Here is a 49,167-nt window from a genome sequence, read left to right as displayed (position 1 = left end):
CGATCCCCGAGGTGCGTGAACTTATCAAAAAGCACGGCAACGACCGGGAGACGCTGGAACGAGAAGCAAAAGCGCTGGGCAGTAGGTGACCAAGCTGTCAGACCTTGGACCACCCATCCCCGGCAAGCAGCACGGCGGCGAGCCAGCCGACGAGCGGGAGAATTTCTACACCTGCCCCATATGCGGGCAACAGGTCGACGTGCGCGACCTACGCCAGGTCATTTGGCATGAACGGCCAAGGCACAAGCCGCTCCTCCTATTGGTGAAAGGCTAGACGCGGCCAGCAGTGACCTAGCTACCAAAGTAGACGCATCTCTCCGAGAGCAACGGTGACTTGACTCAGATGCTCAACAAGAGTTGAGTGGTTAACAGTCTGGGTTCCAACTGCGTTGCGAGCGAATGGCTCTTTCTAAAGATCTAAATTCGGTCGAGATGACATTCATCTGCTCGGAATGTGGATTGGGCTTCGTAAAGCCGGGGCGCTGGTTCAAGTCTGCCGCCCAACATCGTTGCTACGGCTGCCACCACCTCACTTACCTCAGCTATCCGAAGAAGCTGGCGTTGTTCGACAGATACGCAAAGCTTCTGACGAATGGGGCGGTGACGGGGGACGAGTGGGGCGCGACCGCCGCAGCTTCAATAGGTATGCGTTCTCAAGCGACGACGATGTTCCAGCCCGTCACCAGATCACGGCAGAACCTCCCGCTCTACAAGCCAAGCCAGAAGCGCTAGGACTTTCAGGGCAGTATTTGTGCACGAGTAGTAGGCTTTTTGACGATCCTGCCTCCTAGTGACCAGCCCAAATTCTCGCATGATGCCGAGATGTTGGGAGAGTGCTGACTTGCTAAGTCCCACACGCGGCGCCAGATCAGAACGGACATTTCTCCTCAGCCAGAATCGTCAAAGCGAGGAGGCGCTTTTCATTGGCCATGGCCGCGAGCAACTGGGCGGCGGCTGGCGCACAACTGCTGGGCCTTTTGGGGTTCATCATGTTCCCGTCGCGGACCTTCGCTCGCGGTTGTTACCGATTACGACGCAGCGGCAGCAGCCGAACGCATCTCACCCTCACTCTCACCATAGAATTTGTCCAAGAAGGAAAACAGAGCCCACACCTTGCTTGAGTTGCAGGAGTAATAAATCCGTTGGCTGTCACGGCGGGTCTGAACCAAACGGAGTCCCCGCAACTTACGGAGATGCATTGAGAGCAAGGGCTGCGGAATTTGCAAAATGTCGACGAGCGCATTCACCGAGACCTCTCCACTGCGCAAGTGGAGCAGGATCAACAGTCGATGTGGGCTTCCTACCACCGTGAGAAAATCAGCTGCCTCGTCGGCACGCATCAGCAAGTTTATCGAGACCATCCCCTGCCCCTAACGATGATCAACTGGTTCGTGTAGGCGTTGCGGTACCTCTCAGATCGGGAGGCAAACAGTCAAGCCCAAGATAATGGCCCGCCCACTGAGAAAGCAGAGAGCGGGCCGGCCAAGTCTGTACGTCCACGGCCATGCATTCCAACTCGCGTTGGAATCCGCGTTCCGCTTACAAACAAAAAAGCCCGCCACCTCTCGGCAGCGGGCAGTGTAGGTCCCTAGGATCGCCCCGCGGCAACCAAGGTACACCCGGCTTCCCCAAAAGGGAAATGTTAGATGTTGCTAATAGATGATTCGCCGGCTTGCTCGACTAGCGGCTTTGGCTAGTGGCGTAGCGGTCCCCGTCCGTGTTTACCGGCCATCAGCTTGTTGTGGTCGGCGGCTGCATCTGCGGTGTCAAAGGGCGTTGCTGTGGTCACCCCATCCACGGCCAGTATCACAGCCAGGAATGGAAGGCCGATTAGGGGCGGTGCGTAGACGATGTACGCTGGCCGGGCATTTTTCATCGCCCATTTAGCACGATTTGTCGGCAGGTCGTAAAAAACCCGCTGCCCCATTCACGGCAGCAGCGGGGGTGTCCCCCAAAAGAGGACGTGCCGGGACGGGCGGTCCCTGCCAAGCCATAACCATTAGCATTGCCTGATGTTCCCTCAGAAGTGGGCCCGCACACGCTTGGGGACGATGCGGGCCCGGCCGAGGGTTGCTCGACCAGCAGCGCGCGGAGGCGCTGCCGCCATGGGAACCAGCCTTGAATTAGCAGGTTCCGCTGATCTTCAAAAAAAGCCCGCCACCCTTCGGCGGCTGTTTTTTGTGCGCAGATCGTTTAGACTAAGCTTCATTGTCTTGGTTGACATCGCGCATTCCATCAGCAGCGCTGAACTTGTTGACTCCGGCCTTCGGGAAAGCGTAAGTCGCGGCTCGCGCCCCCGCGTCCAGGGCGCGCTTTTTACCCACAGAGGTGCCAAAGTGGACGACAAATATACCAATGCTCGTGAACACTTCTTCACTGCGATCCGGGCGTTAGCAGCCTCCACGGACAGCATTCAGGCGAGGCTGATCGAGGCAAACGTAAACATTCTGAACGTCACGATCGATGAATTCGACGGCGACCGCGAACTCAAAATCAAATTTGCAAAATTGCTGGACCTTCTGGCGATTGATCAGGATGACTTGGAAACGGTCGCTGTTGAGAACGCGTCGCACATGACCGACTTCGAAGCTGTGAAAGTTGCGGATCTGATCTGCGATTTCTATTACGAGATCACCTGATTCGGCGTGTGGTCATCGTCGCGGTACACGCAACCAGCAACCGCCCGGCCCTCTCCAAGTAACAGTGACATGTAACCCCATGTAACATGCTCTGGACACTTGCCCCCGCTATGTTCGGGATAGGACGCGGTGTGGTTCGGACGGGAGATGGGGGCATCACTCGTACGGCCCAGGGCTCAGGCAAGCTACCGCGTCCGCATGTTTTCCATGCAGGCCGTTACTGCCCGTTGAGGCGCTTCCGCCGCAGCTGCTCGATCTCTTTCATGTCGCAGTAGCAGACCTAGCTTTCACAAGTGTCGACGCCCCGCTCATACAAACATCCAGGATGCCAGTAGCAGGGCGCATAAGGATGAGCTCAGGGCAGCGGCAGCAAGAAGCACCCCAGCGCTATTCTGCCATTGTAACGGTGGCTCGTGCACCAACCTGTTGGAGGGCGGCTGATTGTCATTCATCACGCTGGCGCCTGAGAATAAGGACCCGCTAGCCATCGTAGCGGCTTGCGGGTCCTTTCAGCGAAGGGACGTAGCTGTGCCGATTTCACGACTGAAACAACAATCGTTTCATACGGGTTGTTCCGGCTAAATCTGGCTGCAGGACCATTGCGTTTTGGGGACGGACTTTGGTCCGTTGCTATTGAGACCGAAGTCCCACAACGAAACGTTTGGTGCGGAGCTTTGTTTTCGTGGCCGGCACAGAACGTGCGCACGTCAATCGCCCACTCTCAACCGTACAAATAAGATGATCAACCTTGAAGTCGAGACGTCGCAAGCGCTCGTGGCGCGCCTGGCTAATCTCCAGGCGAGAGTGCGGGCAGCACGCATAACTGAGGCCGAAATTAAGACCTTCCAAAAGGTCGCAGCCGTCACGGACGACAGCTGCGGCCAGATTGCTGGCGACGACCTAATCGCTGCATCATTCCCCGTCGAACAAGGAAGCTGGCTTTGAGACATTGAAGGTTCAGGCTGGGTTTGTTCTTTTCATTCGCGAATTTGTAAATGCTGGCGAGGGCAAGGAGCGGAAAACGCCGATTACTGGCAAAGAAGCTCACAAGTTCCTTCTGGCGACGCGCTCATCACCCCGTAAGCTTGACTACTGCCTCTAGTAGACCAGACCGGCCGGCACAGATTAGGTTCAGGCGGCTTTGTCGACGCGGCCCCGATTGTGGCGAGGGTTTTCGGACCCGCAAAGCCGTAACATTGGAGTGTGACTGCGCCAGTGTGCGTAGTGTTTTTCGGCCATTATCAGTGTGCCGGGCGCCTGAATCACTATGATCGGCGGCGCCCCATTGCGGACTATCGTGCTGGCGTAGGTATGTCGCAGCTCGTGCAGTGTGATATCTTGCACATTTGCGACCTTCAGAACGGCTTTCCAGGACCGATTGTAGGTCGACGGTGGCCACGGCGCGCCGCTTTCCTGCCGAAGCAGGAATTCGCCGGCGCCGCGATCGGCCGCGAGACTGGCGTACAGATCGGCGCCGCCGTCTGGCAAAGGGAACGTGCCGCGGCTTCCCGCTTTTGCTTTCGACGATGAACACGGACTTGTTCACGAGGTCGTAGTCAGCAACGCGAAGTCGGGCCAGTTCACCGAACCGGCGCCCGTCACGAGAGCGGCCGATATCAGATCGCGGATCGTCCGGTAGCTCGCCGCCACCCATGCGCGCTGATCTTCCGGCGACACGTTCTGCTGTGGCCGACGGTGTTAACAGCAACTCATGCAGGAGTCGCGTCTGCCTGTAGGCCGCAATGCGGCGATATGAGTCTCTTAGGCCAGGGCTTCCGCGATCACGCTATAACGCACAAAAGCCGAATCGGCCCATATCTTCGAATGCGGCGGACCTGATTGTCCGCTTGGCCGGCGCCGCACAGCCCAACAGCTCCCACCCTGGCGTCGGCCATTTTACCCCGGGGAAATTCCCGACGCTGGTGACGTTGGCTGGTATGGCTCTTGTCACCGGGTTTGCATCTGAAGTGGTTATTTTGTTTGTCGTGCTGCTTTTCACCCATGCGGCCCGAGACCTTCAAAGCTCAGTTCTGTTTCATAGAATATGTCACCGACTGCGCCGTGGGCTCTAGGTCATCGTTTTGTAGCGCAATGATCCTGTGGCTGAGGGCGTTACCCCGCCGTCGGCGGTCGAACCGGCCCGGTTGTGTTCCACCGAATGAACTCCACTTCCTTCCCGGACGGTGTTCAACAGCACCTCATGCAAGACTCGCGTCTGCCTTTAGTGGTCGCAATGCGGATATGAACGGCTTGACGATGCTCAGGTGCAGCGCTTCCGCTGCCATCAGAAAGCGCTCGATTTCAGCCTGTGATAACTGCTTGGAAGGTTTCGATCTTGCCATTTGTGCGAACTCCGTTTGAGGGGGATCGCCGCAACGGAAGGATTATATTCCTCGTCTTGATCTCCCTGGCAAGGGCCATTCGGCCAAGCTGCCTTCCCGGTGGTGCATCACCTCGAAGATCACCTCAAAGACCCTGTCGACCTCCTCGTTGATCTCGTCGGCACCGATTCCCTCACCCTCCGCAGATTTCATCATTTCGTCAGCGAGGTCGCTAACCGCCACAGGATCATCAGTCATCGCGTAGGGCGGGTGCTCTGCCATCCACCGATCGAGAAAGTTGATGCCGCGTGTGCTCATCAGCCGATAAGTTCAAAGTGCATATTAGGTTCCGCTACTTGACCCGTGAGACGACTGCACCAGACTCCAGTGCATGGCTAGGGGTCTCAACATCGGCGATGAGGTGGCGATCGACGCCACCATTATCCGACGCGTCACTGACGACAGGATCAGCGTGTCAATACCGACCTACGGATTTCCCCATTCCGTTCGGGATAGCACCACGAAGGTGGTCAAAGGCCAGACCATGGAACTGATCGGCAGCGTCACACGGGTCGAGAAGGACGCCGTAACCGTCAGCCTGGGTGGCCCGGTGGTGACGGTCGCGCTTGATGTGGTGCGGCTGGTGACGCCCAGAGTGCGTTAGTCAGCCAAGGACCATCCCAGCGAATACCACAGTGAGGAGCAGTGATACCGGCACGGCTAGCAGACAGCACAGCTCAATGGTCTTGTTATCTTGCCGCTTGTCCATCTCACCGCCTCGCTTTGTTCCCTGTGATTTTGACGAAACGGGGTGGCCAATGGAAGCGGATCCGCGCGCGATGCGTTAGAGATTCTGTCGGGTGCTGTATATTAGCAACACCTTGAGCGACCCCTGCTCATTCCTCCCTGAAATCCTGCAGTGAAGCGTGCCGCAAGTTTCCTTGCCCCGCACACACGGCCGGCGATGCCGGCTTACCCCCCGAGAATGGCTGGAGCGCAATGGTGAGGGTACGGAAAAAAAGAGTGAAGTGGCGTCCGACAGAATGTCAGAATGACTTAGGCGGAACGTACAGGCAAATGGTGATGTCAGGGTTGCCAGATGGAAATTCATGATGCCGGCCTGCCGTTACTTTTTGGGCATGACACCAATGAAAACGCATGTCGTGCGACTGATGCACCCTGCCATCCGCGTAAGGAAGCAACTCGCCTGACGGTACCTTGAAGCCCCTGCTCGTTTCGCGGACGGCACCGTCGGCCACCGGCTCGCAATGCTGGTTATGGCAGCATTGTTTTTCGTACCAGTCATCGTGTGCCGATGCCAAAGGAGTTCCGAAAACGCAGGCCGCGACAATGGTTGCGCCCAATCCGAACGCGCCGCCGCACCGCCTCAATGGCCAGAACATGACGTTACATTAGACTTACCTGATATGACTGCGCAAGCGCAGCGCTTAGCTTAGGTGCAGCGCTTCCGCTGCCGCCATGGCTCGTCGATCTGGCCATGGTAACGAACTCCTATTTGTAGGCCTCGACCGCGCTTGCAGCGCTGCCTGTATATTAGCGGTGAATGATGTATGATAATTGTGACGACATGGGTCGCCGTCTCGGAGGGCCATTCGAGTGCATGCGGTCGGAGCACGACACACGGCGGGCTTGGCAGGAGTGGTCGCCACGGCTGCGGCTCTTTGCGACGTTTCCGTGTTTGCGCATAGCGCAGATAGCCAATGGACCTATCCGCCCGCTTGCTGTCACGGCGACCCGGTGATCGGAGAGTGCGAAAAAATTCCCAGCATAACCGTAACACCGGGACCCGATGGCTATGTGCAGATCGAAGCTGGCTTGGTGGACTGGATCACCAGTAAGTAGCAACAAGGAAACCTTTTTCGAGGTTCGGAATTAGGGCCATATGGCCCGCTTCTTCTTTGATCTAATCGACGATGGCGAAGTCTTTCCCGACCCTGAAGGCACCGAGCTTGAAAACCGGGAAGCCGCTGAAGATGAGGCAGCAATAGCGTTACTCGAAATAGCCAAAGACCAGATGCCGGACGGTACTTTCAGGGAAGTTGCCATCCGTGTCCGCGACCACACCAGCAGGCCGCTATTCACCGTAAGGGTCACGTTCGAGTTGGTGCGTGAGCCGCCCGATGGATGAGGACATCGCCTTAGAGCTATTCATTATGGCGGCGCACCGACGCCAGCGACATGCGGTCGCTGAGGCAGACAACATGCTTTCGGCCATCGCGGAGACGCGCCGCACAATTGCAGAGTCGCGCAAGTTGCTAGAACGACTAGCCGACAAGTCAGGCGCTATCCAGCCTTAGGGGTAGCACCGGCCCTGTAGTGTTCCACCGGATGAACTCGACTTCCTTCCGGTGACTTCCCGGACGGTGTTCAACAGCACCTCATGCAAGACTCGCGTCTGCCTGTAGTGGTCGCAATGGGGCGATATGAACGGCTTGACGTTGCTCAGGTGCAGCGCTTCCGCTGCCACCAGAAAGCACACGATTTCAGCCTGGGATAACTGCTTTGACGGTTTTGACCGAGCCATTGCGACAGCTTTTGAGAGTCGCCCCATTCAGGACAATAATCCTACCGCAACCGTGTAAAGGCTCAAACGTCGAAAAGATCGCGTGGCCCCACGCCGACACAACGCGACATCGAATTTTTGCACCAACCTGAGGAACATGCATCCGCAATCGAAGTTCGGAATCTGCTTGGTCAGGCTGACTCCCTCCTTGAAACGACCAAGTGCTGGTGCATGACCCGCCGCTGTAGTTGTGCCCTCAGCGGCGGGTCTACTTCGTCAGACGCTCCACGGCGCGCTCCTAGAGCCAACTGTCTTTTTCCCGTCTCTACCGCCCCAACGGCTGTTTCGACAGCGACACGAGTTCAGCCTCGTCGACTACACCGGCCATGTAGTTTGCAATAATGCGGGATGCGAGACCGTCTCGTGCTTCAGGCGACTGATCATCGAGCCTAAGCTTGTCAAAGGCCCGTCCGAATAGGGCAATCTCAGAGGCGTTGTAGGAGATACCCGCCCAGTCGCCTTTCGCCGAATTGGCATTCTCATCCTCCCGAAAGTCATGAAGGGAAGCATGCCGCGGATCTTCTTCGCCGCGCAAGTGCTTCACGCGTCTAATGATTCCCGGCTTGACCCATGCATCGCCGGCTGCTTCATGCCCTTGGGGCGCCGCCCCTGGGTGCTCCTGGACACGTTTCCATAGTCGCTCGCGCATTTCCCGGTTCAGGGTGACGAACGCGCTTCCGACATAGCGCCCGGTGCCACGCTCGGCCATCAGAGCGAATGCCGGCTTGCCTGCCTCGCGTTCAACGCCGAGCAGTTCATATTCATCGATCGAGTAGCATTTCGCCTTCAGCCAGTTAGTGGAGCGGCTCGCTGAACTGGATGCCACTGGCCGGCTCGATCATGCTGGCCAGGATCTCGCGCGCTCCTCCAGCGCCATGTCTCGCAGATCGTGACCATTGAGGTGTAGCAGATCGAACGCGACGAAATAAAGGTCATGCTGCCGGCGGGTGATCGCCTTGCGCAGTTCGCTGAAGTCGGACAGACCGGCCTCGTTCAGCACGATGATCTCGCCATCGACGTTGGCGCTGTTGGCGCCAAGACTCTCGGCACCAGGTCGCGATATTCCTCCGTCCAGTCGTGGCCGTTGCGTGTGAAGACTCTAGTGCCGTCATCTTCGATGACCAGCTGTGATCGGTACCCATCAAACTTGACCTCGTGAACCTCCCCTCTGGAGGCTACTCCACCAGGGTCGGCATCAATGGCGCGACGAACCTCAAACGCATGAACTGACCCACACCCGCGATTCAATCAGCTTTAGCTAAAATAGTTCCAAGAAGGATGAACGATGTGGCCCGGTGCGCGTTGCGGATCAACAACCTTTAGGAGCAACACCAATGGGAGACGACAAGAGCAAGCGTGATTTCCGAGACCGCGACCGGGTATCAGGCGACGAAGAATACGAGGTCGGTTATCTCGCCAGCAAGTTCCAGCTTACGATCCCCGAGGTGCGTGAACTTATCAAAAAGCACGGCAACGACCGGGAGACGCTGGAACGAGAAGCAAAAGCGCTGGGCAGTAGATGACCAAGCTATCTGATCTCGGCCCGCTGATCCCGGCGGGCAGCACGGCGGCGAGCCTGCAGACGAGCAGGAGAATTTCATGATTTGCCCGGTATGCGGCCAGCGGCTCGACATGCGTGACTTCCGCCGCTTGGCACGATCAGCCCGAACACAAGCCGCTGGAGTTGGAGCTTTATGTCACCAGCCGGAACGCGTAGCGGTTCCGAACGTGGTCATTGAAATAGCGCCCCTTGGCAAAGGCTGCTTTGAACGCGGTGAAGGTTTCAAGCGGTACGTCCAAGAACTCATAGTGCTTCCCACTGGCTACAAACCAGCTGAGAGAACCATGTTGTTCGGGTCATAGTCGAACTTGCTTATCGAGGTCGACGGCATGGCGCCCAACGGGTGGCAAAGGCGTTGGTTGCATTTCCGCGCCCTTGTCCGCGGCAAGCGCCATGGAAGCCTATTATAGGGCCGCCTTTCCCCTCCCGCCGGAGTGTTCGGTTCACCATTCATTTACGATATTAGCGCAGTCTGATATGCGGACATGCTAGGTAGCTCGTACATGCCATAAGCCCCGGTGCCGCGACCCAGCGCCGGGGCTTTTTGTTCCTTGGATGAGGCCCGCCGGGGCGCCGCTGCCGGGGACATGATCCGACTCGACTGCCGGCGGAAACAGTCGCATCTTGTCTGTGGGGACGCAGGGCGTGCAAGTATCGATACGACAACAGGTGTGATCAGTGGCGCAAGCGGCGTGGTGCGCAGCGGGCACGTGCGCGCTTGCTGGCAAGCGTTCCCAAAAGGCTTGACTTCGTGACGGTGGCCGCGGCAGCCGCCTTGGTCGCAGTTCGGAGTGAGCACAGCGAAGGCTCCCCTGACCTCCATGTTTCTAACTGGATCGCGCCGAGGCCGGAGGTGATCACCGGAGTCGCTTCCATCATTGATGGCGACACGATCGAGATCCATGGCCAGCGCATTCGCTTCAATGGCATCGATGCTCCCGAGTCGGCGAAGCAGTGCGATGACGCTGCTTGCTTGGCTGCGATGGCAGCGGCAACACAACATTCCCTAACAGGCGCGGACCCTGCACATCTGCGGTCAATTCGCTGTAGCCGGCCCGGATTGGCGCCTGTGTGGCGTTCAGGTCGATCATGAATTCGACGAGGCGCGCTTGCTTCGGGGTCAACTCGTTTGCGGGCATGGATGGTCACCCCGGTCTGAGCGGGTGCGGGAATTTGGTATGTTTCGAACATTGCTAGCGGCGGCCCGCTATGGTTGTTTTTTCCTGTTGCATCTGTGGAGGAGTGCGGGCGGTGGACGACCAACCAAAGAACAGTGTTTCGATTGAGCAATTAGACGGGCAGTGGGCGGTTCAGATCGTCGAGGACGGCGCGATCACGCAGCAGCTTTTCGAGACCGAGGAATTCGCGAGGAATTCGCAGCCGGTCAGTGGCAACGGTTAAACCCGAACCCTGTTCCCCCAATGCGCCGGCAACGGCGTTAGACAGCTAAGCTTCAAAACTGCTCGATTCTCGGATGCTGCACCAGGGGCGGAACTTTGATGCAATAGCGAAGTTCGAGAGGAGATATTTTCGCAGCAGAAACGCAGATGAACGGGATCGTAAACGACATCCTGGCCGAGGTGGCAGAGATACTTCCTTCGCTATCAACGGACGAAAAAGATTCGCTTCCGAAACTGCCAGTCGACGCACCCAACTTTCCCAACGATCTGGAACCGGTGATCCGAGCGGAGACGCCCCCCCGGAGCAGAAAGCAGAAACCGCAGACCGTCAGTGCGACGGGAAGCCGCCTCCAAGGTGAAGAGTGATGTCGGACGACGGGCGGAACCGAGTTCGGGAAGGCGCGTTGCTCACCAGCGCCACTTCACGGAAGGCCGGAGCAATGGTGGACAATCTATCTCGCAGGGAAGAACAACGCGGCACGCGCAGACTCATGGCGTGGGGCGTGGCGGTTATCGCTGTCATTTTTCTAGGCCTAATGGCATTCTTTGTACTCACGCCTTTATCGAACGGCTCTTGGCAGACGGCACCGTTCAAGCGTGCTCCTGAGCAAAACCAGGGCGGTAATGCGCCAGCGGACACATCACCCAGCCCAGGCGTGAAAAAAAACCCTCAGGAAAATACTGAAATGCCCGAGTAGCAGTAGTGGGGTTGGGAACAATCCGCACCAGCTGGAAACTTCCTCGGGGGCTGCGGGGCGACTTTAAGAAAGAACCCGCCTGACTTGGCGGGTCCCGGCGCATCTCCGAGCATGAATGTGCCGTGAGCATCACGTAGGGGAAGACCAGAATGGGAACAAGCCAAGAACCCGTTAGGTTTTGCGATCCAGTTGCCGAGCATCGATCGCTATATGATCGAACTCGCCGCCTTGTCCTGAGCCAAACCGATGAGGCAATCGATCTCGAACATCACCTCGATATGGCCTCGACGACTTACCGACCGGCGTAGGGTGTGGAGCGCGTCGAACCTACGGCAGGTCAGTCTCGAGGGCGGCAACCCGGTTCAAAGCCTCCGCTACTAACTGATTGCCAGCTGCGGGTAGAACCCGCTGCCCCATTCACGGCAGCACCCCACCCCGCAGGCGTTAAATATTTTTCTTAAGGCGGGAACCTGTTCGTGAAATCAAAGTTTGGTTTGCGCTTGGCTTCCGGGCCAGGTCTCAAAGCAAAGGCCCGTCGCTGGTTCAGTGTCCCTCAGCGGCGGGCCTACTTGGTCGGTCGCTCGACTGTCTCAATGGCCTTCGCCAGAGCTTCGCCCTCATGGATCGGATCAGGGCCTCGCAGCCGTTCAACCAATCCTCAGATGGCAGCTCGCCGGCAGGGCATACCGGCAAGCAGCACGGCAATTTCACAGGCGCATTGCGCAGCGATTATTGGGCAGCGGTCGGCACCATCAAGCGGCCGAAGCATCGAGTTGAGTGACCGTGTATAATACTAGACAATGGCATTTCTACCATTACACCTGATGGCTATGTCGCATCAAACGGAGGTCGCATGCCGCTGTGGACTAGCTGTCGACTGCAAATCTTATGGAACAGGAGACCAAGGGGCCATTAACCCTATTGAGCGGTCGATTCTCAAAGATGTAGCCGCTTAAACAAGTCCGCCGCCGTCCCCAGTAGCGGCGGACTTCTAATGGCGCTCCTTCAAAAATTGGGCTTCAAGAAGCAGCGAGTTCCAGTCCGTGCCGATAAGCTTGATCAGACCGCGCGCGTCCGTGTGGTCGAATCCGTCCCCTGATCGGTCGTAGTGCTCGGCATTGTCTTTGTTGTCGAGCTCGACGACCCGCCTGTGGTCGTGGTGGTCGATTGCGCAAAGGCGAGACCAGTTGCAGCCTTCTGTTTCGGCATTGAAATGGCCGCCTTGGGCATCTCCTTTGCCCAGAAGGAACCAGCGACCAGCGGCCCTCGCATTTTTGGTGGTTGCTGTCCTCGCCCGCCGTGACGAAGGGCACTGGCGCCGCGGAGGCGCAAGGTAATGCCTCGATCGTGATGGCTCGGGTTTGGTTTTTCGTCGTCACGGGAAAAGACGCCGCAGGCAGCGTTTAGCGAGCCACGACGGCTAAAAGGCCAGCCACTCGATCGGCGGGCGCGCAATCATCAGCCAGAAGATGGCGAGCACAGCCGCAAAGGCTGGAAAGCCGAAGGCGAACCAGAGCCTGAACAACTGATTGTAGCGCTCAGGCGGGGGTTGGCTGGACGTCGCGGCGTTGATGGCGAGATCGCGCATCTTGATTTGCATCCACACCACAGGCAGCCAGAACAGGCCGGTGGCAATGTAGAGCAGGATCGAAAGAACGATCCATCCTTCAGCAAGCGAATAGCCCGCGTACTGGGCGAGAGCGATTCCGGTCACAGGTTGCGCAATAACGGCCGTAGCCGTGAACAGAAAATCGGCGAGGACGACGATGCGGGCGACAGCCGCGATGGTCGCGGCATTTCCGGTTCGGTGTGCCAGAAGCATGAAGAAGGCGATGCCGGCGCCAGTTCCCAACAGCACAGCCGCACCGATGACATGCAGGTATTTGAGCACGAAATAGACCATCAGCGTTCCTCCAGCACCGCCAGCGCGACAAAATGCAGAACCAGGATCGGTAGGATCTTCATCAGCGGGCCGAGCGGCTCGTTCCAGAGCTCCGGCCGCAGAATGCTCCCAGCAATCGCATAGAAAAGCGACAGCGCGATTGCACCGAAGAGACCAAGCCGGCTGGTCGGCCGCCAGGCGATCAGCGCGCCGACGATCATGTCGGCCAGCGCCCCGGCGACGACGGCCGGTCCGGCCAGCGCGCCGACCGCTGTGTCGATGAGCAACTCAACGCCGCTGCGCCAGCCGGTGGTGAGGGAAATGATACCGGTCATGATCCAGAAGAAGGGTAGCACGACGAAGATGGCCGGCTTGACGAAGTAGAGACCGGCGAACCATCGTTCCTGCACCGTGGCAGGGTGAAGGCTGAGTGCGGTTGCAAGACTTGACGGTTGAATGCCGGTCGCCGCTCTCCACGGCTGGGGATCACCGACCGCGCCCCGCGCGATCTCCTTTGCGGCATTGCTGCGCATTGGCGGACGCCAGCCGAGCTGAGCCGCCGCATCCCCAACTCGGTATAGGATTGCTGCGGCCCAATTGGGCAGGATGAATTCCCGGGCGCTGTTCCATCCGAACCAATGGCGGTAGCAGGCAACGACCTTGTTCATGGCAAGGGCTTCAGGCCCGGCGAGCTCCAGAGCAAGGCGCGATGGGCTGTCAGGCCCGAGAAAGAAGAGAACGGTGGAGATCACGTCGTCTAGCTGTACGACCTGAAGACGACCCGTGTCGGGCATCACAGGCAACAGTGGCAAAGCAGCGAGACCACGAAAAAGCGCGCTTGCGCCGAACGCCGGCCTCCCCAGCACAACCGAGGGGCGCAGGATCACCCAGGCGAGATCGCGCGCCATCAATGCCTCATCGCCAGCAAGCTTGCTGGCGGAGAAAGCGGAAGGCTGCTGGCGATCCACGCCGATTGCCGAGAAGTGGATGACCTTTTTCACTCGTTCCTGTTCACACGCGGCAAAGAGTGCCGAGGCGCCGCCTGCATGGACGTGCTGGGTATTCTCACGAACGCTGTCCTGTAGAACGCCGGCGCAGTTCACAACGGCATCGACACCGGCAAGATGATGGATCCAGTCCTGCGCCCGCAGCGCATTTGCCATGTCTAGCAAGATGGGAGTGGGCCCTGTGAGCGGGGCAACACTTGGGCGATGGAGCACACGAACAACGTCATGTCCCTCGGCCGCTAGGCGCGCGCAAAGCGCGGCTCCGATCAGACCCGACGCGCCGGCGACGAGAATCCTCATTCCGCGTGCCTGGCATTCGGCGAAGCCCGCGACTCGAGCGGTCTCGTTGCGGGGCCGGAAAGAACTTCACCAGCTTCATCGAAGCGGGACCCATGGCATGAGCAGTCCCACGTCCGGTCGACCGGATTCCATCCAACAACGCAGCCGAGATGGGTGCAGACTGCGGAGCGGGCTGTAAGCGTACCGTCCTGCGCCTTCCTGATGGCCAGTTGCTCTCCGTCGTGCTCGATCACACCCCCTTCTCCTGGCGGGATCTTGCTGATTTCCACAGTTCTTGAACCCAGGAGCCGTTCGGCCACCAAATGAGTAGCCGTCTTGACGTTCTCGGATATGAACGTCGGGCCGCCGGCGAGCGGCTTGATACGGGTCGCGTCGAAGATCTCCGCCGCAGGATGGGATTTGCCGAGAAGCTGCGACGCGAGGATTTCTCCTGCAACGGCACCTTGTGTGATGCCCCAGGCGTCGAAACCGGTGGCGACAAGAAGGTCCGGTTTGGAAGAACTCGCCACGCCGACAAAGGCCATTCCGTCCATCGACCGAAAATCTTCGTTTATCCAAAGGTGCGACGGTTGGTTGATAGCGAATGTTGTCTTGAGGAAGGCCAGCATGTCGGCGACGGCGCGATCCGCAGCCCCGCGGTCTCCGGTATTGAATTCGCCGCCGGCGGCCACGAGAAAGCGCTTGCCTTCACGGTTCGCCGTGCGGAAGGAATGAGATGGGCTGCCGGCGCTGATAAACATGCCGTCCACTGTTGCATGTTCAGGCATTGGCGCTGCCGCGATCGGATGCGCGAATGGGAAAGCCTTAGTAAAGAAGAGTCCGTCTCGGATGATGGGCATCTGCGTGGCGACGATGACCTTACGGGCGGTCACAATGCCGCCAGCCAGAGTCAACTGATAAGGCCCGTCGCCTGCAATCTCAAGAACGCGGCTATTTTCGAAAACGGAAATGGTGCTCTCGCTCACCAGGCGGGCCAACCCGCAAAGATAAAGATACGGATCGAACTGGTACTGCCCGGAAAAGCGGAGCGCTGCGGTCGCCCTCACGGGCAGTTCCGCACCGGACAGGAATTCGGCGGGCAATCCAAGCGATGCGGCGGCGTCGGCCTCACGGCGTAACATATCCGCCTGTTGTTCGTCTTCGGCGTAGATGAAGGCAAGTTTGGCTTCCAGCTTGGCCTTATCAGCCATAAGTGAGCACAGCGCAGCGATCTCATCCTTCGCCTTTTCATTCGCGTCCGCGTAAAGCTTCGCGCCTTCGCGGCCGAAATCCCGAATGAGGGAAGCGAATTTGAGCCCATGCTGGGATGTGACCTTGGCGGTGGAGCGGCCGGTGGCCTGCTGGCCGATCTGACGTGCCTCGAGGAGCGCGACCCTCAGATCCGAGCCCCGCAGCAGACAGGCAGCCTGCAGTCCCACGATACCCGCGCCGACGATCACGACTTCGAAGTTGTGATCGCCCTGCAAGGCACCAAATGAAATCTCCGGCTCTCGATCTAGCCAAAACGGGATCGACTTCATCGGTCAGGCCCTCTCTCTCGCCTTTCCACGACTGACTGTTTGGCGTCCACAGGCCTGCCGAACGCCTCCGATTCCGCGGCTTCCAGCTCGCTGAGCGATTTCGCGAGCACGGTACCCCACACGATGTGCACGGCGATCATCAGCAGATTCCTCTCTGCAGGATGACGCCATGCGGGAGCAAGAATTCGCGCTGCAGGAATCCAACCCAGATAACTGGCCGCCCACACACCGAGGCCGTAGAGTGTGCCGCTGCCGCGACGGCGTGGCAAAAGGGCGAACGCTGCACCGCTCATCGCGCCGAAGCCGAAGTGGGCCAACAGAGTATTCGTTCGCGCCTGCCTTTCATCGCCCCCGACGTTCAGGCGATCGACAATTTCGCGGGGTGGCAACGGGTAGCGACTCGTCCCGTTCAGCACCTCATGGAACCGCCGCATGGCACTGGTCATCGCCATCGTTGCCGCAAGGCCGGCCAGAGCTCCCAACATGATGTGTCGCACAGCATTCTCCTGACGCGATCCTGCCCAACGGGGTTGCGGGTTGATTGTTCCTTGAGGTGTATCTCGATCGCATTGCCCGGTGACCGCGGAAGTTCAAACGCTCATGGCGACGAGCAGGGTCTCAAGGCTGATGGGCAACGAAATGATCGTCAACACGTTCCCGAGCCGGACAGACAACCAAATCCACGCTCTTGTCGACGCCCAAGGCAGGCCGCTCACGTTAGGCCAGGCGAGCGACATCGCCTCCGCAGCGGACTTGCCTTAGGGTTATCCCCAGGCTCAATGCTGCTCGCCGACAAGGGCTACGATGCCGACGCATTGCTAGCGCCAATATCCCTCGCCCCAACTATGGCTCAGATAAGAACACCATCCACGCCTAGCCAATTCGACCTTGACAATGATGTTCCGTTTTTGTGCGCTGTGCGCACAATCTTTTGGAGCGATCTCATGGACCAAGTTGTGACGCTCACAGCCGCCATGAAGCTGCTTTGCAGGCGATCGCTGACAAGTCGTTGCTCAGCACAAGGGCGACCCTGTGAAGGCGCTCAAAGAAATGATTGTCCTCAATTGCGATCTGCAAGAACGGCTTGACCCGCTCTCCGCACCGCGCCCGGGCAAGTCGCTAAATCTAGGAGACCGAAATGTCCGCAATGCATCTGGACGCCGACGCCGAAGCCGAATTGCACTCGGAAGCGGAGGAGCTCATCGCTCGCTACGAAAGCCCGCTTGAGACCGTTAAGGCGCTCATGGCCTACAACTGCGAGCTTGAGACCCAAATCCTCGCTCTTGCCCACAGGTACCCTGGTTTCGTGGCGATCACCTACGATCCCACGCCTCCTGTGCTGGCATGACTTAGGCGACTCTCGATGCACGACCTTATCGCTTTCATTGGCGATAACGCCGAGCTGGTCATCACCCACCGGCAGCCTTCGCCCCATTTGCTGTGCTGTTCGGAGGCGGTGGATTTGCCGTTGGGCGCATCGCCAATCTGGAAAGCCGAATTGCCAGACGAGGTGACGAAATCGTTGCGCTGAAAGCTAAACAGACAGGACCAGAGCGGGAGGCATCGATGATCCCGATCGTAGGCACGTTTGAGTTTCTTCCCAGCGAGCCGGTCACGTCACGCCAGCCAGTGGCCCAGCGAAGGGAGAGCCTCCATGTCAGATAGCGTGCCGCCGCAACAGAAGGCCCCGAGACGCATCGTCGTCCAGCATTTGACCGCGATGAGAGCGGCGACCTTCAGCTCGTCTTTGGGCCAGCCGAGCAGCAGACCGAGCACCGGGCCGTCAGGACCGCGAGGGGTCTGGCGGGTAAACACGCTGGTCATCGCGTGGTCGCGCGATGCCAACCCTTCGCTTGGCAAATATGGGGAGCCCACGACCCTCTTTGTCGGCGGCGACGTGCCAGACATGGAATGATCACCGTTGCCGCAAGAAGAGTGTAGACGGACCGCCGCTAGGCCTTGGCCTTCTGTCTTGTTGGCGCTTTCTTTGCTGGCGTTTTCGCGACTGCCTTGCGGCCAAGACCGGAAGACTTAGCGAGCTCCGACCGTTGAGCCGCGTAGCTCGGCGCCACCATCGGATAGTCTCGTGCGAGGCCCCATTTGGCTCTGTATTCGTCGGGTGTCATTCCCAGCAAACCAAGGTGGCGCTTCATAGACTTGAACTTGCGTCCGTCCTCTAGGCTGACGATGTAATCGGGAAAAACCGACTTCTTTGGATTAACTGCCGGAACAAGCGCGGGCGGCGGCGCTTCCACCGGCTGACTCAATTCCGACAAGGCAGAATTCACACTGGCGATCAATTCGGGGAGACCGGCCGCCGGGATCGCGTTCTTCTGAACATATGCCGCCACTATGTCAGCAGTGAGCTGCAATAACTGGACCTGCTGAGCTTCAGCGTCATTCTGCATGGTTCAAGGCTTTCCCATCTGATGTGCCTCTGTCTCTATTAAGGAGCTGCACAAAGTGCAACAGCCGCGGATCATTTCACGCGAAGAACCTTGTCTAAATTCTAAGCTCGGAGGCACCTCGCGTACCTAAATAGCCCCGTATTCGGCTGTAGTGGCTATCCCGGATGCGGTTGGTGGGCCGCTCGAATTTCTGCAGAGTCGAGTACACGACTATCATAGTTAATTGTGGCTGCCGGTGACCTTGCGTAATCAAAAGCTCACGGTAGCTTTTCCACGGAGGACAGTATGTTATATCCAGGTCGGTTTTTGGAGCCGAGCGATATTATGGTGCTTGCCAACGTTTGTAGGATGGTCTGCAAAGAGCGCCGTGTACGTGTCGCTTCGCAGGACGGAGAGCGCATAGCTGCACACGTACTCAGACTGTTTATGAACGGCTTGACTGGAGAGAATGAACTGCTCGATGCTGAGCGGAATTGGGCTCGACAGAGTGACCTGACGTCTCAGGAGCTTCCCGTCAACCACGCAGAAATGAGAGATGCCGCCTGATCAAGTTTGATTGTTGCGCCGAAGACCCCCTCACCTGCGATATGCCGGGTGATCGAGAAGAAAACTTACCTTTGAGTTTTTGTGGAGCCGTCTCAGCGGGCGACTAATTCTTGCCGTGAAGAGTGCGATCTCGACGGCTGTTTTGGCTGCCCGGGCGCCACAGATCAACAGGACGGATTTGGCCGTGAAAGTGAAGCCGACCGGGTATTTCGCTGTTGGGTTTCGCCATACTCTTCCGGACCCTTACGTCAGTCATCAGGGACAGCCCGGAGTGCGATTGGAAAGTCCAGGCGCGCGAGCTTGTGCGACCGGCAAAAAGTCAGCCGACGAGGATTTGGTCGCAGCCTTGCTTCATGCCAGTGGCGCCCAGTTCGACTTGGAAGCATCCAATGCCAGTGGCCCGGCAAGATTGACTGAATACCTGCGCTGCTCGACGTGCTCTCTCACCGCGTTCGAGGGTCCGGATTCATAAAAGGGATTTTACGGCTGGGAATGATCTTGCGATCCGGACTCCAGGCGGCTTTGCACTGAGCACAGTCAACGATTTTTTCCTCCATCTTACTGATAGCAACCGGACTCGTCGGAATGCATGCAATGTCAGGCACGTCCTTCGTAAGGAAACTCCGCGCCGAGTAGCCAAGCAAAAGCGGATCCACCCCAAGGGCCGCCAGAACAGCGCTTCACCGCGGCAATCTGGAGATCCCCCCTGCAGCAATCAGTGCATCGACAAGGACTCCACCCTTCGCTTGGTCCTTGCTGAGTGCAGGTAATCGTGACGGAACTCAGCAAGAATGGCCAGTCCTTCCCAATCATGGATGGTCAATTGGCCATTCACGAGAGAAGTAAGCTGCTTTTCTCGAAGAGCCTTGAGTGTCCGGTTGATGTGGACAGCTGACAGCCCTGTCGCCTCGCCAAGGTCAGCTTGCGTCACAGCAAAAGCACAGCTTTGGTCGAACGCGAGGCCGGCGTCGTCCATACGCAGCATGATCTCACAGAGAAGATGGGCCACTCGGCCAAGCGCTTGGCGCTTCCCTACATTGACCACCCATTCGCGAAAGATCGATGCATCAACCAGTGTCGTTCGCCAAAGATTTGCCGCCAGCCTAGGGTGGCGTTCGCAGAGCAGCCGGATAGCCGAATGATCTATGAAGCCAACACTGCAAGCGCTCACCGTTCGAACGTCGCTATCCAAAAGGTCGAGGTGCAGGCTCAACAGATCGGGCATGTCGCCAGGCACATGATAGGCAGTGACCTGACGCTTCCCCTCTCCTATTATCTTCGAGGTGCTGGCTAAGCCTGTTAGGACCATTATGCACCGGGACGGCTGGTCGCCTTCCCGAACCAAGTCCTGGTTTGCGCCAATCGCAACGATCCTTATTCTTATCGCGTCGAGAGCTTGACGCTCATCTGACGTGAGGGTGAAGGCACGACGGAACTTGGCAGTTAAAGGGCTTTCATTAAGCATGTCGGCTCTCCGTTTGGGCGGGAGCGCTATGGTCTCTCAGTCACGCGCAGCCAGCGGAACGGCGAATGATGCCCAACGTTATATCATAAATACGGGCCCCGACTTAACCTTTGATAAGTGTGGCACTGCTCCGCTGGCTGATGTGTCCAATTGCAGGGCTTCGGTGGTCGACCGGTTGCAGCGATGCACTTGAAGGGTGGCCCGGCTTGTCGGCGATATTGTCCAATCCGAATGTCACCGTCAAACCACTCAAGTGGGTCGACATCCTCTCGGGACCAACGCTTCGGAGGCCTCGATCGCCGGCGCCTCCCGGCCCTGAACCTTTCATCCTGGCACACCGGGCATTAAGGGAGGCAGAAGTGGGTTTTTCGGGAAATACTCATCGGGTCTGCTAGACAGGAAGCCTGACCCGAAGAACAGGGGCGCACGGCGACGGCGCTGGCCCGGCCCTGGCGGTGCACTCCAACGACGCCAAGGGCCGGGGCTGCCGCGGCCAAGTCGAAATGCTGGCGACCATGACCGCAACGTATCAGGCGCGAGTTGATCAAGACGCACGGGAACAGCCGCAACACGCCGAGCGGAGGCGAAGGCACTAAGCCACAATCTACAGAGTTTTTTTGGGGCCTGTTTCGAGCGGGGCTGGATTGCTCGGGCGTCGAGTCAATGAGAATCGTTAACTTCGATTCTTGCGTTAGACTGCCGGTCGCTTGGTGCTTTTTCCGCTGTCGCTAGCGGCGTGAAATCAGTGTCAGGCCGGATTCGGCGGCAAAACTCGCAGACCAGTTCGATGGTGGCTTGGATGTCATCGAGACACAGCACTTCCGACGGCGTGTGCATATAGCGAAGTGGCACGGAGATGACCCCTGTCGCGACACCGCCTCGGCTTTCCTGCACGACACGAGCGTCAGTGGGGCTCTTCCCACCCGTGGCCTGCGGCTGAAACGGAATCTGCCTATCTCTGGCGGCTGACATTAAGATCCCGAGAACAACAGGATTCGTATTGGCACCTTGGGAAATTCCCGGGCCTTTGCCTAGATCGAGCCTGCCTTGCTCCTCCGGTCTGGCACGGGGATAATCCATGGCGACACCCATATCCACCGCGAGCGCCGTTTGCGGAGCGATGTTGAACGCCGCGGTCTGGGCGCCGCGCGACCCGATCTCCTCCTGCACTGTGCCGAGGACGTAGATTCCCACGTCTGGGTGGAGGCCGCCATTTTGTGCCAGGGAACGCACAACCTCGGCTCCGATTAGCAAGCCAATCTTATTATCGAAGGCTCGGCCGACAACATAGTTGCCGCGAAGGACCGCGAAGGCGGACTCTATGGTCACAGGGTTGCCAACCTGAACAACCGTTTCAGCTTCCTCGCGCGAGGTCGCTCCGATGTCGATCCACAAATCCTTCAAGGAAGGTGTCTGATTGCTATCAGACAACTGGAAGGTTTGAATCGCCTTCCGTCCGACAACTCCGAGCACGTGTTCTTTTCCGTGCACCCGAACCCGCTGCCCTATCTCGGTGGCCACGTCGGTCCCGCCGATAGTGCTGAAGAATAAAAAGCCGTTCTCGTCGATATGGTGGACTATGAACCCCACCTCGTCCATGTGACCAGCGTACATAATTCGCATAGAAGCGGCGGGATTTATCACGGAAATGACATTGCCCATCACATCGGTGGTTACCTTGTCTGCGAATGGCTCGACGTATTCGCGGTACAGCTTCGCGACGGGTTGCTCGAACCCGCTAGGAGATGGAGTGGCGACGATCATCTTCAAGAAGTCGAATGCCTGGTGCCGCATCGGGGGTATCCTGCAACATTTCTAATTTATGAATTACAAGCAATGTTCCTGCCGGTCTGTGGGCTGCAACGGCGCTCTTGGGAGAGGACTTTACGCACATTCGCCGCTACGACGGTGAAAGCTGCCATGCGCCCGGATTCGATCCGCGTATCCGCTCAAGGCGAGCTGTCCGAGAAACTGGTCGAGCTCTCCCATGCGAACCAGAGTGTTTGCGAGCCGTTCGCAGCAGTGGCTCTGCGGCAAGTGCCACATTTACCCAGTGGGCGAAGATCGCTTGCTGCGCTTCTTGGCCGCGGATTCAGCCATGGCGGGGGCTTCTTGGATATTAGCCGCACCACCCATATCGCCATTCTTGGTGCGTCCGGCGCCGGGTCCCGCGCCAAGATCTGCGCCGGTCATAGGATTGGTTGCCGGGTTCGAGAGCGTGCGCTCGGCCATTTTGACCACAACTTTCATGTCCTTCGCCCTGAGCTCGACCGTTGCAGTTCCATCTCCGCCATCAGCCGGCATGACCTCTTCGAGATCGTCGATACGGTCCCATTCTTCCCCAGAGTTCCACGGGCCGTCAGCGTCGCCCTCACCCTGCGAGGTGTTCACATACATGCTGGCATATTTCTCGACCCCAGGGAGCTTGCCCGACGGGAAGTTGTTCTCGATGGCGTAAAGCGCTTTTTCGAATGACTTCTGGTGGGCGACTTCGCGTGTCATGAGGAAGCCGAGCGCGTCCTTGATACCTGGATCGTCGGTAATGTTTATTAGCCGCTCGTAGACAATCTTGGCGCGCGCTTCGGCCGCTATATTCGATCGCAAATCGACGGTCGGCTCGCCGCGCGAATCTACATAGGAGGCGGTCCAAGGAACCCCGGCCGAGTCGCACAGTGCCGGCGCGCCGCCAAACAGGATCGACTCCTTGACCGATGTTCCGCTGCTCCCGATCATCAGATAAAGATCAGCTTCTTTCATCTGGCCTTCGGCAAGTTGCGCCTTAAGACCTTTATTGAGCATGGTAATGATCGAGCCGACCACTTCGAGGTGGCTGAGTTCTTCGGTGGCGATGTCCAGCAGCATGTCTTTACGGCCAAGGTCGTCTTCGCCCAGCCCCTGAGTGAAATAGCGATGGCTGCTGCAAGCTCGCCATCGGCGCCACCGAACTGCTCCATGATCATACACGCCAGGCGAGGGTTCGGTTCAGAGACACGTACCGTATATTGCAGTCGCTTGTTGTGCATGAACATCAATGGATCCTCCAAGATTTGTCTGCCCCAACATTCTGGTATGAGGAATGTTCCTCCTCGATTTGATTTTGGCGTGTTCGAAACGGCATCGCTCAAAAACGCTGCTTCGGGTGTGTCTAGCCGTTCCCGCCGTGGCTGGCCCGCAAAAAGCCTGCCGCTCTCACCGAGCTTTGATGCCGATTACCTGGCAATTCCCAAGATAAACAAATGTTATTTCGAACTTTTGTTTCGATCTTCTGCAAAAATAAATTCATCCAATAAGCCGGAACTTACCGATCCTACGCTGGTTGCGGGGTTGATTGGAGACATATCGATGTTAGCTAACGAACTGTCGCTGGACGCCATGCAGCGCACCATACGCGTGCTTGACGTCCGTGTATTCCGCGGGCCGCACCTCTACAGCTTGACTCCGATGGTGCAAATTCAGATTGATCTAGGGGCGCTGGAAGGCTTCCCGACAGATAAACTGCCCGGATTCACCGAAAATCTTGGTCGCCTGTTACCTGGGCTCGCAGCTCATGGCTGCAGCTATGGGGCCGCCGGAGGCTTCCTACGACGCATGGAAGAAGGCACGTGGCTCGGCCACGTTGTGGAGCACGTTGCTCTGGAGCTACAGACCGTCGTTGGTCATGGGGTAACGCGTGGCAAGACGCGGTCGGTCAAAGGCAGCCCCGCACCTACAACGTGATGTTCGCATATCAGGACGAGGCCGTCGCGCTGCTGGCCGGCCGCATTGCCCTTGAGCTGGTGGACAGTCTGTTGCCCGCTAACTTGCAGGGTGCCGAGGATCTGCGCGAAGTTGCCGAAGCGGACGGGCCCTTTGAACTCGCCGCCAGGCCGCAACTGCTGAAGGTCCTTGCCGATGAGCGTGCCCTCGGGCCAACAACCGCCTCCCTTGTACGAGAGGCCGAGAGACGAGGCATCCCTGCAATCCGGATCGATGAGAGCAGCCTCGTGCTCCTTGGCCAGGGCAGGCACCAGAAGCGGATCCGCGCGAGTTGCAGCGATTTCACTTCCGAGATCGCCACCGAGATTGCCTCCGACAAAGATCTCACCAAGTTGCTGTTGCACCAGGCCGGGCTGCCAGTGCCAAAGGGGGAGCTGGTCCGGTCAGAGCCTGAAGCTGTCGCTGGTGCGGCCCGCCTCGGCTACCCCATGGTTACCAAACCGCTGGACGGCAATCATGGACGGGGCGTCAATATTGGGCTGGCGACTGAGGAAGAGGTTCGCTGGGGTTTCGAACAGGCGCGCGAACATAGTCGCAGCGTGATCATTGAACAGCATTTTGTCGGCTCGGACCACAGGATCCTGGTTATCGAAGGAAGAGTGGTTGCGGTCGCCGAAAGGATTCCGGCGCATGTCATAGGTAACGGACGTGACTCTATTTCTGAGCTTGTGGAAGAGACGAACCGTGATCCCAGGAGAGGAGAAGGCCACTCCTCGGTGCTCACCCGGATTGAAATTGATGAGTGCGTCGAGCACTTTCTCTCGAGATCGCAACTTGCGCTGTCGAGCATTCCTGCTCGGGGCGAAAGGGTCTTCTTGCGGCCCACTGCCAATCTTTCCACCGGCGGAACGGCGATAGACCGGACAGACGAGATCCATCCGGAAAACGCATTGATCGCAAGGCGGGCGGCGCAGATCATCGGACTTGATATCGCTGGCATCGATTTTGTCTGCAGCGATATCTCGCGACCGGTGAGCGAAACCGGCGGCGGCATCATCGAAGTGAATGCCGGCCCCGGCTTTCGCATGCATCTGGAACCATCCCAGGGGCGCGCTCGCAACGTTGCGCGGCCAGTGCTTGATCTTCTGTTTCCTGGCGGTCAGAATGGGCGAATTCCAATTTTCGCGATAACCGGAACCAACGGTAAGTCGACTACCGCTCGCATGCTCGCGCATGTCCTGCAGGCGAATGGCTCGAATGTAGGGCTTACGTCGACCACCGGCATCTATCTGAACGGCGAACGGATCATGACGGGGGACTGCTCGGGTCCGAAGAGCGCCAGGGTCGTGCTGCGCGAGCCGGGCATCGACATTGCGGTGCTGGAATGTGCCCGCGGCGGGATCCTCCGCGAGGGGCTGGCTTTTGATGAGTGCGATGTCGGCGCGGTTCTCAACGTCCATGGTGATCATCTTGGCCTCAAAGGCATTGATACGATCGAGGATCTGGCGCAGGTGAAATCCGTTGTCGTGGAGTCGGTGCGCCGGGGCGGGTGGAGCATCCTCAACGCGGATGATGTCCATGCGTCAGCAATGTCGCGCGAAGCAGGGGGCAGCGTTTGCTATTTTTCGCTAGCGGACAGGACTGAGTGGCCCGATACGTTGAGGGACCACGTGGCTGAAGGCGGACGTGCCTTGACGCGCGAGCGCAGCGGGGATGGATTGGCCATCTTCATTCATGAAGATGGCCAATCCCTCTTCCTGATGTGCGTCGATGAAGTCCCTGCAACATTCGAAGGCGCGGCTGAGTTCAACGTCGCCAACAGCTTGGCGGCCATTGCGATAGCGTACTGCCATGGCGTCCCACTAACCACGATCCGCGGTGCATTGGCTGAGTTCACCACGTCGTTCGAGCATTCCCCTGGCCGCCTCAACGTCTTTGACGGGCATGGTTTTCGTACCATGGTCGACTACGCCCACAATCCTGAGGGGCTGACAGCGCTCGGAAAACTGGTCTCTCATATGCGGCGCGGTCATCAGCGCACGATTGGGCTGGTCGCCATACCCGGTGACCGCCGGGATTGCGACATTCGCAATATGGGAGCTGTGGCATCGAAGATATTTGACATCATCGTCTTCAAGGAAGACGCGAACGAATTGCGCGGCCGAGCCCCAGGCTCGATAGCTGGGCTGCTGCGGGAAGGTGCTTTGCAGGCCGGCTGCGCCCCCGCCCGAATGCACGTCTCGTATCCCGAGAGGGAGGCTGTTCGCTTTTGCCTTGAGCTTGCCCGGGAGCGTGATCTGGTTGTGCTGACCGTCGATGACGTCGAAGCTGTCTGGCGACAAGTTACAGGTTTCGAACCCGCGGCGGTTATCAGGAGAGGTCGTGACAACCACGATGTGCACCATCTGAGGGCCAGCTGATGTGGTCGCTCATCGTGCACGGCGGCGCCAAGGACATAAATCCCGAAGAGGAAGAGGCAAATCGGAGGGGATGCATCAACGCCCTGGAGGCAGGCCGCACAATCCTGGCAAGTGGGGGAACAGCCGTCGATGCGGTCGAAGCAGCGGTCCGCGTCCTGGAATCGGATCCGACTTTCAACGCAGGTTACGGTAGCGCTTTGAACAGAGACGGCGAGATCGAGATGTGCGCCTCACTGATGGAGGGGAAGAATGTCAACATCGGTGCTGTTACTGTCATCGCCGGCGTGCGGCATCCTATCAGTGTCGCGAAGGCTATGCTGTTTGAAGAGCCGATCCTTCTGGCGTCGGATGGCGCCAGGCGCTTTGCCGAGCAAAAACAGATGGAGCTTTGCGATCCTGCGGATCTGGTAAGCCCAGAGCAGCGCGAACTATCGCGAACTGGCAAGCACGATACGGTCGGCTGCATAGCCTTGGATCAGCACGGTAGCTTGGCAGTCGGCACGTCGACCGGTGGACTGGCCGGCATTCATCCGGGCCGCGTCGGCGATTCTCCCCTGCCCGGCTGCGGCTACTATGCGGACAATCATTTGGGAGCAGTGGCGTTCTCCGGAGATGGCGAGCATATCGCGCGAAAAACCCTCGCGGCGCGGGTCATGCATGCACTTGCCGACGGACCTGAGCAAGCTCTCGAGACTTCAATCAAGGAGCTCGAAACGATCGGTGGCGAAGCGGGCGGCATAGTGCTTACTGCCGCTGGACTATCTGGCTGGGCTCACAACAGCCGCGAGTTCGCAGTTGCGTTCATGACCAGTGACGACAAGAATGCACATGTCTTCCTGCGCAAGGAGGACAAAGAAATTGAGCACTAAGAAGAAGAGGTCCCTGTCAAAGGCGAAAACCGGAACCTTGGTAATAATCGGTGGGCATGAGGACCACGACGGCGATCGCGTCATCCTGAAGGAGGTCGCGAATCTGATCCCGGACGGGCGCCTGGTCCTTGCGACCATCGCGTCGCATGAGCCGGAAGGATATTTGGAAAAATATCAGCGCTCCTTTGGGGAGCTCGGGATCGACGATGTTATCGAACTTTACGTCAACGACCGCGTTGAGGCAGCGCACGACGAGAAAATAAAGGCGCTGGAGAACGTGAGCGCCGTGTTTTTTTCAGGTGGCGACCAACTCCGGATTACCAGTCAGATCGGTGATACGCCCATCGATGATCGGGTGCATGAAATTTTCCAAGGCGGGGGCATTATCGCCGGCACCTCCGCAGGTGCATCCATGATGAGCGACACGATGATGGTGAAAGGGCCAAACGCGGCGTCCTTTCGCATAGGCCATATCCGAATGGCTCCCGGGTTGGGCCTCCTGCCGAACGTAATTATTGATCAGCATTTTGCAGAACGGGGCCGAATTGGCAGGCTCATTGGAGCGGTGTCGCTGAATCCACGGGTCCTTGGCATCGGCATCGACGAAGATACGGCAATCGTCGTGCAGGGCAATACATTCAAGGTCATCGGCAGCGGCGCTGTCTACCTGGTTGACGCCACGGGCGTTACTCACTCGAACATTGCTGAAGGTCAACCTGATGCTGCTCTTTCAATCTATGACCTCAAGATTCACGTGCTGAGTTCGGGCGATGCGTTCGACCTCAAGACACGCCGTCCAAAGGAGAGCCCGGAACAGCGGGACGAAAACCGCTGAAGTCCGACGCCGAGCTCCTTACCATTCGTCTGATGAGCTTCTCCCAAGAGGGAGTCCGACGCTGATCGAGGCGCTTCGCGAGCGTTGCTGAACGCCACTCCACAATTCGAGCCAGCAACGCGCAACGCGGGAACATTGTGCTTGGCCGTCGTCGAGGCTCCACCACCTACCCGCCAGCCCAGAGGAGTACTCCCGAGCCGTTTGCCGTTCGAACCGAAGTAGCGGCCGCGGCGACACTGGCTGTGAACGGGAAACGGCTGTTGCGGCATTAACAGAGGTCATCGTCATGTGCCCGGATATTCCAGGTGCAGGTGCTTCTGCCGCAACTAATAGGTTCATTGCGCGGATGGTTTCGCGTCCAGGGCGGCCGAACAGCGTCAAGGCTGTCATCCTCCGCACCGGCGGCGGGTATTCGCGGGCTGGGTCTGCGTCCCACGCCGAGGCAGCGCCAGCGTGTCCGCCGGCGAACCATGGGCGGGATATCTCACGGGAGACCAGAATACCACATCCGAACGCGTTCACCATAACCATGCCCCTGTGAGGGTGATATGCCGCAACAAGAACTCTTCCGGTTCGGGACCTCTTGAAGTCGTCAAGAACCTCGGCACCAAAGCCGCCTCTTTTGGGCCGGCGCTTCAAATGCGATCAAGTGGGTGGTTGCCAACTGCTCCTCGCGCGCTACCTGCTTCGCCCAAGCCGAGCGCGAAGGGTGGGAGCGTGCCTTCGGCGATCAAACAAATCCCTTGCATCGCGACGGAGTGAAGGTTGATCGCTCAATTCACCACAGCAGGCGACGGACTTGCCTACGATATCTGCATTGTCGGAGGTGGCACTGTCGGCTTGGCCATTGCCGCGGGCCTCGAAAATGCAAAGCTACGCGTCTGCGTTCTTGAAGCGGGCGGCAAGTGGCAGACCAAGAGGTCTCAGGAGCTCTACCACGGCATTGTCGCAGATCCCCTCGTCCACGCGTCGCTCCAGAATTTCCGGATACGAGCGTTGGGAGGATCGAGCCGAGCATGGGGTGGCCGCTGCGTGCCGTTCGATAGCATTGACTTCCAGAAGCGCGAATGGGTGTGCAATTCGGGCTGGCCGATCACCTATGAAACACTGCTGCCCTACTACCGTCGTGCGCACGAGGTGATCGAGGCTGGGTCCTACGACTACGATCCAACAAGCGCGTTGCCTGGTTCTCCCGTTGAACTCGTAGAGGGCGTCGACGACGATTTGTTCAGGACCCGCCTGGAGCGGTTTAGTCCACCTACCAACGTGTGGAAACGGTTTTCCGGGTTGCTGCGGTCTTCGCGCCATATCCACATCTGGTTAAACGCTGCGGCGACGGGAATTCGCCTGGCGCCAAATGGGCGTTGTGTTCACCACATCGACAGTGTTGACCTGAAGGGCACAAAGCGTGAGGTCACGGCTTGCCATTACATAGTAGCCGCAGGCGGCTTTGAGACCACCCGACTGCTACTTGCCTCGAATGATGTGATGCCGGCTGGTATCGGCAACGCCCGGGATCAGCTTGGTCGTTTCTATATGGCCCATCTGGGAGGCACAGTCGGAGCACTAAAGTTGCCGAACGCCCAGCAGGCAGTTGCTTTTGGCTACGAGCGGGACGCGGCCGGCATCTACTGCCGAAGGCGGCTAGCGCTCACGGAGCAAGCGCAGCGGGAGCATGGCTTGCTCAACCAGATCTTCCGCACCCATCTGCCAAATCCAGCCGATCCTAACGACCCGATCCTCTCGGCGATGTATCTCGTCAAAGAGACATTTCTCCCGAAACACCTCAGAGGTCGGCAGCAACATTCAGTGACGCTGAACCAAAAGCTCGCGCACGTTCAGAACGTCGTATCGTCGCCATTGCGTCTCGGGCGCTTCGGTGTGGGCTGGATAGCGAATAGAACTTTCGCACGGCGAAAGCTGCCCTCGATCGTGTGCGAGCCGTGCGCCAATGTGGTCAATCTTGAGTTTCATTCGGAACAGGAGCCGAACCCCGCAAGCAGGCTGACGTTGGTGACCGAACGCGACCGATTGGGTATGCCGAAGCTGCGCGTCGATTGGAAAATCACGAACAACGATCTCCAGAGCATCGCTCGCGCTTATCGGCTGCTCGGTTGGAAGTTGGAGAAGCTCGGAGCTACCATTTCAGGATTTGAACCTGACCATGTGATCGAAATGGCAAGCAAATCAGGGGCCATGGATGGTCATCATCTCGGTACCACGCGGATGTCTGCGAGCCCGGCGGACGGGGTTGTTGACGCTGAATGCCGAGTTCATGGACTGATGAACCTGCACATCGCAGGTGGCTCGGTTCTGGCCACCTCCAGCCAGGCGAATCCCACCTTGACGATCTTGGCCTTTGGGCTCCGTCTCGCCGACAGGCTTCGCCAGTGATGATCACACCGGCAGCTGCTGAGTGACTGTCGCCAAATGCGCGCCTGAAAGTCGGGTACCGGGCGGGATCTGAGTCAAGCGGGTCCGGGGCCGAGAACCCTTTGTCCGACCTGGCTCGCCAGTTCTATGCAATCAGGTCACATTCGGGAGGCGGCTTTCCCGTGTCGGGGGCCCGTGAGCACTTATCGCGGCGGGGTCTCTTAGTTCCATGCGAATGTGGGCAGGCTCGCAAGCGGATCCAAGTGCAGTCGGCCCTTGTAGAGGGGGAGAGGAGATATCTCAGCTGGAGGACGCCCGCATTCTCGATATCTCGCGCAGTAGATGCTTTCGGAATTTTAGAAAATGACCGAGCCAACCCCAGCCTCGACTTACCCCTGCAAGGTGGATTCTCGACCGGACGCCGTTCGACGGCAACATTTGCCCGACCGTGCGGCCGTGATCGTTGCTGACAGATGACTGTTCGGCCATGCTCAGCAAGCACCCAGGCGGCGTTTCGGCAATCAAGGCCTCGCCACCATCAATGCGCCGAAGCAAGATGTCCATCTTTGCCCATGGCAATTGCAAATGTACCGTTCACGTCATTTCCGATCGCCGCAGTTCTTTAAAATCGCGGGTCGCCATCGACACGGACGCCGAACAGCACCGAGCCGGCGGCCTTTTCTGCCGCGTCTTCCACCCGATCAGAAAACCGGCGATTCCTACCGCCTGGTTTTGACAGCGACTGTTCAAACAAGACGAGTTCCCGACCAGTGACCCGCCGGCTGTCCGGGTGTGCTGGAGTGGTCGCTTGGCCTTTCCACAGCCCTTCGCGCAAGCCGGTGGCCGTCAGCGTGCAGCTGGCGAGAGCGCATCGCGGGGGTTTCCGCCTGTTGGTGGGCGAGACATACAGGTGACCTTGTCGATCATTCCGAGCACCGTTTGGGGGGCACTGTGGTGAGCCATGTGCCCGGCATTCGGGACTATTTCAATCAGTGATCCTGAGATCTCGGCATGCAAGCGTTCCGCGTTGCGCCGAGCGTCGAACAGCCTGTCCCGTGCTCCAGCGACAATACCGGTCGGCACGCCGATGTCTCGATAGCTGGGTTTCGTCAACAGCGCCGCGCCGAGCATCAGGGCTGTCTCCACGCAGACGGAGCGCAACTGAGATGGGCGGGTGGCAACCTCCCTTGTGCTCACCGAAAAAGCATCGGAGACCGGCCCGGGCCGGAATATTGTTCGCATGGCCGATGGCCAGCCGAATCTTACTCCGAGCGGCAGCAAGGTGTGACAGAATGCCGTGCCGATCAGCGGTACGGCCGGTAGTGCTGCAAGAGCGAGATCCAGCCTCGGTGGCGGATAGTAATAACCCGAGACGAGAATTAGGCCGGCGACAGAGGGAGCATGCCTGCGAGCCATCTCCAGCGCGATCCAAGCGCCCCAGGAATGTCCGAGCACGAGGTATCTGTGAATGCCGAGGCTGGCGGCGGCTTCGTGAAAGAGATCGGCTTGCTCGGGCGCCGACCAGCGCTTTCCAGCCGGTCGCGAGCTGCCGCCGAAGCCAGGCCGGTCGAAAGCGAGGGCCCGGTGCTTGGCACTCGCCAGGTCGAGCATGCCGCTGATAGCAAAATCCTCCGCGACCGAGCCATTGCCGTGCAGCAGGAGCAAGGGAAGCCCGCTGCCTTTCTCGATGACGCGCAGTTCCACTCCATCGATCTTGACAGTGCGTCCAAAAAATCCGGGAACCCGAGCCGTCCTGGCGCGCGCGTGATTGTATGCCGCCAGCGACAGGGCGGTAGCCGCCAACAGCGTGGCGAGCTTTATTCGCTTTGATAACATGCTGAACTCCGGCGCTGGGACTGCATGGTGGCAACACGGTTCGGTTGTGCGGCGCCGGCTGCATCGACCAGATAAACAGCACCGCTGCCGATCACCCTCAACGTCTCGCCCTTCACCACGATCGCCGTATCCTCGTTGATGCCGATGCACAGAACGCGTGGGTTCTGCTACACTGCCCCGATGACCCGCCCGATGCGGCCGCAAAGTGCTGGTCGATTATTACATTCGGCAGCATGCCCAGTCCCAGCGCCATGCGAATGTGGGCGATGAGAAAGTATCGTTCATGACCGAGGCGCCTGCGGAGATGCCGGCAAGGATGCCTCCGGCTTCGTAGATTTCGTGCACCCGTTCGTCGATGGGCGTGTCGCCGACCCGGCTGGTGATCCGCAGCTGGTCGCCACCGGAGAAGAACACCTCACTCACGTTTGCGAGCGCACTTAGTTTTTTTCAGGAGCTGCCTCGAGGCGGTCGTTGACGTAGAGCTCGATGACATCTCACTAACTGGTCTGATGTAGACTTCAGGATGGCCGAAGAACCAGAAGAGATGCTGGTACAGGATAGGGTCGCCGCCGCCGTCCGGCGCGAAGAATGTGGTGCCAAAATTCCGATCCGTCAGGAGCATGGTGATGGCGCCGGCCAGGACAGGCGGGGCCAGCAGCAAAAGGAAGCCAGTGATGAGGATCGACCACACGAACAAAGGCATTTTATGCAACGTCATCCCTGGCGCGCGCATGTTGAAGATCGTGGTGATGAAATTGATGGCGCCTAGTATAGAAGAGGCTCCCGCGATGTGCAGAGAAAGAATGACCAGATCGACGGCAGGACCGGGATGGCCGGAGGTCGACAGGGGCGGGTAGAGGAACCAGCCGGTCCCGGGACCGTAGCCGCCGGGGACGCTGGGCATGAAGATTGACAACAAAAGCAGCATCAATGCCGGCGGCAGCAGCCAGAACGAGATGTTGTTCATGCGTGGGAAGGCCATGTCCGGGGCGCCGATCATGATCGGAACCATCCAGTTCGCGAACCCACCGATCAGTGCGGGCATGACGGTGAAGAAGATCATGATCAGCGCGTGCGCCGTGGTGAATACGTTATAAAGTTGCTTGCCGGCATCTATGGCCACGTCGCCCTGGTAGCCATAGATCATCGACGCCAACCCGGGGAAAACCTGGATCCCGGGTTGCTGCAGTTCAATTCGCATGCCCACCGACAAGAGCATGCCGATGACCCCCGCGATGAAGGCGAAGATCAGGTAGAGCGTGCCGATATCCTTGTGGTTTGTCGAAAACAACCAGCGGGTGATGCCCCTCGGCTTGTGGTCGTTGCGGTTGCTCGGAGTCGCCGCCGAATATTCACTCATGAGCGTTCTCCGCTTCAGCCATGCCTCAACAGGGCATCCGAACCGTGATGTCAGTTGATTGTTCCCCCAGAACGCGCGACGCGAGGGAACATACGGCAGAAGCCGAGGTTCGGGTCGGGCGCGGCGTGACCCTGCGCGGTTGAAGGATCGGCATCCATGCTGGCAAGCATTGCTGCGACATTCGTTCTGACGACAGTGGTCGGCGGGCTGATACTGCGTCTGGATCGAGGTCCGTCATGATCTACACGACCCGACGGAAGACAGGGCGATGCACCTGGAGCTGCCAACCAGACTTGGATCTCCGGTTTCGGCGGAGTCGTCCTGATATGGACACCATCACCGCGAAAATCGACCCGAGAACCCGAGTCGGCTGGCTTCTGCTCGGCTTCGCGCTGGGCGGCTTCTTCGACGGCATCGTCCTGCATCAGATTCTGCAATGGCATCATCTTCTCTCGGGCCTCACCGACCCTGCGGGTGACGACCTGCGCTTCCAGATCATGGCCGACGGGCTCTTCCACCTGTTCATGTACGTGTTGGCCGTTGCCGGCACGGTGCTGCTGGTGGCGGCGAGGGCAGCAGGCGGGCGGGTCGGAACCACGACCGAGATCCTGCGGCTCGCCTTCACCGGGTTCGGCGTCTGGCATGTGGTGGACGCCATTGTGTTCCATTGGCTGCTCGGCCTGCATCGGATCAAGATGAACAGCAACATGCCGCTCGCCTGGGACATTGCGTGGCTGGTCATCTTCGGAATCGTGCCGCTGCTGTTGGTGCTGGTGCTGCCAAACCGCGGTGGACCGGCACGCGGTGCCTCGGCGGCTCTGACCAGCATCGTCCTGCTTGCAGGACTGGCTGCGGGCGTCTGCCCACTCTTCAACGGTGCCGCCACTTCCGTCATCGTCTTTCGAGCTGGGATGGAACCCGCCGCAATGATGCGGGCGATTCAAGCCGCCGACGCCGACCTCAGGTGGGCTGACACCAGCGGCATCATCTTGGCGGTCGATAGGGTCTCATGGCGCGGGTTGATGATCCTGCACGCGCGCGGCGCCCTGGTCGTCAGCACGACGCCTGTCATTGCCGGATGCCTCGCTTCCGTTTTGTGGGGAGAACGCCAAACTCCGTATTATCCGAGCGGAACGATCGCTCCAGCACCTCGAGCCGACAAAGAAGGTGGAAACAGCATGCGGACGCACCTCCATGGTTGAGTATCGCGGGATCGGCTCATTCAAGGGGGTTGCTGATGCCACCTCGGACAACCATGTGGACCCGCGACACTCGGCGGCAATATAGCCGCGGTCATCTTCGATATCCAAGCAGCTTATCCGATGCCGAATGGGCGATCGTCGCTGCACACTTCCGCCCATCAGCGACCACGCCGTTGGCCAATGACGATCTGTTTGATGGCGAGGCAAGAAACCGGTCAAGCTGGTGAGGCTGCTGTGATGCATCGTTCGAACATTCGGATACGCTCCAGACTCTTCATTGATCTAGTCAGTCTTGATACCGGCATCTCGGGCGGCTTTCATCATCTGGTGCGCAAGGTCGCTCGCAGCGATGGGGTCGCCGGTTGTGGAACCCGGCAGATGGCTCGCCACTCATTCGTCGAGGGCCTGCGGCCGCGAGCACTCATTCGGTAAACCAGGATCGTAGTAGACGATGGCACTGCGGATCGTGCTATAGATGCTGTCGACCTCTCCGCGCTTGATGCCGATCGACCTGGCATCTGCGATGAGCTTGTGCGCCACTTCGTCAACCGAAGTGACGTCGGCTCCGGCCCTCTTCGGAACGTTGTTCCTGATCCAGGCCGCGCGCTCATACAAGCATCCAAAAAATTAGGAGTGCACACCGGGCTAGCCCAAAGGGCCACCTTGGAAAACAAGCCGCTTGGCCGGCACTTGCCGATGCTACGAGATGGGCTGCGGAAGCGCCCATGCAGTCACGATGCTTCCAGCTCGTCGAACCTCGGCCGCAAAGACTGTTCCGTTAGGTTTTGCTGAAATGGCGGGAACTTTTTGCTGCTGCGGCGATTTTCGGTCGCCATGACAAAACTATCTGACCTCGGACCTCGCATTCCCCGCAACGGGGGACATTTGCATTCGTGAAAAGGACCGCTTCTACGCATGTCCTTCTTGCGGCCAGAAAGTCGATCAGACCGATTTGCGGACGGCGGCAGTTTGAGCCACGACACCCGATGCCGCTCCCCCAGACACTATCTTCGATCGAGATGGCGCTCGAATGTCCGGCATGCGGAACGGCTTTCATCAAACCAGGGCGTTGGTTCATCGTTGCCGCCCACTATCGGTGCGAAGGTTGCCAGCGTCTACACCGCCTTACCTATCCAGAAAAGGTGGAATTGTTCGACAGATACACCAAGCGTCTGACGACAGTCTCGACAGCGAGGGACAACGAGGTCGCACGAGTGCCCCAGCTTAGCAGGCAACGACAAGGCCAGTGACGCTCCATCGAGACGGGCTGGCCGCAGGCCGGGCGAATAAGCTTTCCAAGCTCCCATGACGCGTGTGACGCCAACGCTCTGTGCGAAGGACGGGCGCGTCGCTCAGCTTCGGGATGTTCGGTCAATCGATCGACGCGCAGCGAAGACCCGTCATTGATCAGCAATGACGGGTCTTGCTTTGAGACCACTTGGCCCGGGGTTGTAAGCCAAGCTGTCGCCCCAATTTGATTCCCGACACAGGTTCCCAGCTTGGGCAAATAATGCCAGTGGCGTCACCACCACGCAAAGGCCCGTCGCTGAACGGAACAAGCAGCGACGGGCCTCACCTGACAGCGCTTGGCTGTGCAGGCCAAGCTGCATACCGAACATCGATCTTTGCATCAGGTTCCAGGATCGGGCAAAATAAGCCTGCGCCATGGTTAGGAACGGAAGAGGGCGGTTCTGGTATGCAGCGTCCAGGTCGCCGACACGCACCACACGCAAATCCGTCCCGAAAAATCGCCTCGGGAAAGACTCCGAAAGCTGTCGCCAACTTCGGGCACCGATGATGGGAAGCGACGTCACGCGTGCCCGGCTAAAGTCGCTATGATGTCCAAGGGTTGCGTCCCAACAAAAAGGCCCGCCACCGTTCGGCGGCGGGCAGTCTCACAGAGGGAAAACACACTGAACGGGAACAGTGCCCCCTTCGAAGCTTGTTTATGCGAGAATGTTCCAACGCGTCCGCGAGATACTTGGGAGATCGCATGCTATATGGATGCGATTTTCAAACTGGCCACACATGCTGGCAATGATCGCCCCTGGAGAATGCCTTTAAGGAAGTCGAGCTGCCGCGGGCGCTGCGTGCTAGCATCAGCGTTCGCAACTGCGTGCCCTGCTTGATGATCTTGCCCACATGCCGGTGGGAACCAGGGACGCTGCATCCTGGCTCATGTGCGCTCCAAGAATGATGGCTCCCATGCTGCTGAAAAACCGCGCAAGATCTGCCGCTACGAACCACTCGTCCTCGACAATCAGGATGTGCAGTCCGCGCACATCACGCACCTTCTTATCCTTTCTTTAAAACGGGGTTGAGGTGCTGCGAACCTGCTTGTCGAGATCTGTCATCCAAGGCGGTCTGCAAGCGCTTCGCAAGCACGACAATGCGGTTGGGTATGACGCCCGCATCTGGCGGGTGCTGTGCACCCGGTTTCGCAGGCAGCCTGATCTGTGAAGAACGTTGCCTCATCGTCGAGAAACGTCATCTACGCGAACTCGTTCCGCCACAGGGGAGGCAAAAGGGATCATGCCAAACTCAGCCTAGGGCGTGGCGAGCCCTCGTTCCTTTGCCAAGTGTCCATATTCCTGCTGTTAACCCGTCCGAACAATCGGGAATTGCGGAATTCCGATCCGGCCTTCCATCTCGCGCGGGCAGCGCGATAACCCGGACCGACGCGCACCAGATAGTCCCAGGCTGCAGCGTTGCGTGGAACGACCGCGAGTAGACCGGGACCGAGGAGCGCCCCACCCGTCTGCACAGCCGTCACAACCTTTGGGACAGGCGCCGACCCCCGTCGTCACCACGGCGGCGCGCCACTGGCGCCCAATCGTTCATCCATCCCGCTTGAAACGAGCTTCAATCGCCGTCCTTGGCGATCTCAGTGCCACATTCTCTCTCTAAGCCACTTAAGATCCCTGCAATCGACCGGCGGACTCTAGCGGCAGCCCACTGCCCTCTGAACGTGGTTCCGACATGGCAACTGCAGACGATGTCATGCAACTCACCGTCAGACAGTTCGAAGAAGCGCTTTGCTTCCCCATAGGTGTCATCCTTCAGGCCTAACGCACGCAGTAGCGGGTCCTCGAAGGCCACTGTAATTGGCGAGCCCTCACCGCGTGCTGCGTCGCGGGCTGCCCGCTTCAGATACTCAGTGCCGGTAAGGGCTCTCAGGCGTCGCTCGGGATGTTGTGCCAGCAACTCTGCCCAGCGCTCAATACGCTGTTGCCGGGTCATGATCGGGTATGTCGAGAGGGGTTCTACTGCTGCAATTGTCTGCCATTGACTTAGAGTTTGGTGTTCCATCGTCGGCTCCTTTTGATCGAAGTCCCTTCCCCACAAAAACTATCGCGCGCCTACGCACTGACAAGAGCCGGTAAGGCGGCACTTGCCCGACATGGATCGCGAAATGACAAAAACAGCGCATTGCTCCGCCGGCACGCGAAACGATATCTCATCCCAAATCAGACCGAAGCCGTTCAGAACGAACAGCTCGCCACCCGCCCACAACAACAATTTAAATTAGTAATGCTTTATGGAACTTTGGGGCTGGCGTTTCATTTCATCGGCATGGAGGCCACTGCAATCCAAGGTACCGGGACGGAGCGAACGTGTCGTCGCTGGTTCTGCCGATGGCAGCGTCAGAGACCTTCGGTGCGTGGTGCCGCCGAGCCTCGTTTTCGGCTGATCGAGCTTTCCCGCAATTTTGGGCACCGGATAGCAATGACGGCCGGTATGGACGCCGCCCAGAGGATGCTGTCATCGTCATTGATGCCGAGGTCCTGGTGGCGAAGTGGAAGGAAGGTCTCGAAATCGTTGAAGCGCGCAAAGGAAGAAACGGACAGGGAAAATGGCATGGCCCTGTGCTGCAGGATCCGGGCAGATCAACAGCCCGTGATGCCCGGGAGCGCCAGACCAATATCTATCCGCGATCTATCCGCGGGCGGCCTCCAAATCCCCCGCATGGACATGAAATGGCGAGGAGTTGCCGTCATGACAATACTGTTTGAGCCGCTGGACTCGGATTATCACAAGCGCAGCGTGCTTTACCACGCCGCGCGGTTGTCGATGCTCCACGATCGAATGCTGATGCGTTTCGACAAGGTTGACGAAGCGGCCGACAAGGTTGAAGCCGCAGCGGCCGTGCTGGTCGACGTCACCCACGGCTCTGCCATCGACGCGTTCCAAGACGCGGTGTTCCGGAATCCGTCGGCAGATTTCCTTCAAATGGAAACGGGCCAGACCCTCGGGCTCTGAACTGCGAGGAATGACGCCAGTTACGATATCGATTAGCTCTCTACACTGACGACAACGCGCATAGCGTCCGTGCCTTCACGTCCGGACGTCGATGCTGTCGCCGCCTGCTTCACCACGAGAAGAAACTAGTCTCCACGGCCGACATGCGGCGTTGCGGTCCGGCCCTTTGATGCCGGAAGCACTATGGAGGAAGCTAGTTGACCAGTACCCTTCTCCCCCAAATTGCTTGCCTCTCCACGAGCCCGCCAATACCGGTGTCGGGCTTTTGCTTTGTTGGTGCCCGCAAGTGTCAGGAAGGTAGTCGCCGAATTGACGGGAACAATTTAGCGAACAGCAAATTCAACGGTCTTCTGGCAGGAGGCCAAAGTGTCCCAGCGAAGCGTCGACAAAGACCGATTGGAGCGCGCAGACCGTGAGGCAAAAGTTGCTAACGCGGCCGAGAGAGAGGCGCGTTATTTAAAAACTGCGCGACTTCGAGAACAACGCCTTGCTGCCGAAGCCAAGGGTTCCCAAGCTTTGAAGAAGGGGCAATCCAGGAGCTAAGGCGCTTAGCCGCCGACGCTGGCCGTCAGACAGCGAAGCCCTTTCTGATGGAACAACCACCAATAGTTTTGGCGCGCCAGGGCCCCGACGGTCCCGGCACGTCCTCCTTAGGACGCCCGCCGCTGCCGTGAATGGGGCGGAGGGTCTTTACATTTGACGGCCTGCGCAAGGCCCCGCTCGATGGTCGGCGGGAAACATCGTGAAACCTGAAAAGCCCAGCATCTATGTCCCGTCCGCCGATCTGCTCGCTGCCGGCTAGTGAAAAGCGCCTTCTCGCTCTAATGATTCTTGCTGAGGGAGAAACATCCGTCTCTGATCTGGCGCTGCAGTTAGGGCTTAGCAACTCAGCGCTCTCCCAACAGCTCGGCATTATGCCAACGGGATCTGCGACCGCGGGATCGTTGTACTAGGCGCAGGCGTTGCCCCGGCAAAGCTGGATCGCGTCTACGGCAGCAACTTAAATTAGTAATGTCTTATGGAACTTTGGGGCTGGCGCTTCATTTCATCGGCATGGAGGCCACTGTAATCCAAGGTACCGGGACCGGAGCGAACGTGTCGCTGCGCTACTCGCTGGTTCTGCCGATATACAACGAAGAACAAGTGCTGCCTCGTCTGGTCGCGCGCATCAGGTTGTTAATCGACCAGCTGGACGGTGAGACCGAGGCTATTTTCGTCGACGACGGAAGCCGCGATGGCAGTGTCAGATACCTTCGGTGCGTGGTTTCCGCCGAGCCTCGTTTTCGGCTGATCGAGCTTTCCCGCAATTTTGGGCACCAGATAGCAATAACAGCCGGTATGGACGCCGCCCAGGGGGATGCTGTCATCGTCATGGATGCCGACCTCCAAGACCCACCTGAGGTGGTCCTCGACCTGGTGGCGAAGTGGAAAGAAGGGTTCGAGATTGTTTATGCCCGGCGCGTTAAACGCGAAGGCGAATCCTGGTTCAAGCGCTTCACGGCAAGTCTCTTTTATCGCTTGCTGGAAAAGATGACGACCGTCGACATTCCGCGCGATGTTGGAGATTTCCGGTTGGTCGGCCCCAAAGCGCTGCGAACTTTCAGACAGATGCCCGAACAGGATCGCTTCGTCAGGGGCATGTTTGGCTGGATGGGATTCAAGCAGGCGGCGGTGCCGTTCGAACGTCCCGCACGAGCGCATGGCCAGACCAAATATCCATTCTGGAAGATGGTGCATCTTGCTGCTCACGCCATCGTCAGCTTCTCGGAACGGCCCCTGCGCCTGGCGCTCTGGGGTGGCTTGGCCATTTCTGCGCTGGCCGTCGCCTTTGGTGCGTTTGCAATTTATGCTTGGGCTTTTGAAGCCGGCATTGTTGCCGGCTGGACCTCGACGGTGATGATTGTGTCGCTCCTGTGCGGCATCAACCTTTTCATGACCGGCGTGGTAGGGATGTATGTCGGAAGCATCCACGCCGAAGTGAAACGGCGCCCACTTTACGTGATCGATCGCCTCACCGGCTTCGACCGGGCGATGCCTGCCGTTCGCGTCAAGAACCGACGATCGCCTCGAAAATCCCGGATTGGAGTGCCGGCCAATGTCCGAACTCTTCGACAGTTATAGATCCAGCTATGACGAGACTGTCCAGGGATCGATCCGATTTTCAGGGCTAAAGCACGACTTCTTTCTTAAGGCCAAGGCTGAGTTTCTGCAACGCGTCGTGGTTGAACGAGGGCTTGGCCCTGCTGGCTCGGGTGTGCGGGCGCTTGATGTCGGCTGCGGCGTAGGCGTTCTCCATCCACATCTCAAAGGCGCCTTCGCGTCCCTGGACGGCTGCGACATCTCGCTGGATTCGATCCTGCGTGCCAGGGAGGAAAATCCGGGCGTCGTGTACAAGACCTGCTCCAGCCTGAATCTGCCATACGACAACGGCTTCTTCGATCTGGCCTTCGCCAGCTGTGTCGTCCATCATGTACCGCCAGCTTCCTGGCTTGAGTTCGTACGCGAGATGCGGCGCGTCGTTCGTCCGGGCGGTGTCGTCTGCATCATCGAGCACAATCCCTATAACCCGCTGACGCGTCTGGCTGTGATCCGGTGTCCCTTCGACCGAGATGCCGTGCTGCTCAGCGCAGCCAAAACGGCGTCACTCTTGCAAATGACAGGCTTCACCGACATTCGGTCCGAGCACTTCCTGCTGCTGCCCTCAGGCGGGCTGTTTGCCCGAAAAGTCGAGCGTATGCTCGCTCGCCTGCCACTGGGAGCACAGCATGTGTCTAGTGCGCGTGCCTGAGCACCGGTCTGCCGGCGACGACACGCTCAAGCTGGCACGCTTCGGCTTGGTCGGCATAGCCGCCACAATTCTGTATGCCGCTTTGGCTGCCGCTTTTTCCAAATCGGAACGGCTCGGTTTCACGCCCATCCAGGCTTCGCTTGGGGCATATGCCGCAGCCACCTTGTTTTCGTATCTCGCGCACAAATACCTGACGTTCGTGTCGGGCCGGTCGCATCGAACCGAAGTTCCACGTTTTCTCCTGCTGGCGGCAACAGGCTTTGCCATTGCCTATGGCGCGCCGGCATTTATGACGGTGAAGCTGGGCTTGCCGCTCGTCATTCCCGTCCTGATTACGTGCCTGCTTGTCCCCGCCATCAATTTCTTCGTCCTTGACCGGTGGGTTTTTGCTGATCGCCGTCGGGTCGGCACGGCAACCGCTCCCGCCAGCGGCGATAATGCTTAAACGGCGTCCAGTCGAAACGACACCAATTTGATAGAGCGTTCGTAAATGTTGCTGGCGGCCTTGCTGGGCAGGATCCCGTCGAGATAGTCAAAGGTCATTTCGAACGTGCTAGCGTTCGAAAAAGCTGCGCGCGGAATGAAGAACGAGACGGTCGTCGGTTGCTTGCCCGACAGCGTGACCTTATGCACGAATGCGCCATGCACTGAGATTATCACCCTCTGCGTCATCTGTGGCGGACGAATGACAGCGGTCATTTGTAGCGTTGCCTTTAGGCCGTCGCGAAGCGGCGGTATCTGCAGGCGAAGCCGCGAGGTTTCACCCAGCGAATGCGTGCCGTCGGCTGCTGGCCCCGACCAGCCACAAAATTTCATGCTGGCAGCTTGTTTGGCGCCGTCGGACCGGAAGGACACTGTCTGGCCGAGTGAGTAGCTGCCAACGGTATCGCGGTTGAGGCAGGTTGTCGTGCGGTCGATGTAATAGGCACGATAGTCGGGGTGGACATTCGGATGGAGAGCCAGCGCAAGGATGAGGATTTCAGACACGGCCAAAGCCGCGGCGAGCGCGTAACCCCCAAGCGAGATCGCGCGTCCGTAGGCGTTGCGGACGTCAGACCAAAGCAAGGTAGCCTCCAATCCATGCCACCGTCATGAAATAGCAGGCGACCAGGAAGAGAAACAAAGCGGCTATCCAGGTCGGTTTCGACGCCGACAGCAAGACCGCCATCAACATTGCCAGAGGCGCAAGCCCAATGACGTATCTGACCATGGAGGCCAGATTCGTGATCAATGGCACGACAATGCTGATCGCGCAGAAGATACCAGCGCCATATTGCTTGCGAGCCATCAGCACGACTGATAGCGCCAGCCCGGCGATTGCCGCGAGCGCACTCCATTGGGGCGCCGTGGGCAGCCACCCAGTCGTGGGAAACACTGAGAGTCCGTCCCACAGAAACAGGATCGGGTTCCCAGCCACTCGTCCAAAGGCGCGTTGGACGTGCAGGAACGCAAAGCCGTCGCCGACAGTGACATACAAAAACAGGATGTAAGCGAACAAGCCGGCAGGCGAGATCAAGATAGCGACGAGCAGATCCGGCCGACCGAGCACCCAACGAGGAAAGGAGAGTGGTGAGCCGCCCCGTTCCCGATGCTGTTGGAACATTTCAATGACGGTCGCAAAGACGACAAGGACCCCAACGAGCCTCGTTGCCGAGAGGAGCGCTGACGAGATGCCAGCGGCGGGATAGCTGGAGCGTTTGAGTGCCAGGAAAACGCTCGAGGTCAGGAGCACGAAAAGAGGTTCGGAAAGGAAGGTGGTGAAGTGGAAGGAGAACGGGCCACTAAGCAAAAAAGCGCAGTACAGCACATAGGCCCGCATGTTCTTCTTCAGCAGCGGCCATGCCACCAGACATGCGGCGTAGCTGCATGCAAGCGAAGCGATCGTTGCGACCACTATCGTGGGGAAAGGGAAAATCGCCCGGATCACCGCCACCAGCATTGGGTAGAATGGAAAGAAGCCCCATCGTCCGACGTTGCTTTGGTTCGGGATGGGAAAGCCTTCGTAGCCGCGTTCGGAAATATCCACATACCAGTGGCAATCCCATCGGCAGAGCGCACGAGCGTAAGACTCAAAGCCTGGTTCTGCCAACGTTGAAGCAACGGCGGCATAACGAATAGCAAGGCCAGTGACACCGAACAGGAGCGGGATTGTGACGACCGCTGCCGCTACCATGTGGCGTTTGTTGATCGTCGGGCCGTAGTCGGGGAAAATCTCGAACTGCTCTGCGCCCTTCGTCGACGGCGCATCGCAGGGGCTCTTCATGGCCGGGACGAGATTGTCAGTCCCGGATTTTCTCATCGCGGAGCACCGGCGCGGCGCGTTTCCATCCCCTGGCGGGAGCCCGCTTCGACCGTGACCAAACCGCCGACCGTGGTCTTGCCAGCTTCATAGTCGACCGGCGTGGCGTATCCGATGAGGTTCAACTTGTCCGCCGCCTTTGCCTTCTTCGGCGCGTCGCTGGCCCGACGGTCGTCGCGCAGTGCCAGATGAGTGACGCCGCCTGTCGTCACCTCGTAACCAAAGTCGATGCCCCTCTGTTTCCGCGCCATGTGAGAGATTCTGGAGCGCGGCCGGCGGTCGTCAAGAGGTTGCTAATATTCGAACGGCGAAGAGCCAACAATCCTTTGGCCCTGCTTCACATATCAGTTCATTTGAACCAGCTTTCGGGAAAGCCTAAGGGCCGCTTTCTGCAACTTTGCCAAGGCCGCATTTTAACGACCGCATCCAGCAACCGTTTGCATTCTAGATCATGACACAAAGCTCCAAGCCAAGGGCTCGTGTCGGGCCGGTCGTGCCAAGCGGCCGCGGCCCCAAGTCGCATCTCGAGCGCAACAGACCAAAAGAATCATGAATTTGTCGAGCCCGTCGCTTCTCGTATAAATATCGAACGGTCCGTTGTGTAGCTTTGATGACCCGCTCGGGGTTTGTGGGGCCAAATTGCTTGCAGAGAGGAGGTCAGCGTCGTCGAGAACACGACGATGCATGCCTCGCGGCCGGCGACACGGTATTGCGCAGCCTTGACGCCAGGATAGTCGCCCAACAATGCCCACGGGCGGAAGCGCGAAGACTGAGATCGCCTTTAGGTGGACCTTGAAATGGGCTGGTGTCGAGGTAACGATATTACCTTCGGTGGTGACTGGCGTCGGCTTCTCCGTCCGATGTCGAACTCGACGCACGTAGCCGTGCCCACCTCTCGCCAGGCGCCATGCATTCCAGAATGGAAGGAGCCGAGCATCAGCGCCAGCTACAAAGGTCGAGACGTCCGTCATCGATCTCGGCCGTCTCTTCCACCACATTGCCGCCGCCGAGTGACAACCGTTTTCCACCGCAATCTGGTAGGTTTCGACGTCGGTCGCCGCGCCTTTTTCAATCCTCTTTGCGTGGAACCGCATGGGCCGCGTCAACACTTTCACCGCCGCCCACGCACAGCCGAGCCTGCCGAAACGCTACCTTCGCCAGCTCAGTGCTGAGTCCGATATCCGCGGCGTTGAAGAAGGCATTGCCATCGACCCTGCCATAGCGATCTGACGGCCCCGCACAGGTTCCGCTATTGGCGGGTTGTTGCCCGCCGGCAACCCTGCCTGGCATACCAGCGTGGTAATCGCGGGGCCTGCCACGGCGACATACGCCTCGAGCTCTACCTCCAGCGTCCTGCAGCGCCCTAAAGACCGGTGAATGTGTGTGCTGTCGTTCTCGACAGGAACCAAAGCGGGCAAACGATGTTTACTCGGCGAAGGGCATCTTAATTCCTTGGAGAGTTGAAAATGAGAACCACCCTGATTCTGGGCGCGCTGGCCCTTTGCCTGGCCGCGCCAGCCGTGGCTTCGGCGGATTCGATCGTCATCACGACCAACAGGCCTCATCACCGTCATCATTGGGATCACAACCGCGTGGCTGTCATCAACGAGGATGGAGCTCGCCTTCACCATCGCCGTCACGGCACTGAAGCTTTTTACGATAACGGCAAGCGCCATTGGCACCGCAAGCACCATCGCCGCGATCACGTCGTGGTCACCACGGGCTCGATCGAACGCCGTCTTCACCGGCGCCACGTGATCATCGAGGACGACGACGACTAGACATTCGTTCGGCCTGGCTCCTGGTAAAATCTGGGAGCCGGGTCACGATTACTTTTTTGGCCGGAACCAAACAGGACAGCCGTAATTTATCAGTCGAAGGGACCGCAACCGCATAGGAAGCGGAACTATAGCTGAAAGTCTGATTTCGAACTTCGAGCTGCGGGACAGATTGCCGGCCGGCCAGGGCTAAGCCGACGAACCCAATATAGTTGCCCTTCCATGGTCGATTCGCCTTTCCGGGAACTCCTCCGCGTGGCTCGCCGAAGGGGCGGTCGACATGGACATACCCATGCGGAGCAGCAGTCACCAATGCGCGAGCAATCGGCCCCGCTCCTCCTGTGCGTTATCGCGGCCACAGTTCGGTCGGATCGCCTGACCACAGTCATGCAGCGTCGTAGACACGCAGCTCGCGGTTGATGCGTCCTAGCGAAGGAGTCGCGCTGCATCTGCCCTGCCGTTTCTAGGCGACCGGGTAGCATCCCTGCCTCCATGGCGACCAGTTCGCGCGAATGCCTGGCCGCGATCCCGGACACCTCGATCTCCGGCCCGTCGGGTTGCCCGTGAACTGACGGACTACTCGCCCACCGCGGCAAGCCAGGCATGATCGTCTCCGACCACGGCACCGAGTTCATCTCGAACGCCATCCTCGCATGGTCGAAGGATCACGGGATCGAATGGCACTACATCGCGCCGGGCAAGCCGACGCAGAACGGCTATGTCGAATCCTTCAACGGTTGCATGCGCGAGCTCTTGAACGAGAGCCTGTTCCCCGGCCTCGACCACGCCCGCAGCGCCATCGCCGAATGGCGGGAGGACTTCAACACCGCGAGGCCTCATTCCTCGCTCGGCTACCAGACCCCGGCGGCATACGCCGAGGACATCACCGCAACCGGCTCCGACGCTGTGCTGATCGAAGGCTCCTTGCCTCCGCCGGTTGCTCAACCCGCGCCAAGAGGCGTAACAGAAACGGCCAAGGCTCTGATCGCCGCTGGATGAATGTTCAGTGGCAGGTCATCGAGCGCAAATATCGGCAAAAATGAAGACCTTGTCATCGAAATCAATGTCCCGGCGAATGGACAAAGGGATTCCGTATCTGGGGCAGCCACTCGACGGCGAGTAGACCAGGAATGGCATCGTGGATGTACTGATTTTGGTTGGTTACCAATGGCGTAAGCCAAATCGTAGCCCGAATTTAGCTTTTGGGGTGCCTCAGCCAAGGTTTGAGCTGCTCTTCCAGCAGCACCTGATCAAGGCCTGCGCATGGTTGGTGGCGTGTAGTCTAAGTGCCAATGCGGCCCACCGGTTGCATTTCGCTCCAGTATGACATGTGCACCCCAGTTTCGAAGCGCGCGCTGGACTTCACCTTGTTGGTGATGATTTCCATGCGGGATGGAAATATCACGGGCGCTGTCATCCAAGTGGTTGCTAACAGTGGCCCCACGTCTGCGTGCGCTGTGTATGATCTGTTCGAACGCATCGGTAGCTTGCGATTGAGTAGCATCAGGATGTTGAGTGGCCCACGCATCCATCTCGGTGATATGCTGGGCTGGACGATATACCCTAAGGAACTGCGTCCGGTTCGCAAGCCGCCGTTGCGCCATCAATTCAGCCTGGCGGCGGACTGTCCGAACTCCGCCAGTTGCATGAATGGCCATATGGGGAAATTGGCGTTGCAGTTCTGCAACAAGCCCGTCAATGGTCGTCGGCGGTGAGACACGTTCCCACGTTTCGAGGCTTGGCGTTTCGACACCATGCCGAATATGGCCACCGCCAAAATCGGGACGAACCTCAGCCGGTGCTGAGATGCCATTGAGAAGACTTCCTGAAATTCTCAGCATCGATGAGATACCAGCACGGTTTGATTGCTGCTTATGCTAGCGTTTTGCGATAGGAAAAACAATGTTCATTGCTCTGCTCGATATCAGCGAGCGTAGCGTCTATCGCCGCATGAGGGCATAAGCCGCGCTGTTGCTTGGGTATCGTCGCGGTCCTCTTCGCTTGGCCGGAACGGGAGGCTCCATCAGCGAGAACGGCGATCGTGGCGTTGATGGCCCTCACATGATCTTCACGCTTGCGTGCAAGAAGGGTCGGCCGCTGAGCTTGAAAGGCGCCGTTCAGACATGCCTAATATTCTCCACTTCGACGGCAACAGCTGCAGAAGTTGCGACGATGATGGCTCGGAAATGGTCGCGCAGACTTTTTGTTGGCTGGCGCATACAAACACGCAACGTACTTCGGCGATCGTGGCCCGACGGCGGAAACATCGCCCTGCATGTCTCCGGTTTTCAAAGGGCCGGTATTGGGGTAAACTGCTTCGCCAACTTAGGCTGTTCGGTTCGGAGTATTGTTATGCCTTGGGATAGAAATAAGGCTATTTCCACTGCGCAAAGCCGTGCTTTGCACAGCACCGGCAATTGTGCAAGGTCTGTAAGAGAAGCAATAGAAAGTGGTGGAGTGAAATTAATCCCAACTGGTTACGCTAAAGATTATGGATGGAGTCTAACAAACGCCGGATTTATTGAGACAAATCCAATCATGCCAATATCTGGCGACGTTGTTGTTATACAGCCGATAGATGGACATCCCGCTGGGCACATGGCTATCTATGACGGCAGAGAGTGGATCTCCGATTTCAAGCAATATCATGGCCTTTACCCAAATTCGGCTTATCGACGAATAAAGCCTAAATATAAAATTTACCGTCACCCCTGAGAGTGGCAATGAGGTTACTCATGTCCGAGCTCAAGGCACACATCTGCGCCCAAAGGCCATCCGAACCATCGACGCCCTGTAGCAGGGCCTCTGCAATCTCTCTCTCTCTCTCTAACAGAATGCAGAAACTACATCACAGCCGCAGGATATGGACTCACATGAAAGACCGCCGCTTTCGAAGTGAGTTTCCATAGGTCGTTCATTCGGGTCCTCAGCGAGGAAGCTGAAGTTGCTGAAGCTTTAGCATTCTCGGAGGACCGAATGAAACGTCCATAACATTCCGGACGGAATTCGTTCCCAATTTTCCTGGAATTGCTCCAGCTAGAGCGGGATGAATTTAGGTTGGGCATAGCCTGCCTCTGTGAAGTAATTTCGGCATTCGGTTGACGTGACGGTGCCGAGGAT

The 49,167-nt window shown here is 58.5% G+C and carries 49 protein-coding genes and 6 pseudogenes; 26 read left to right on the top strand and 29 right to left on the bottom strand.

Going from position 1 to position 49,167, the window contains the following annotated elements; all coding sequences use genetic code 11:
• Positions 1–399 precede the first annotated feature (399 nt).
• Positions 400–732 carry a hypothetical protein gene (locus NKH52_RS29755; RefSeq protein WP_352736808.1) on the top strand — a complete coding sequence of 111 codons (333 nt, stop codon included), beginning with the start codon at positions 400–402 and terminating at the stop codon, positions 730–732.
• Here NKH52_RS29755 and NKH52_RS29750 read toward each other — a convergent pair.
• Entirely contained in the window at positions 688–855 is a 168-nt protein-coding gene (locus NKH52_RS29750; RefSeq protein WP_352736788.1) for an ArsR/SmtB family transcription factor, read from the bottom strand. The genes NKH52_RS29755 and NKH52_RS29750 overlap by 45 nt on opposite strands.
• Positions 856–1,028: 173 nt before the next feature.
• Positions 1,029–1,340 carry an ArsR/SmtB family transcription factor gene (locus NKH52_RS29745; RefSeq protein WP_352968251.1) on the bottom strand — a complete coding sequence of 104 codons (312 nt, stop codon included), beginning with the start codon at positions 1,338–1,340 and terminating at the stop codon, positions 1,029–1,031.
• Positions 1,341–2,105: 765 nt separating this feature from the next.
• Between NKH52_RS29745 and NKH52_RS29740 the strand changes: the two genes are divergently transcribed.
• Positions 2,106–2,639 (top strand): hypothetical protein, encoded by a 534-nt coding sequence (locus NKH52_RS29740; RefSeq protein WP_352736792.1) that lies wholly within the window; start codon positions 2,106–2,108, stop codon positions 2,637–2,639.
• Between the two features lie 1,131 nt (positions 2,640–3,770).
• Here the strand turns inward: NKH52_RS29740 and NKH52_RS29735 are convergent.
• From NKH52_RS29735 to NKH52_RS29725, 3 genes and pseudogenes are all read right to left on the bottom strand, one after another.
• Positions 3,771–4,127, bottom strand: coding sequence for a tyrosine-type recombinase/integrase (locus NKH52_RS29735; protein WP_352736794.1), 357 nt, complete (start codon positions 4,125–4,127; stop codon positions 3,771–3,773).
• Between the two features lie 624 nt (positions 4,128–4,751).
• Positions 4,752–4,981: pseudogene (locus tag NKH52_RS29730) on the bottom strand (hypothetical protein).
• A 42-nt stretch (positions 4,982–5,023) separates the two neighbouring features.
• Complete coding sequence (locus NKH52_RS29725) at positions 5,024–5,278, bottom strand: DUF768 domain-containing protein (RefSeq protein WP_352736796.1); 255 nt, start codon at positions 5,276–5,278, stop codon at positions 5,024–5,026.
• 73 nt (positions 5,279–5,351) lie between these two features.
• Between NKH52_RS29725 and NKH52_RS29720 the strand changes: the two genes are divergently transcribed.
• Together NKH52_RS29720 and NKH52_RS29715 are read left to right on the top strand one after the other, a co-directional pair.
• Complete coding sequence (locus tag NKH52_RS29720) at positions 5,352–5,624, top strand: hypothetical protein (RefSeq protein WP_352736798.1); 273 nt, start codon at positions 5,352–5,354, stop codon at positions 5,622–5,624.
• 1,239 nt (positions 5,625–6,863) lie between these two features.
• Entirely contained in the window at positions 6,864–7,109 is a 246-nt protein-coding gene (locus NKH52_RS29715) for a DUF6894 family protein (RefSeq protein ID WP_352736800.1), read from the top strand.
• A 148-nt stretch (positions 7,110–7,257) separates the two neighbouring features.
• Here NKH52_RS29715 and NKH52_RS29710 read toward each other — a convergent pair.
• The 4 genes and pseudogenes from NKH52_RS29710 to NKH52_RS29695 form a co-directional block, all read right to left on the bottom strand.
• Positions 7,258–7,505 (bottom strand): annotated as a pseudogene (locus NKH52_RS29710) (hypothetical protein).
• A gap of 304 nt (positions 7,506–7,809) precedes the next feature.
• Positions 7,810–8,370 carry a hypothetical protein gene (locus tag NKH52_RS29705; protein WP_352736802.1) on the bottom strand — a complete coding sequence of 187 codons (561 nt, stop codon included), beginning with the start codon at positions 8,368–8,370 and terminating at the stop codon, positions 7,810–7,812.
• A 12-nt stretch (positions 8,371–8,382) separates the two neighbouring features.
• Complete coding sequence (locus NKH52_RS29700) at positions 8,383–8,544, bottom strand: DNA ligase-like domain-containing protein (protein ID WP_352736804.1); 162 nt, start codon at positions 8,542–8,544, stop codon at positions 8,383–8,385.
• Positions 8,538–8,792, bottom strand: a complete 255-nt coding sequence (locus NKH52_RS29695) for an ATP-dependent DNA ligase (RefSeq protein ID WP_352736806.1) — start codon at positions 8,790–8,792, stop codon at positions 8,538–8,540. Before NKH52_RS29695 ends, NKH52_RS29700 begins: the two co-directional genes overlap by 7 nt.
• An 86-nt stretch (positions 8,793–8,878) precedes the next feature.
• On the opposite strand from NKH52_RS29695, the gene NKH52_RS29690 reads away from it, so the two are divergent.
• Positions 8,879–9,067 carry a DUF3606 domain-containing protein gene (locus tag NKH52_RS29690; RefSeq protein WP_352760941.1) on the top strand — a complete coding sequence of 63 codons (189 nt, stop codon included), beginning with the start codon at positions 8,879–8,881 and terminating at the stop codon, positions 9,065–9,067.
• Positions 9,068–9,236: 169 nt separating this feature from the next.
• Here the strand turns inward: NKH52_RS29690 and NKH52_RS29685 are convergent, their stop codons facing one another.
• Positions 9,237–9,344: a KTSC domain-containing protein gene (locus tag NKH52_RS29685; protein WP_352736120.1), complete on the bottom strand. Its 108-nt coding sequence runs from the start codon at positions 9,342–9,344 to the stop codon at positions 9,237–9,239.
• A 596-nt stretch (positions 9,345–9,940) separates the two neighbouring features.
• Here NKH52_RS29685 and NKH52_RS29680 point away from each other — a divergent pair.
• A pseudogene (locus tag NKH52_RS29680) lies at positions 9,941–10,064 on the top strand (thermonuclease family protein); the annotation flags it as partial.
• Here the strand turns inward: NKH52_RS29680 and NKH52_RS29675 are convergent.
• On the bottom strand, positions 10,026–10,244 hold the full coding sequence (locus tag NKH52_RS29675; RefSeq protein ID WP_352736121.1) for a terminase small subunit: 219 nt from the start codon (positions 10,242–10,244) through the stop codon (positions 10,026–10,028). The pseudogene NKH52_RS29680 and the gene NKH52_RS29675 overlap by 39 nt on opposite strands.
• Positions 10,245–10,356: 112 nt before the next feature.
• Between NKH52_RS29675 and NKH52_RS29670 the strand changes: the two genes are divergently transcribed.
• The 3 genes from NKH52_RS29670 to NKH52_RS29660 all read left to right on the top strand — a co-directional run bounded on the left by NKH52_RS29670 (position 10,357) and on the right by NKH52_RS29660 (position 11,203).
• On the top strand, positions 10,357–10,506 hold the full coding sequence (locus NKH52_RS29670) for a hypothetical protein (protein ID WP_352736122.1): 150 nt from the start codon (positions 10,357–10,359) through the stop codon (positions 10,504–10,506).
• Between the two features lie 146 nt (positions 10,507–10,652).
• Positions 10,653–10,871, top strand: coding sequence for a hypothetical protein (locus NKH52_RS29665; RefSeq protein ID WP_352736123.1), 219 nt, complete (start codon positions 10,653–10,655; stop codon positions 10,869–10,871).
• On the top strand, positions 10,871–11,203 hold the full coding sequence (locus tag NKH52_RS29660) for a hypothetical protein (protein ID WP_352736124.1): 333 nt from the start codon (positions 10,871–10,873) through the stop codon (positions 11,201–11,203). The genes NKH52_RS29665 and NKH52_RS29660 overlap by 1 nt, the downstream gene beginning before the upstream one ends.
• Before the next feature lie 1,420 nt (positions 11,204–12,623).
• Here NKH52_RS29660 and NKH52_RS29655 read toward each other — a convergent pair.
• Genes NKH52_RS29655 through NKH52_RS29640 form a run of 4 tightly spaced genes read right to left on the bottom strand, consistent with a single transcriptional unit; the run spans position 12,624 to position 16,409 of the window.
• Entirely contained in the window at positions 12,624–13,106 is a 483-nt protein-coding gene (locus NKH52_RS29655) for a DUF2269 family protein (protein ID WP_352736125.1), read from the bottom strand.
• Entirely contained in the window at positions 13,106–14,392 is a 1,287-nt protein-coding gene (locus NKH52_RS29650) for an SDR family oxidoreductase (RefSeq protein WP_352736126.1), read from the bottom strand. The genes NKH52_RS29655 and NKH52_RS29650 overlap by 1 nt, the downstream gene beginning before the upstream one ends.
• On the bottom strand, positions 14,389–15,912 hold the full coding sequence (locus tag NKH52_RS29645; RefSeq protein ID WP_352736127.1) for an FAD-dependent oxidoreductase: 1,524 nt from the start codon (positions 15,910–15,912) through the stop codon (positions 14,389–14,391). The genes NKH52_RS29650 and NKH52_RS29645 overlap by 4 nt, the downstream gene beginning before the upstream one ends.
• Entirely contained in the window at positions 15,909–16,409 is a 501-nt protein-coding gene (locus NKH52_RS29640) for a hypothetical protein (protein ID WP_352736128.1), read from the bottom strand. The genes NKH52_RS29645 and NKH52_RS29640 overlap by 4 nt, the downstream gene beginning before the upstream one ends.
• 641 nt (positions 16,410–17,050) lie before the next feature.
• Between NKH52_RS29640 and NKH52_RS29635 the strand changes: the two genes are divergently transcribed.
• Both NKH52_RS29635 and NKH52_RS29630 read left to right on the top strand, forming a co-directional pair.
• On the top strand, positions 17,051–17,260 hold the full coding sequence (locus tag NKH52_RS29635; RefSeq protein ID WP_352736129.1) for a hypothetical protein: 210 nt from the start codon (positions 17,051–17,053) through the stop codon (positions 17,258–17,260).
• A 15-nt stretch (positions 17,261–17,275) separates the two neighbouring features.
• The gene (locus tag NKH52_RS29630; protein WP_352736130.1) at positions 17,276–17,443 is read left to right on the top strand and encodes a hypothetical protein; all 168 of its coding nucleotides are present in this window, start codon (positions 17,276–17,278) and stop codon (positions 17,441–17,443) included.
• Positions 17,444–17,529: 86 nt separating this feature from the next.
• Here the strand turns inward: NKH52_RS29630 and NKH52_RS35540 are convergent, their stop codons facing one another.
• From NKH52_RS35540 to NKH52_RS29605, 5 genes and pseudogenes are all read right to left on the bottom strand, one after another.
• Entirely contained in the window at positions 17,530–17,757 is a 228-nt protein-coding gene (locus tag NKH52_RS35540) for a hypothetical protein (protein WP_502908139.1), read from the bottom strand.
• A gap of 107 nt (positions 17,758–17,864) precedes the next feature.
• Positions 17,865–18,320: a Ros/MucR family transcriptional regulator gene (locus NKH52_RS29620; RefSeq protein ID WP_352736131.1), complete on the bottom strand. Its 456-nt coding sequence runs from the start codon at positions 18,318–18,320 to the stop codon at positions 17,865–17,867.
• A gap of 1,261 nt (positions 18,321–19,581) precedes the next feature.
• Entirely contained in the window at positions 19,582–20,331 is a 750-nt protein-coding gene (locus tag NKH52_RS29615) for a Crp/Fnr family transcriptional regulator (protein WP_352736132.1), read from the bottom strand.
• Between the two features lie 660 nt (positions 20,332–20,991).
• Positions 20,992–22,125: a M20/M25/M40 family metallo-hydrolase gene (locus NKH52_RS29610; protein WP_352736133.1), complete on the bottom strand. Its 1,134-nt coding sequence runs from the start codon at positions 22,123–22,125 to the stop codon at positions 20,992–20,994.
• A gap of 252 nt (positions 22,126–22,377) precedes the next feature.
• Positions 22,378–23,354 (bottom strand): annotated as a pseudogene (locus NKH52_RS29605) (manganese catalase family protein).
• On the opposite strand from NKH52_RS29605, the gene NKH52_RS29600 reads away from it, so the two are divergent.
• The 5 genes from NKH52_RS29600 to NKH52_RS29580 all read left to right on the top strand — a co-directional run bounded on the left by NKH52_RS29600 (position 23,353) and on the right by NKH52_RS29580 (position 30,545).
• Entirely contained in the window at positions 23,353–24,048 is a 696-nt protein-coding gene (locus NKH52_RS29600) for a cyanophycin synthetase family protein (RefSeq protein WP_352736134.1), read from the top strand. The pseudogene NKH52_RS29605 and the gene NKH52_RS29600 overlap by 2 nt on opposite strands.
• Complete coding sequence (cphA, locus tag NKH52_RS29595) at positions 24,048–26,447, top strand: cyanophycin synthetase (RefSeq protein WP_352736135.1); 2,400 nt, start codon at positions 24,048–24,050, stop codon at positions 26,445–26,447. Before NKH52_RS29600 ends, cphA begins: the two co-directional genes overlap by 1 nt.
• Positions 26,447–27,316 (top strand): isoaspartyl peptidase/L-asparaginase family protein, encoded by an 870-nt coding sequence (locus NKH52_RS29590; protein WP_352736136.1) that lies wholly within the window; start codon positions 26,447–26,449, stop codon positions 27,314–27,316. Before cphA ends, NKH52_RS29590 begins: the two co-directional genes overlap by 1 nt.
• Positions 27,306–28,151, top strand: coding sequence for a cyanophycinase (locus NKH52_RS29585; protein ID WP_352736137.1), 846 nt, complete (start codon positions 27,306–27,308; stop codon positions 28,149–28,151). Before NKH52_RS29590 ends, NKH52_RS29585 begins: the two co-directional genes overlap by 11 nt.
• A gap of 765 nt (positions 28,152–28,916) precedes the next feature.
• The gene (locus NKH52_RS29580) at positions 28,917–30,545 is read left to right on the top strand and encodes a GMC oxidoreductase (protein ID WP_352736138.1); all 1,629 of its coding nucleotides are present in this window, start codon (positions 28,917–28,919) and stop codon (positions 30,543–30,545) included.
• An 825-nt stretch (positions 30,546–31,370) separates the two neighbouring features.
• On the opposite strand, the gene NKH52_RS29575 is transcribed toward NKH52_RS29580, so the two are convergent.
• The 3 genes and pseudogenes from NKH52_RS29575 to NKH52_RS29565 all read right to left on the bottom strand — a co-directional run.
• Positions 31,371–32,228: an alpha/beta fold hydrolase gene (locus NKH52_RS29575; RefSeq protein ID WP_352736139.1), complete on the bottom strand. Its 858-nt coding sequence runs from the start codon at positions 32,226–32,228 to the stop codon at positions 31,371–31,373.
• Positions 32,229–32,579: 351 nt separating this feature from the next.
• A complete protein-coding gene (locus NKH52_RS29570; RefSeq protein ID WP_352736140.1) occupies positions 32,580–32,783 on the bottom strand; it encodes a Type 1 glutamine amidotransferase-like domain-containing protein in 204 nt (67 codons plus the stop codon).
• An 85-nt stretch (positions 32,784–32,868) separates the two neighbouring features.
• A pseudogene (locus NKH52_RS29565) lies at positions 32,869–33,720 on the bottom strand (cbb3-type cytochrome c oxidase subunit I); the annotation flags it as partial.
• Positions 33,721–34,046: 326 nt separating this feature from the next.
• Between NKH52_RS29565 and NKH52_RS29560 the strand changes: the two are divergent.
• Positions 34,047–34,922, top strand: a complete 876-nt coding sequence (locus NKH52_RS29560) for a DUF2243 domain-containing protein (RefSeq protein ID WP_352736141.1) — start codon at positions 34,047–34,049, stop codon at positions 34,920–34,922.
• Positions 34,923–35,312: 390 nt separating this feature from the next.
• On the opposite strand, the gene NKH52_RS29555 is transcribed toward NKH52_RS29560, so the two are convergent.
• Together NKH52_RS29555 and NKH52_RS29550 are read right to left on the bottom strand one after the other, a co-directional pair.
• Positions 35,313–35,537, bottom strand: coding sequence for a DUF768 domain-containing protein (locus NKH52_RS29555; protein WP_352736142.1), 225 nt, complete (start codon positions 35,535–35,537; stop codon positions 35,313–35,315).
• A gap of 2,247 nt (positions 35,538–37,784) precedes the next feature.
• Complete coding sequence (locus tag NKH52_RS29550) at positions 37,785–38,231, bottom strand: hypothetical protein (RefSeq protein ID WP_502908138.1); 447 nt, start codon at positions 38,229–38,231, stop codon at positions 37,785–37,787.
• 687 nt (positions 38,232–38,918) lie between these two features.
• Here NKH52_RS29550 and NKH52_RS29545 point away from each other — a divergent pair.
• The 5 genes from NKH52_RS29545 (at position 38,919) to NKH52_RS29525 (ending at position 42,415) form a co-directional block, all read left to right on the top strand.
• On the top strand, positions 38,919–39,182 hold the full coding sequence (locus NKH52_RS29545; protein ID WP_352736143.1) for a hypothetical protein: 264 nt from the start codon (positions 38,919–38,921) through the stop codon (positions 39,180–39,182).
• 767 nt (positions 39,183–39,949) lie between these two features.
• Positions 39,950–40,135, top strand: a complete 186-nt coding sequence (locus NKH52_RS29540) for an ArsR family transcriptional regulator (protein WP_352736144.1) — start codon at positions 39,950–39,952, stop codon at positions 40,133–40,135.
• A gap of 100 nt (positions 40,136–40,235) precedes the next feature.
• The gene (locus tag NKH52_RS29535) at positions 40,236–41,303 is read left to right on the top strand and encodes a glycosyltransferase family 2 protein (protein WP_352736154.1); all 1,068 of its coding nucleotides are present in this window, start codon (positions 40,236–40,238) and stop codon (positions 41,301–41,303) included.
• Complete coding sequence (locus tag NKH52_RS29530) at positions 41,278–41,970, top strand: class I SAM-dependent methyltransferase (RefSeq protein ID WP_352736145.1); 693 nt, start codon at positions 41,278–41,280, stop codon at positions 41,968–41,970. The genes NKH52_RS29535 and NKH52_RS29530 overlap by 26 nt, the downstream gene beginning before the upstream one ends.
• Positions 41,948–42,415, top strand: coding sequence for a GtrA family protein (locus NKH52_RS29525; RefSeq protein WP_352736146.1), 468 nt, complete (start codon positions 41,948–41,950; stop codon positions 42,413–42,415). Before NKH52_RS29530 ends, NKH52_RS29525 begins: the two co-directional genes overlap by 23 nt.
• On the opposite strand, the gene NKH52_RS29520 is transcribed toward NKH52_RS29525, so the two are convergent.
• The 3 genes from NKH52_RS29520 to NKH52_RS29510 are packed head-to-tail and all read right to left on the bottom strand — an operon-like array spanning position 42,412 to position 44,520.
• Positions 42,412–43,035, bottom strand: coding sequence for a hypothetical protein (locus NKH52_RS29520; protein ID WP_352736147.1), 624 nt, complete (start codon positions 43,033–43,035; stop codon positions 42,412–42,414). The two genes, NKH52_RS29525 and NKH52_RS29520, sit on opposite strands and share 4 nt — an antisense overlap.
• On the bottom strand, positions 43,022–44,269 hold the full coding sequence (locus tag NKH52_RS29515) for a putative hexosyltransferase (protein WP_352736148.1): 1,248 nt from the start codon (positions 44,267–44,269) through the stop codon (positions 43,022–43,024). The genes NKH52_RS29520 and NKH52_RS29515 overlap by 14 nt, the downstream gene beginning before the upstream one ends.
• Positions 44,266–44,520, bottom strand: coding sequence for a hypothetical protein (locus NKH52_RS29510; RefSeq protein WP_352736149.1), 255 nt, complete (start codon positions 44,518–44,520; stop codon positions 44,266–44,268). Before NKH52_RS29510 ends, NKH52_RS29515 begins: the two co-directional genes overlap by 4 nt.
• 841 nt (positions 44,521–45,361) lie before the next feature.
• Here NKH52_RS29510 and NKH52_RS29505 point away from each other — a divergent pair.
• From NKH52_RS29505 to NKH52_RS29495, 3 genes and pseudogenes are all read left to right on the top strand, one after another.
• Positions 45,362–45,499, top strand: coding sequence for a hypothetical protein (locus NKH52_RS29505; RefSeq protein ID WP_352736150.1), 138 nt, complete (start codon positions 45,362–45,364; stop codon positions 45,497–45,499).
• 236 nt (positions 45,500–45,735) lie between these two features.
• A complete protein-coding gene (locus NKH52_RS29500; protein WP_352736151.1) occupies positions 45,736–46,050 on the top strand; it encodes a hypothetical protein in 315 nt (104 codons plus the stop codon).
• A gap of 501 nt (positions 46,051–46,551) precedes the next feature.
• A pseudogene (locus tag NKH52_RS29495) lies at positions 46,552–47,046 on the top strand (integrase core domain-containing protein); the annotation flags it as partial.
• 251 nt (positions 47,047–47,297) lie between these two features.
• Here NKH52_RS29495 and NKH52_RS29490 read toward each other — a convergent pair.
• Positions 47,298–47,888: a hypothetical protein gene (locus NKH52_RS29490; RefSeq protein WP_352736152.1), complete on the bottom strand. Its 591-nt coding sequence runs from the start codon at positions 47,886–47,888 to the stop codon at positions 47,298–47,300.
• A 511-nt stretch (positions 47,889–48,399) separates the two neighbouring features.
• Here NKH52_RS29490 and NKH52_RS29485 point away from each other — a divergent pair.
• Entirely contained in the window at positions 48,400–48,762 is a 363-nt protein-coding gene (locus NKH52_RS29485; protein ID WP_352736153.1) for a hypothetical protein, read from the top strand.
• Positions 48,763–49,167: the final 405 nt, after the last annotated feature.

It is taken from the genome of Mesorhizobium sp. M1066 (genome assembly GCF_040318635.1).
Classification (GTDB): Bacteria; Pseudomonadota; Alphaproteobacteria; order Rhizobiales; family Rhizobiaceae; genus Mesorhizobium.
This window is presented reverse-complemented; position numbering and strand designations above follow the sequence as displayed.

Excerpts from the sequence above, each read along its gene's own strand:
- NKH52_RS29755 (WP_352736808.1), top strand. The coding sequence starts at position 400 with ATGGCTCTTTCTAAAGATCTAAATTCGGTCGAGATGACATTCATCTGC.
- NKH52_RS29745 (WP_352968251.1), bottom strand. The coding sequence starts at position 1,340 with ATGCGTGCCGACGAGGCAGCTGATTTTCTCACGGTGGTAGGAAGCCCA.
- NKH52_RS29740 (WP_352736792.1), top strand. The coding sequence starts at position 2,106 with ATGGGAACCAGCCTTGAATTAGCAGGTTCCGCTGATCTTCAAAAAAAG.
- NKH52_RS29725 (WP_352736796.1), bottom strand. The coding sequence starts at position 5,278 with ATGAGCACACGCGGCATCAACTTTCTCGATCGGTGGATGGCAGAGCAC.
- NKH52_RS29720 (WP_352736798.1), top strand. The coding sequence starts at position 5,352 with ATGGCTAGGGGTCTCAACATCGGCGATGAGGTGGCGATCGACGCCACC.
- NKH52_RS29715 (WP_352736800.1), top strand. The coding sequence starts at position 6,864 with ATGGCCCGCTTCTTCTTTGATCTAATCGACGATGGCGAAGTCTTTCCC.
- NKH52_RS29690 (WP_352760941.1), top strand. The coding sequence starts at position 8,879 with ATGGGAGACGACAAGAGCAAGCGTGATTTCCGAGACCGCGACCGGGTA.
- NKH52_RS29675 (WP_352736121.1), bottom strand. The coding sequence starts at position 10,244 with ATGCCCGCAAACGAGTTGACCCCGAAGCAAGCGCGCCTCGTCGAATTC.
- NKH52_RS29665 (WP_352736123.1), top strand. The coding sequence starts at position 10,653 with ATGAACGGGATCGTAAACGACATCCTGGCCGAGGTGGCAGAGATACTT.
- NKH52_RS29660 (WP_352736124.1), top strand. The coding sequence starts at position 10,871 with ATGTCGGACGACGGGCGGAACCGAGTTCGGGAAGGCGCGTTGCTCACC.
- NKH52_RS29655 (WP_352736125.1), bottom strand. The coding sequence starts at position 13,106 with ATGGTCTATTTCGTGCTCAAATACCTGCATGTCATCGGTGCGGCTGTG.
- NKH52_RS29650 (WP_352736126.1), bottom strand. The coding sequence starts at position 14,392 with ATGAGGATTCTCGTCGCCGGCGCGTCGGGTCTGATCGGAGCCGCGCTT.
- NKH52_RS29645 (WP_352736127.1), bottom strand. The coding sequence starts at position 15,912 with ATGAAGTCGATCCCGTTTTGGCTAGATCGAGAGCCGGAGATTTCATTT.
- NKH52_RS29635 (WP_352736129.1), top strand. The coding sequence starts at position 17,051 with ATGTCCGCAATGCATCTGGACGCCGACGCCGAAGCCGAATTGCACTCG.
- NKH52_RS29630 (WP_352736130.1), top strand. The coding sequence starts at position 17,276 with ATGCACGACCTTATCGCTTTCATTGGCGATAACGCCGAGCTGGTCATC.
- NKH52_RS29620 (WP_352736131.1), bottom strand. The coding sequence starts at position 18,320 with ATGCAGAATGACGCTGAAGCTCAGCAGGTCCAGTTATTGCAGCTCACT.
- NKH52_RS29615 (WP_352736132.1), bottom strand. The coding sequence starts at position 20,331 with ATGCTTAATGAAAGCCCTTTAACTGCCAAGTTCCGTCGTGCCTTCACC.
- NKH52_RS29610 (WP_352736133.1), bottom strand. The coding sequence starts at position 22,125 with ATGCGGCACCAGGCATTCGACTTCTTGAAGATGATCGTCGCCACTCCA.
- NKH52_RS29600 (WP_352736134.1), top strand. The coding sequence starts at position 23,353 with ATGAACATCAATGGATCCTCCAAGATTTGTCTGCCCCAACATTCTGGT.
- cphA (WP_352736135.1), top strand. The coding sequence starts at position 24,048 with ATGTTCGCATATCAGGACGAGGCCGTCGCGCTGCTGGCCGGCCGCATT.
- NKH52_RS29590 (WP_352736136.1), top strand. The coding sequence starts at position 26,447 with ATGTGGTCGCTCATCGTGCACGGCGGCGCCAAGGACATAAATCCCGAA.
- NKH52_RS29560 (WP_352736141.1), top strand. The coding sequence starts at position 34,047 with ATGGACACCATCACCGCGAAAATCGACCCGAGAACCCGAGTCGGCTGG.
- NKH52_RS29550 (WP_502908138.1), bottom strand. The coding sequence starts at position 38,231 with ATGGAACACCAAACTCTAAGTCAATGGCAGACAATTGCAGCAGTAGAA.
- NKH52_RS29545 (WP_352736143.1), top strand. The coding sequence starts at position 38,919 with ATGACAATACTGTTTGAGCCGCTGGACTCGGATTATCACAAGCGCAGC.
- NKH52_RS29540 (WP_352736144.1), top strand. The coding sequence starts at position 39,950 with ATGTCCCGTCCGCCGATCTGCTCGCTGCCGGCTAGTGAAAAGCGCCTT.
- NKH52_RS29535 (WP_352736154.1), top strand. The coding sequence starts at position 40,236 with ATGGAGGCCACTGTAATCCAAGGTACCGGGACCGGAGCGAACGTGTCG.
- NKH52_RS29530 (WP_352736145.1), top strand. The coding sequence starts at position 41,278 with ATGTCCGAACTCTTCGACAGTTATAGATCCAGCTATGACGAGACTGTC.
- NKH52_RS29525 (WP_352736146.1), top strand. The coding sequence starts at position 41,948 with ATGTGTCTAGTGCGCGTGCCTGAGCACCGGTCTGCCGGCGACGACACG.
- NKH52_RS29515 (WP_352736148.1), bottom strand. The coding sequence starts at position 44,269 with ATGAGAAAATCCGGGACTGACAATCTCGTCCCGGCCATGAAGAGCCCC.
- NKH52_RS29510 (WP_352736149.1), bottom strand. The coding sequence starts at position 44,520 with ATGGCGCGGAAACAGAGGGGCATCGACTTTGGTTACGAGGTGACGACA.
- NKH52_RS29505 (WP_352736150.1), top strand. The coding sequence starts at position 45,362 with ATGGGCCGCGTCAACACTTTCACCGCCGCCCACGCACAGCCGAGCCTG.
- NKH52_RS29500 (WP_352736151.1), top strand. The coding sequence starts at position 45,736 with ATGAGAACCACCCTGATTCTGGGCGCGCTGGCCCTTTGCCTGGCCGCG.
- NKH52_RS29490 (WP_352736152.1), bottom strand. The coding sequence starts at position 47,888 with ATGCTGAGAATTTCAGGAAGTCTTCTCAATGGCATCTCAGCACCGGCT.
- NKH52_RS29485 (WP_352736153.1), top strand. The coding sequence starts at position 48,400 with ATGCCTTGGGATAGAAATAAGGCTATTTCCACTGCGCAAAGCCGTGCT.